Raw genomic sequence first — 55,815 nt, 5'->3', positions numbered from 1 at the left:
ATGGATGGTCGGCCCGCCCATGCGGAACACCGAGGCCGGCTGGTGCAGCGTGTTCCACCAGTCGACCGAGAACTTGACGATCGGCACGTTGACGAAGCCGACCAGCGTCAGCACCGCCGCCGCGCGGCCGGCCTGGTTGGGGTCCTCGATCGCCGAGCGCAGGGCCAGCAGGCCGAGATAGAGCAGCAGCAGCACCAGCATCGAGGTCAGCCGCGCGTCCCACACCCAGTAGGTGCCCCACATCGGGCGCCCCCAGAGCGAGCCGGTGAACAGGCACAGAAAGGCGAAGATCGCCCCGATCGGCGCCAGCGCCTTGTGCGCGACATCGGCCAGCGGGTGGCGCCAGACCAATATGCCGAGCGAGGACAGCGCCAGCAGCGAATAGCCGAACATGGCGAGCCAGGCGAACGGCACATGGATGTACATGATCCGTACCGTCTCGCCCTGCTGGTAGTCGGCGGGCGCGCGGAAGGCGAGGTAGAAGCCGACCGCCAGCGTTGCCGCGCTCAGCCCCGCAAGCCACGGCAATACCCGCTCGGCGAGAGCGAGGAAACGGGTCGGGTTCGCGAGATCCATCAGCGCCATGGGGCGGTTCTAATCCGCCCCGCCCCGCCCGGCAACACGCCGCGCATAGGTCACAACGCGGATGTGATGATGGGGCGCAGATCGGCGCGCGCCCTACAGGTCCAGCGGCCAGGAAGCCAGCGCACGCAGCGTCGGCGTCTTCTTGAGGAAGTGGTCGTCCATGCGGTCGAGCAGACTCACCAGCAGGTCGATCGCTTCCAACACCGCCGGCCCCTTGTTCAGCATCACGCATTCGGCACGGGCGGCCATGGCGGCGTCGGTCATCTCGCCGCGCGAGGGCGTCCCGTCGCGCACCAGATCCTCCAGAACCTGCGTCGCCCAGATCGCCGGCACCGCGCCGGCCTCGCAGATCCACAGCAGCTCTTCCTGCATCTCGGCGAGCCGCTCGAAGCCGACCTCGGCGGCGAGGTCGCCCCGCGCGATCATCACGGTGAACGGCCCACGCCGGACGGCACGGGCGATCAGATCGGGAAGATTGCGCACCGCCTCCGGCCGCTCGATCTTGGCGCACAGGCCGAGCGGGCGCTGGTGGCGCTCATAGCGGGCCAGCGCCTCGTCGAGCAGGTCTATGTCCTGCGAGCGGCTGACGAAGGAATAGCCGATCATGTCGGCGCACTCGATCACCGTGGCGAGGTCCTCGGTGTCCTTGGCGGTGAGCGGGGAGAGGCCGAGTTCGGTGTCGGGAAGGTTGAGGCCCTTCTCGGGCTTGAGTTTGGTGCCGCCGGCCTTGGCGTGGGTCACCCGCACCAGAGCCTCCCCGTCGCGGAGCGCCTCGACGACGCCCTCGACCTTGCCGTCGTCATAGCGCACGCGGTCGCCGACGCTCAGGCGGGAGACGATGTCCGGCAGCGACACCGCCGCGCTGAAGGGCGCACGCTCGTCGATGCGGGGGGCGCCGTCGGCCACCAGGCGGAACAGCGCGCCGGGGGTGAGCCGGCCGGCCGGCTTGCCCTTCTTCATCGGCGCCACCGCGCCGGTACGGATCTTCGGCCCGGCCACGTCCATGAGCACGGCGATCTCGCGGCCGAACTCGGCCCCGGCGGCGCGCACATGCGCCGCCATGGCGCGCCAGTCCTGCGGGGTGTCATGGGCGCAATTGATGCGAGCGACATCCATGCCGTGGCGGGCGAGGTCACGAATATAGGCCGGGTCGCCCGACGCCTCGCTTGGCAGCGTCACCATGATGCGGGTACGCCGCCCGGCGGGCACCGGGCCGAGCACGGCGAGGCTGGCCTCGTCCAGCCGCCTCTCGCCGGCAAAGAACGCCGTCTCGTCCGGCACCGCCAGCGGGGCCTGATGGCCGCACAGCGCGGAAAGCGCGCCGATCACGGCATCGAGCGTCGGCAATACCCGGCTCTCCAGCCGGCCGAGCGAGGACAGGCCGCGCGCCATCAGCCGGCGCTGCAGCGGGCGCAGGTCATGCTGGCGCAGGGCGAGGTAATGAGCGAGGTTTTCCAGCGAGGGGTCGTGCCGGCCGGCAAGCCGCGCGAAACGCTCGATCACCGGCGCCGCCTGCGCCGCCACACGGGCGCGCAGTTCGATCACCTCCTCCAGCAAAACGGAGGCCGCCTCGGGGGCGGCGGTGACGGCGACGGGTTGCACATTGTCCATGGCGATGCTCTTTTCCACGCGGTTCGCGGCGGGGCGGGAGATAGTGCGTCGCAGGCTAGCGGCGGCCTGTAACGGGTCCGTGAAGCTGCCGGCCGAGCGCCCCGCGCGCCGGCCGCCCCTGCCACGCGATGGCCACATCAGGATTGTTGAACGCTCCTCCCGGGAGCCGAGCACAGGAATCAGGTACGGACGTGACGATCACCCCCACCCTCCCCGCCGCCCTCGCCCTCTGCCTCCTCCCCGCGCTGGCCGGCACGGCGCTGGCGCGCTCGACCGCCGACCAGATGCTGATGCTCGACCCCACGGCGCGGATCGAGCAGCGCTGCAATGCGCGCGGCATGGGCGTGGTGGAGCGTGAACACAAGGGCATGCATCCCGACGAGCTGGTGGCCTATGCCTATGCCAACACCGTCGTCGACCATGGAAGCATCAAGGCGCCCGGCGCGGCGGTGCGCAGCGGCGGCGACTGGTATCACCTGTCCTACAACTGCCAGACCTCCCATGACGGGCTGGATGTCACCGCCTTCGACTACACTCTCGGAAAGGTGATTCCCAAAAGCGAATGGGACGCCCATTATCTCGTCGCCCCGTGAGCGCTCCGCCCGTTCCGGCACTTTTCGCGGGCCGCATTGCGCGCTATGAATAAGCCATGCGCACGATGGCTCACTGGCTGGATTTCGGCATCGACCCGAAGTTGATCTTTGCCTCGATGGGCGTGATCATCTTCGCCATGCTCGTGCTGATCGTGTTCACCGGATTCGACACCGAATAGGCGGAGCCTGGCCGAAGAGAGCCGGATTTCTTGACTTTGCCGCCGGCCGCCCTTAGGAAACGCCGCAATCCTCGCCGATTTCGCGAGCCGATCCGCCGCCCGGGCCCAGAGCCCGGAGGTCCACGCCCGACAGCGCTGTGCGCCCTCGGGCGTTTTCGGCTTTGCGTGAGACGCGCCGGAAACCATGGAGCGACGAACGCATGTTCGACTCACTGAGCGACCGCCTCGGCGGCATACTCGACCGGCTCAAGAAGCGCGGCGCCCTCTCCGAGGCCGACGTGAACGAGGCCATGCGCGAGGTGCGCCGCGCGCTGATCGAGGCTGACGTCGCGCTCGACGTGGTGCGTTCCTTTACCGACCGGGTGCGCGCGCGCGCCGTCGGCGCCGAGGTGGTGAAATCCGTCACCCCCGGCCAGATGGTGGTCAAGATCGTCCATGACGAGCTGATCGCCATGCTCGGCTCCGACGCCAAGCCGATCGACCTCGATGCCGCCCCGCCGGTGCCCGTGCTGATGGTCGGCCTTCAGGGCTCGGGCAAGACCACCTCCACCGCCAAGATCGCCAAGCGCCTGACCGAGAAGGCCGGCCGCAAGGTGCTGATGGCCTCGCTCGACACCCGCCGCCCGGCGGCGATGGAGCAGCTCGCCACGCTCGGCAAGCAGGTGGGCGTGGAAACGCTGCCGATCGTCGCCGGCCAGAGCGCCGTGCAGATCGCCCGCCGCGCCATCGAGGCCGCCCGTCTCGGCGGCTATGACGTGGTGATGCTCGACACCGCCGGCCGCGTCACGCTCGACGAGGCGCTGATGGCGGAAGTGGCCGAGGTGAAGGCCGCGACCCGCCCGCATGAAGTCATGCTGGTCGCCGACAGCCTCACCGGCCAGGACGCGGTGAACACCGCCAAAGCCTTCGACGAGCGTGTCGGCCTCACCGGCATCGTGCTGACCCGCGCCGATGGCGACGGGCGCGGCGGCGCCGCCCTCTCGATGCGCGCCGTCACCGGCAAGCCGATCAAGCTGATCGGCACCGGCGAAAAGATGGATGCGCTGGAGGATTTCGATCCCAAGCGCATCGCCGGCCGCATCCTCGGCATGGGCGATGTGGTGTCGCTGGTCGAGAAGGCGGTCGAGAACATCGATGCCCAGAAGGCGATGGAAGTCGCCGAGCGCATGCGCAAGGGCTCGTTCGACCTCGACGACCTGCGCATGCAGCTCGACCAGATGGAGAAGCTCGGCGGCCTTGGCGGGCTGATGGGCATGCTGCCCGGTGTCGGCAAGATGAAGAACCAGATGGCGGCGGCCGGCATGGACGACCGCATCATCAAGCGCCAGAAGGCGATCATCGATTCGATGACGAAGAAGGAGCGCCGCAACCCGAAGCTGATGGACGGCTCGCGCCGCAAGCGCATCGCGGCCGGCTCCGGCACCAAGGTCGAGGACGTCAACAAGCTGATGAAGATGCACCGCCAGATGGCGGACATGATGAAGGCGATGGGCGCCAGCGGCGGCAAGCGCGGCGGCCCGATGGCCGGCCTCGCCAACATGTTCGGCCTCGGCGGCGGTGGCATGGGCGGCATGCCCTCCCCCGACCAGCTCCGGCAGATGGCCGAGAAGATGCCGGGTGGCCCGGGCGGCATGCCCGGCGGCCTTCCCGCGAAATTCCCCGGCGGCCTTCCCGGCCTTCCGGGTGTCGGCGGCAAGCCGGGGGGCCTTCCGGGCCTGCCGGGCTTCCCGGCGAAAAAGAAATGAACCCTTGAACTGAGCGTTAAGTCCCTGAAAGGAAGACCAGAATGTCCCTGAAGATCCGTCTCGCCCGTGGTGGCGCCAAGAAGCGTCCCTATTACCGCATCGTCGTCGCCGACGCCCGCTCGCCGCGCGATGGCCGCTTCATCGAGAAGATCGGCACCTTCGATCCGCTGAAGCCCAAGGACGCCGCCGACCGCTTCACGCTCGACGTGGAGAAGGCCAAGGAATGGCTCGCCAAGGGTGCCCAGCCGACCGACCGCGTGGCCCGCTTCTTCGACGCGCTGGAGATCGCCAAGCGCGCCCCGCGCAACAACCCGGAGAAGGCCGTGCCCGGCAAGAAGGCGCAGGAGCGCGCCGCCGAAGCCGCCAAGGCCGCCGAGGCCGCTGCCGCCGCCGCTGCTTCCGCCGAGTGAGGCGTTGAACGGCGCGGCTCCCGGTTCTGATGTGGCGGCCATGCCGCCCGTCGGTTCCGGGAGCAGGCCGTTCTGAGCGGCTTGCCTGCCCGCGCCCGCAGATGGGCAAGGGTTCGGCCGCACTCTCGCCCTCTCCCCTGCCCGGGGAGGGGCGATTGACGGACACGCCGCGCAGTGGTGGCTGAACCTGCGACCCCTCCCGTGTGAACGGAGTGCGCGCAGCCGCGACCCTCGCGTCCCGGCCTTCCTTGGGGGCCGGAGTCCTCGCCCTTTTTCGCGAGTTACCCATGCCTAATGACCGCATCCTCCTCGCCCGCATCGGCGCCCCGCATGGGGTGAAGGGCGAGGTGCGGCTGTTCGTGTTCGCGCAGGACCCGCAGGTGCTGTTCGACTATGCGCCGCTGACCGACGAGACCGGGCGGCGCAGCTTCCGCATCGCCGCCCTGCGCGAGGCCAAGGACCATTTCGTCGCCCGCATCGAGGGTGTCGCCACCCGCGAGGCGGCCGAGGCGCTGACCAATGCCGGCCTGTTCGTCTCGCGCGACCTCCTGCCCGAGCCGGAGGACGAGGATGATTTCTACCATGCCGACCTGATCGGCCTCGCCGCCGAGCTGGCGGACGGCACGCTGTTCGGCAGGGTGGTGGCGGTGCATGATTTCGGCGCCGGCGACATTCTCGAAATCGGGCCCGAAGGCGGCGGCAAGACCCTGATGCTGCCGTTCACCAAGGCCGTGGTGCCGAGCGTCGACATCGCCGGCGGGCGCGTCGTGGTCGACCCGGCGGAATGGGCGAAGGAAGAAGCCCCGCCACCCGAGGCCGACCGCGGCTAGCCAGACGACCTCCCGGCCGCATGAGGCCGGGATTGCTTATACGTGCCAGCGATCCCCGGCCTGCTGGCTGGCCGGGATGATGCTTCCGCGATTGGAAACCCTCGCCATGTGGCGCGCCTGCCTCGTCACCATCTTCCCCGACATGTTTCCCGGCCCGCTCGGCATGTCGCTGGCCGGCCGGGCGCTGGCGGGTGGCGGCTGGTCGCTCGACACCGTGGACCCGCGCGAGCATGCCACCGACCGCCACCGCTCGGTGGACGACACCCCGGCCGGCGGCGGGCCGGGCATGGTGATGCGCGTCGACGTGCTCGCCCGCGCCATTGATGCCGCCGCGCCGGAAGGCGACCCCCGGCCGCGCCTGCTGATGACCCCGCGCGGCAAGCCTCTCACGCAGGCGCGCATCCGCGAGCTTGCCGCCGGCCCCGGCGTCGTCATCGTGTGCGGGCGCTTCGAGGGCGTGGACGACCGGCTGGTCGCCGCGCGCGGGCTTGAGGAGGTCTCGGTGGGCGATGTCGTGCTCTCGGGCGGGGAGATCGGCGCGCTGCTGCTGCTGGATGCCTGCGTGCGGCTGCTGCCGGGGGTGATGGGCCACCCCGAATCCGGCACGGAGGAAAGCTTTTCCGCCGGGCTGCTGGAATATCCGCAATATACCCGCCCGCAAGTTTTCGAGGGCGCCGGCATTCCCGAGGTGCTGACCGGAGGTGACCACGCCAAGGTCGCGCGCTGGCGCCGCGAGCAGGCGGAGGCCGCGACCCGCGAGCGCCGGCCGGATCTGTGGGAAGCCTATGCCGCGGCGCAGCACAAATCTCGCCCCCGATGACGGTTCGGCGACGATTAGGGCATGACAAGTTCACTGATCTGGCGTATAGGCGCGCCGTCACTACCCCAACTGAAAACAGCAAGATGCGAACGGGCCTGACCGGCGACGTTCGCGCGAGGTGATAAGATGACCGACATTATCCGCGAAATCGATCTCGAGCAGATCGCCAAGCTCTCCGACGGCAAGACCATTCCCGACTTCCAGCCGGGCGACACGGTGATCGTGAACGTCAAGGTGAAGGAAGGCGAGCGCACCCGCGTTCAGGCCTATGAAGGCGTCGTGATCGCCCGCGCGGGCGGCGGCATCAACCAGAACTTCACGGTTCGCAAGATTTCCTACGGCGAAGGCGTCGAGCGCGTGTTCCCGCTCTACTCGCCGAACATCGACAGCCTCAAGGTTGTCCGCCGCGGCAAGGTGCGCCGCGCCAAGCTCTATTACCTGCGCGACCGTCGCGGCAAGTCGGCCCGTATCGCCGAGCGCCAGGACAAGAACTCCGTCAAGGGCAAGAAGGCCGCCGCGGCGACCGCCGCCGAGTGAGCTTTGCCTGACCGGGCAGAATGACGAAGGCCGGGGCATGCCCCGGCCTTTTTGTTTGTGCGCCGGTCGGGGGCGTCGTCTCGCGGCCTAGTTCCGCTCGTCCGGCAGGTTCGGCAGCGGCATGACCTCGATGTCGTCCTCGATCAGCCCGCGCACCTCGTCGGGCGAGGCCTCGCCGTAAATGGCGCGCTTCTCCTCGTCGCCCTCATGCATGCGCCGCGCCTTGGTGGCGAACTCCTCGCCGACATAATCGGCCGTGTTGACCACATGCTCGCGCACGGCTTTGAGCATGGCGCGCAGGGCCTGCTCCTTCTCGCCCATCAGCGCCACCGGCGCGGCGGCGGGCGCGGGAACGCCAGCCGGCGCCGCCGGCTCCTCGGGCGCGAATTTGCGGGTGCCGGCGCCGAGCGCGGGCGCCATGATCGCCTTCTCGACCTCGGTCGAGCCGCAGACCGGGCACGTCACCAGACCACGGACCTTCTGCGAGTCAAACGCCGCCGAATCCCGGAACCAGCTCTCGAAATCATGGTCCTGCCCGCACTGCAGGCGATACAGCATCATGCCGCGTCGCCCTCGGAGGCGGCGAGGTGGAGATAGGCGGTCTCGGCGGGCGTCACCAGTTCGAAGCGCCGGCCATTCTCCAGCGAGGGAATGCGCGCGCGCACCGCCGCCACCTTGGCGGGATCGATCTCGGCATGGATCACGCACGGCTCGGTGCCGGCCTCGGCGATGACGGTACCCCACGGATCGATGATCAGGCTGTGGCCGAAGGTCTTGCGGCCGTTCTCATGGGTGCCGCCCTGCGCCGCCGCCAGCACATAGCAGCCGGTCTCGATGGCGCGGGCGCGCAGCAGGATGTGCCAGTGCGCCTCGCCGGTGGACTGGGTGAAGGCGGCGGGCACCGCGATCATTCCCGCCCCGGCCTCCGCCAGCGCACGGAACAGCGCGGGAAAGCGCAGATCGTAGCAGATGGAGAAACCGAGCCGGATTTCCGGCAGATCCGCCAGCACCGCGCGCTCGCCGGGCCGGTAGGCGGCGGATTCGCGGTAGACGTCGCCATTGGGCAGGTCGACATCGAACATGTGGATCTTGTCGTAGCGCGCGCGGATATTGCCGTCCGGCCCGATCAGGAAGGCGCGGTTGGCGGCGCGGTGCTCGCTCGCCTTCACGGCCAGCGAGCCGATATGCAGGTGGATGCCCAGCTCCTTCGCCAGCAGGCGGAAATGGGCGAGCGCGGGGTCGGTTTCCTCCTCGTGCAGCACCTTGAACAGCGCCTCGCGGTTCTCCTCCATGGTGCCGGTCATTTCCGGCGTCTGCACATAGCTCGCGCCCTCGGCCACCGCCTGACGGATCAGCGCGGAGGCGGCCTCGATATTGGTCGACACGCTTTTGGCGGTTCGCATCTGCACCAGCGCGGCGCGGAACGGCTTGCCCAGATGCAGCGGCTTGGGGTCGGAGGCGGCCGGAGCGGTCATGGGATCTGCTCTCTTCAGGAGGAAACGGAGGGGTCAGCCGGCCAGCAGGGCGTCGAGTTCGCCGGCCTCGTCAAGCGCGTAAAGGTCGTCGCAGCCCCCCACATGGCGGCCGCCGATGAAGATCTGCGGCACGCTGGTGCGGCCATTGGCGCGGCTGGACATGGTGGAGCGCTTCACCGGATCGCCGGCGACGTTGACCTCGGAAAAGGTCACGCCCTTGCGCTTCAAGAGGTCCTTGGCGGCGTGGCAATAGGGGCAGGTGAAAGTGGTGTAGATCTCGACATCGGCCATGAGCATCGTGCTCCAGAGGCGCCGCCGGACTTCGGTGGACGAAGCCGGCGGCCCATGCATGTGACATTGCTATGATATGGGCGATCAGGCGCCGTCAACAACCCGTGCGAACACCAGCACGTCGATCTGCGCCGCCCCTGCGCGCGCCAGCGCCTTCGCGCAGGCATCGATGGTGGCGCCGGTGGTCAGCACGTCGTCGACCAGCACGATGCGCCGCCCCCGCAGTTCCAAAGCCTCCATCTGCGGCACGGTGAAGGCGCCCGCGACATTGGCCGCGCGCGCCGCCCGGTCCAGACCGACCTGCGGGACCGTCGCCCGCCCGCGCGCCAGCCAGTTCGCGCGCAGCGGCAGGCCGGTTTCCCGCGCGATGCCCCTGGCCAGCAGGGCGGACTGGTTGAACCGCCGCCGCCACAGCCGGGTGGGATACAGCGGCACCGGCACCAGCGCGTCGGCCTCGGCCAGCAGGTCGCGACCGGCGCGCGCCATCATGCGGGCCATGGGCGGAGCGAGTTCCTGCCGGTCGGCATATTTCAGCCCGTGCACAAGTTCGCGCGCGACGTCACCGAACATCGCGACCGCACGGGCGCGCTCATAGGCAGGCGGATCGTCGAGCGCGGCGATGGAGAACCGCACCCCACCCGCGAACTCCCCCGCCGACAGCGGCGTGCCGAGCCGCTCGCAATACGGCTTCTCGATCAATGCCAGCCGGCGCCAGCACGCCCCGCACAGGCAGCCCGGCTCGTCCACCGCCGCCCGGCAGGCCATGCAGCCCGGCGGCAAGGCGAGGTCCAGCAGGAAGCGGCCGAAATGGCGCAGCCCGCCACCCAGCCCGGCGCGCAGGCGCTGGGCAAGGGCGGGCGGCGTTTCGACAAGGGGCTCCATGACCGGATGGTAACATCGCGCGACGCGGCCCGCATCGGTGCCGCGGTGATTTGCGCGCGCGCGAAAAAGCTCTATTGCGAGGCGCAGCAGCCTCAGGATCCCGAGCCGGACATGTCAGGACCCGCCGAAATCTTCGATCCCCGCGCACTGGCCGCCCGCCGCCGGCGCGCGCGGGCGCTGGGGCCAGAGCCGTTCCTTCTGGAGCGCGTGGCCGACGACCTCGCCGACCGGCTCGCCGCGGTGAAGCGCGATTTCGCGGTGGCGGCCGATCTTGGCACGCCGGCCGACAGCGTGCGCCGGGCGCTGGCCGGCGCGTCGATGATCGGGCGCCTGCTCGCGTTCGGCCCGAATGAACGGGCGGATGTCGATGCGGTGATCGATGCCGAGGCGCTGCCCTTCGCGCCGTCGTCGCTCGATCTCGTGGTGTCGGGGCTCGCGCTCCAGACCGTCAACGACCTTCCCGGCGTGCTGGCGCAGATCCGCCGCGCGCTGCGGCCGGACGGGCTGCTGCTCGCCGCGCTGTTCGGTTCCGGCACGCTGGCCGAACTGCGCGAGGCCTTCGCCATCGCCGAGAGCGACACGCTGGGCGGCATCTCGCCGCGCGTCGCACCCTTCGCCGATCTGCGCGATCTCGGCGGGCTGATGCAGCGCGCCGGGCTCGCATTGCCCGTGACCGATGTCGACCGGGTGGTGGTACGCTATGGCGATCCCTTGTCGCTGCTGCACGATCTCCGACGCATGGGCGCGGCCAACCCGCTGACCGACCGCACACGCACGCCGCTGCTGCGCAAGACGCTGGTGCGCGCCTTCGAGGTCTATGCCGAGCGCTTCTCCGATCCGGACGGGCGGCTGCGGGCGACGTTTGAAATCTGCTGGATTTCCGGCTGGGCGCCGCATGAGAGCCAGCAAAAGCCGCTGCGCCCCGGCTCCGCCAAGATGCGCCTCGCCGACGCGCTGAAAGTGCCGGAAAGCAAGCTGCCGGGCGAGGGATAGGCGTGCAGCGCCCTTAGGCCGGGTCTGGCCCGGCCATGGCAGAGGGGCCGTGCTACCGCCCCGGCCCGAGCAGGTCGAGCAATACGGGAATGATCGGCTCGTCGGCGGGCGGCATCGGGTAGTCGCGCAGGCGCCCCGGTTTCACCCAGGCGATGGCCTGCCCTTCGCGGCCCTGCGCCACGCCCTCCCAGCGCCGGCAGATCCACAAGGGCATCAATAGCTGGAACGTCTCATAGGTGTGGCTGGCGAAGGTGAGCGGGGCGAGGCACGGCTCTTTCACCGCGATGCCGAGTTCCTCGTCCAGCTCGCGGATCAGGCAGTCCTCGGGGCGCTCGCCCGGCTCCACCTTGCCGCCGGGAAATTCCCACATGCCGGCGAGCTGCTTGCCCTCGGGGCGCTGCGCCAGCAGCACCCGCCCATCGGCATCGACCAGCGCGCAGGCGGCGACGAGCACCAGCTTCATGCGGAAAGCCCCTTTCCGCTCACGAGCGGTAGTCGCCATTGATGGCGACATATTCCTTGGTGAGGTCGCAGGTCATCACCCGGTCCGAGCCGCGCCCGAGGCCGAGGTCGACGGACAGGTCGATGACGTCATTCTTCATGTAGGCGGAGGTCTCGGCCTCGTCATAGGCCGGGTCGCGCGCGCCTTCATGCGCCACGCGGATCGGACCGAAGGCGATGGAAAGCCGGTCGCGCTCGGCGGGCTCGCCCGCCTTGCCGACCGCCATCACCACCCGGCCCCAGTTCGCGTCCTCGCCGGCGACCGCGGTCTTCACCAGCGGGGAATTGGCAATGGCCATGGCGATGCGCCGCGCCGAGCGCTTGGACACCGCGCCGGTGACGTGGATGCGCACCAGCTTGCGCGCGCCCTCGCCGTCGCGGGCCACCTGCTCGGCGAGGTCCGCCAGCACGCCCTGCAACGCCTTGCGGAAGCGCGCGAGGCGCGGGTCCTTGGCGTCCTCGATCAGCGGCGCCTTGGAGGCGCCGGTGGCGAACAGCATCAAGGTGTCGGAGGTCGAGGTATCGCCGTCGATGGTCACGGCGTTGAAACTGTCGGTCACGCCCTTGGACAGCAGCGCCTGAAGCGCGGGGGCGGCGATTGTCGCATCGGTGAACACGAAGGACAGCATGGTCGCCATGTCCGGCGCGATCATGCCGGCGCCCTTGGCGATGCCGGCGATGGTCACGCTCACGCCGTCGATCTTCACCGTGGCGGTGGCGAGCTTGGGGAAAGTGTCCGTGGTCATGATGGCCTTCGCCGGCTCGATCCACGGCAGCGGGGCAAGGCGCGTCGCGGTCTCTTCCAGCACACCCTCGAACTTGGTGGCGTCGAGCGGCTCGCCGATCACGCCGGTCGAGGCGAGATAGATCTCCTCCTCGCGGCAGCCCAGCGCGCGGGCGGCGATCTTGGCGGTGAGCTCGGTGGACTGGCGGCCCTTCTGGCCGGTGAAGGCATTGGCATTGCCGGAATTCACCACCAGCGCCCGCGCCGTGCCGTGCGGCAGGTTGGCGCGGCACCACTCCACCGGGGCGGAGGGGCACCTGGACTTGGTGAACACGCCGGCGACCGTGGTGCCCTCGTCCATCGCCAGCAGCAGCACGTCGGTGCGGCCCTTGTAGCGGATGCCCGCTTCGGCGGTAGCGAAGCGCACGCCGGCGACCGGGCCGACATCGGGAACGGACTTCGGAGCGAGCGGGGAAACGGGGGAAGCGTGAGCCATCGGGGGAACTCGTGCGGCGGGACAAGGGCCGAACGGGTGTGCCCGAAGGCAGGCCGGAGCGCAAGGCGGATAGCCGGGCGAACTCTGTCACATAGCGTCGTGAACGCGCTTGCGCCTCTGTGACGGCGCGCTAGGCTTCAAGCTGCGTCCGGCTCTCCCGAGCCTCGTCGCGCGGTGCGGTTCCCACCAATGGATGCTGACACTCATGGCCTTCGCGGTCATACCGAAGACGGCGGGCGTCTGCGTCATGCGCGATGCCTCCGACATCGCGCTCATCCTGTGCGGCCACTATCTACGGATGGGTCTTGAACGCCTGCACATCATCGACGACGGATCGACCGATGGCACCTTCGAGAAGCTGGAGCAGCTGGCGCACAGATCGCGGGGCCGGGTGCGCGTCGAGCGGCATGTGTTCAAGGACTACCGGCAGCCCGAGCTGATCACGGCGGCGACCAACACGCTGATCGGCGAGGGAGTTCGCCTGATACTGCCCTTCGATTCCGATGAGTTCTGGGCGCTCTCGTCCGCCGATGTCGCCGCCATGGTCGATCAGCGCGAGCCCCGGATCATCGTGGCGCGGTGGAGCAATTTCGTGCAGGGCCGCAACCGCCGCTATCCCACGCCTTTCGCGCTTCTGGGGGTGAGATACCGCGCCGACGGCCACGCGACTCCAAAGGGCGTGGAGGCCTTTGCCGACGCCTTCGTGAACCATCGCGAAGCGAAGATAGCGATCTGGAGCGAACACCCCGTCCGGTTCGACCGGGGGCAGCACGCGCTCTTCGACGGGCCGCACATCCGGGACCCGCTGGAGCGCCAGATCTTTCACCTGCCGCTGCGGACGCAGAGCGAAATCACCAAGCGCGGCCTGAATTACGAGGCCCGACGCCGCGCGCAGCGCCAGGACGACGGCGTGAGCTGGCAGTCGCGCTTCCATGAAACGGCGACGCTCGATGGCCTGAGCGCCAGGGTGTGGGCGGCGAACAGCGCCGACCGCGCCGGGCGCCTCGACGTCTATGGCCGCCCGGAAGAACTGGTGCGCGATGTCCGTCTGCGGCGGCTTTTGCTCGCCGCCGCGCTGCACATCGCGCTCCGCTACAGGATGTTCCCGGCCTGAGCGGCCCATGTGGCCGAGCCCATGTGGCCGGGCCCATGTGGCCGGGCCTCCGCGACCCGGCCTCCGGTTTCATGCTTCGAAACGCGGACCGCGCAGGCGTCGGGCGGCTCGCAGGGAACCGCCCGACGCCTCGCTCGTCACGGCGCCTTGGGGGCGGCCGGGGCGCCGTTCGGCGGGGTCAGCAGGTCGGAAGGCTTGGGCGCGGCGGCGGTCTTCTCGACCTTGGCGGCGTCGCGGGCCTTCTGCACGGCCTCGGCCTGCGCCTTCTGGGCGAGATACTGCTCAAGCTGCGGCTTCACCTCTTCAAAGGTCGGCACCGGCTTCTGGCGCTTTTCCTCGACCTTGATGACGTGCCAGCCGAACTGGGTCTTCACCGGGGCGGTCACGTCGCCCGGCTTGGCGGCGAAGGCGGCCTCGGCAAATTCCGGCACCATCTGGTCCTTCACGAAGAAGCCGAGATCGCCGCCATCTTCCTTGCCCGACGGGTCTTCGGTCAGCTCGGAGGCGAGCTTGGCGAAGTCCTCGCCCTTCTTCAGCCGGGCCTCGACGGCCTCGGCCTTCTTCTTGGCCTCGGCATCGCTCTCCGGCTTGGCCGGATCAACGCGGAACAGGATGTGGCGGGCGTGCACTTCCTCTTCCGGCTTCTGCTGGCCGAGCGCTTCGTCATAGGTCTTCTTCAGCGCCTCGTCGGTCAGCGCGGCCTTGGTCACGCCTTCCAGCGCCGCCTGCATCAGCACGCGCTTGCGGATGAAGTCGAGCTGCTGCTTGAACTCGGCGGTCTGGTCGAGCTTCTGCTGCTCGGCGAGCTGCGCCATGGCGGTGAGGTCGATCAGGAAGCCGAGCACATATTCATCGCGCGCCGGGCCCTGGATCTGCGGCGGCAGATTGGCGGAAAGCTCGGCGGCGGCGGCCGTGACCTCGCTGCGGCGGATCGGCATGCCATTGACGGTGGCGAGGACCGGATCGTCGGTCGCCGCGGCAGGCGCCGCCGGCGGGGGAGTCTGGGCACTGGCGGGCAGCGCGGTGAACAGGGTGGTCCCGAGCAGCACGGCGACGAGGCCGGCGCGCAGACCGGCGTGGCTGCGCGCCTGGAGCGCGGCGTGCGGACGATGGCGGTTCATGAGAGCGGTTCCTTGGGAGTTTGCGGTTGTCCGCGGTTCGGGCTGCGAAAGCTGGCTCAGACGCAAGCCGCTTGCAAGCGGGCATCAAGCCCGGCTGAGCATACAGACTGTCGCCTTACCTGCGATTGACAACCCCCAAACCCGTTCATAAGTGTGGCACGCAGTGCGAAGCCTCCCCGGCGCTCGCATTCTTTTGACGCGAATTGCCGCGCGCCGATGGTGGGCGGCCCCGTGCGCCGGACCCATTTCGGCCGCAAAACGCGTCTCCATGTGCCCGGCGGGTGGCTTCACGCCCGATGTCTGGCGGATGCGCGCGAAATCGAAGGGCCCGGCGGCCCGCCATCGCCGGGTGCCCACATCTGCCCTGGCGGACACGGATTGGAAGCCTCATGTTCGGCGCTCTCGCGCGAAAGCTCTTCGGATCGGCCAATGACCGCCGCGTTCGCGGCTACCAGCCGAAAGTGGCGGCCATCAACGCCCTCGAACCCGAGATAAGGGCGCTGAGCGACGAGGAGCTGCGCGCGCGCACCGCGATGTTCCGCCAGCAGCTCGCCGACGGCGCCAACCTCGACGACCTTCTGGTGCCCGCCTTCGCCACGGTGCGCGAGGGCGCGCGCCGGGCGCTGGGCCAGCGCCATTTCGACGTGCAGCTCATCGGCGGCATGGTGCTTCACGAGCGCGGCATCGCCGAGATGCGCACCGGCGAAGGCAAGACGCTGGTCGCCACCGCGCCGGTCTATCTCAACGCGCTGACCGGCAAGGGCGTTCACGTCGTCACCGTCAACGACTACCTCGCCAAGCGCGACGCCGAATGGATGGGCCGGGTCTACCGCTTCCTCGGGCTGACCACCGGCATCATCGTTCACGGCCTGGACGACGACGAGCGCCGCGCGGCCTATGCCTGCGACGTCACCTACGCCACCAATAACGAGCTCGGCTTCGACTATCTGCGCGACAACATGAAATACGAGCTGGGCCAGATGGTTCAGCGCCCCCACCATTACGCGGTGGTCGACGAGGTGGACTCGATCCTGATCGACGAGGCGCGCACCCCGCTCATCATCTCCGGCCCGCTCGACGACCGCTCCGACTTCTACAACACCATCGACACCTACATTCCGAAGCTGTCGAAGGAGGATTTCGAGGTCGACGAGAAGCAGCGCTCCGTCGCCATGACCGAAGCCGGCATGGAGAAGATGGAAGTCCTGCTGCGCGACGCCGGCCTGCTCAAGGGCGATGGCGGGCTCTACGACGTCGAGAACGTCTCGGTGGTCCACCACGTCAACCAGGGCCTGCGCGCGCACACGCTGTTCCAGCGCGACAAGGACTACATCGTGCGCAATGGCGAGGTCGTCATCATCGACGAGTTCACCGGCCGCATGATGCCGGGCCGGCGCTATTCGGAAGGCCTGCATCAGGCGCTCGAGGCCAAGGAACGCGTCCAGGTCCAGCCCGAGAACCAGACGCTGGCCTCCATCACCTTCCAGAACTATTTCCGCATGTACGAGAAGCTGGCCGGCATGACCGGCACGGCGAACACCGAGGCGGCGGAATTCGGCGACATCTACCGGCTCGAAGTGATCGAGATCCCGACCAACCTGCCGGTGAAGCGCATCGACGACGACGATGAGGTCTACCGGACCGCGGGCGAGAAATACAACGCCATCATCGATGTGATCACCGACTGCAAGAAGCGCGGCCAGCCCGTGCTGGTCGGCACCACCTCGATCGAGAAGTCCGAACTGCTGGCCGATCTGCTGAAGAAGCGCGGCTTCCGCCAGAAGGACTTCTCCGACCCGGATGCTTTCCGCCCGCTTTATGATGGCGACCAGGGCAACAGCGAGGACCTCGTCTTCGCCGTGCTCAATGCCCGCCATCACGAGCAGGAATCCTACATCGTCTCCCAGGCCGGCGTGCCGGGCGCGATCACCATCGCCACCAACATGGCCGGCCGCGGCACCGACATTCAGCTCGGCGGCAATGCCGAGATGCGGATCCAGCACGAGCTGGCCGGCATGCCCGAGGGCGAGCAGCGCGACGCCGCCGAGGCCGTCATCCGCGAGGAGATCGCCAAGCTCAAGCAGAAGGCGCTGGAGGCCGGCGGCCTTTACGTCATCGGCACCGAGCGCCATGAGAGCCGGCGCATCGACAACCAGCTGCGCGGCCGCTCCGGCCGCCAGGGCGACCCCGGCCACTCGCATTTCTTCCTGTCGCTGGAAGACGACCTGATGCGCATCTTCGGGTCGGACCGGCTCGACAGCATGCTGCAGCGGCTCGGCCTCAAGGAGGGCGAGGCCATCGTCCATCCCTGGATCAACAAGGCGCTGGAAAAGGCCCAGAGCAAGGTCGAAGCCCGCAACTACGACATCCGCAAGAACCTGCTGAAATACGACGACGTGATGAACGACCAGCGCAAGGTGGTGTTCGAGCAGCGCGTCGAGCTGATGCAGGACGAGGACGTCGCCGAGACCGTCGCCGAGATGCGCCATGGCGTGATCGACGACATCGTGACCAAATTCGTGCCGCCCAACGCCTATCCCGAGCAGTGGGACACGGACGGTCTGCACCAGGCGCTCGGCGGCCTCACCGGCCTAGATCTTCCGGTCAAGGAATGGGCGGCCGAGGAAGGCATTGCCGACGAGGAGATGCGCGAGCGCATCCGCGCCCGTACCGACGAGGCCATGGCGCTGAAGCTCGCCAAATACGGCCCCGAGATCATGCGCTATGTCGAGAAGTCGATCCTTCTCCAGACGCTCGATCATCTGTGGCGCGAGCACCTCGTGACGCTCGACCATCTGCGCCAGGTCATCGGCCTGCGCGGCTATGGCCAGCGCGACCCGCTGAACGAGTACAAGTCCGAGGCGTTCCAGCTGTTCGAGACCATGCTGTCCAGCCTGCGCGAGGCCGTGACCGCCCAGCTCATGCGCGTCGAAGTGATGACCGCCCCGCCGCCGGAAGAGCTGCCGGTGATGGAGGCGCACCACGCCGACCCGACGACCGGCGACGACGAATTCGCCCTCGCGGATGCCGAGTTCGCCAGCGCGGCGACGCTCGCCCCGGCCGCCGATGCCAATTCCCCCGCCCGCGACCCGAACGACCCGTCCAGCTGGGGCCGCGTCGGTCGCAACGAGCCCTGCCCCTGCGGTTCCGGCCTGAAATACAAGCACTGCCATGGCCGCTTCGTGTGAGCGTGCCCGCTCGCATCCATGAAGCAGAAGAGCGCCTGCGCGTCGCCGTCCTCAGCGGCGACGTGGCGGCGCTCGACGTGCTGCTGGCCGACGACGTCGTGTTCGTCGACTTCATGGGGGTGGTCGGCGACAAGGCGGACAATCTCGGCCGCCACACCAGCGGCATGCTGCGGATGAAGCGGCTCGACTTCCACGACATCGAAATCCGGGCGCTCGATGCCTGCACCGCTCATTGCCATCTGCGCGTCGAGGCCGAAGGCAACGCGCATGGCGCCCGCTTCTCCGCCGCCATGCGCTACACCCAGCTCTGGCGGCTCGGGACGAAGGGCTGGCAGTTGGCCGCCGCCCATAGTTCGCTGATCGCCTGAGTGGCCATCGCCCGGCGCGCGAGAGCGAGATCGCGATCGGCCGCGAGCCCGTGCCGGCTCATGTCGCGACGGGTCGGCAGACGAGCGGAACCGCGCGCCCTCACGCAACACCGCCAGGCAGGCGGATGCCGCGCTCCCGATATCATGAACAGTCACGCCCGGGAGCCATTGCTCCGGGGCTCGGCGTCACTGCACGCTGGTGGTGAATCCGCCGGTCGAGACGATGCCGGCGCCCGGCAGCGCGGCGGAACCGCCGGCGGTGCCATTCGAGGGCAGCGAGGGCCGCAATTGCGGCACGCCCGCCGCAGCGGCGGCCGGGGTGGGCACCGCGCCATAAAGCGGAGCAGAGACTGCCGCCGGGGTCGGTACCGTTGAATAGGCCTGGGACGCCGCGCGCGGGGCGGCGGCGGATGGGGCGACCGTGGGCGCCGGACGCGGCACCTGCGCGCGCGGGGCGGCCTGCGGCAGCGTGGGACGGGCCTGGGGCACCGGCACGGCGCCGGTGCTCAGGACGTTCGGCACGGCTTCCGGCGTCGTGGCCGCCGCCTGGGGGGCGCTGCCGCCGCCGAACAGATTGCCGAAGGAGAAGGCCGAACTCGCGGGCGGGGCCATGGACACCGAATTCGGCGCGGTGGCGCTCTGCGCGGTGGCGGCGGGCGCGGCGGCCGGCTCTTCGCGGCCGAACAGACGGCTGACGCCGCTCAGCCAGCTTCCGCTGCCATCGACCGAGGCAACCTCGACGCTGGTGCCGGCGGCGCGGCCGCCGAACAGGGTGGTGCCGGAGGCGGCCGCCATTTGGGTGCCCCCGCCATTGGGCGCGTCGGCCGGGCGCGGGGCCGGCATCGGTACACCGCCGGCGATCGCGACGCTCGCAGCCGCCGCGGGCGCCACCGAATCGGCCTGCGCAAGCGCGATGCTTTCGGCCGGCGCCGGTGCGCTGGTCTCGACGCCGTAATCGCTCCCCGGCGGCTTCACCACGGCCGGCAGCGAGCCGGGAGCGGACAGCTCCGGATTCTGCAGCTTGGCGATGAACACCTGGTGCATCCCGCCATCCTTGCCGGTCTTCACCGGCGCGACCGGCGTGTACGAGCCGGCGCTCGCCGTCATCCGGCTGACTTCCTGGCTGCGCGCGGCGATCGCCTGCTGAAGCGCTTCCGGCTGCGAATATTCCGGGCACGGCGCGGAGGGGTCGAACTTCGCCCTCGGGTCAACCGGGGAGGCGTTGAACACGTAGCGCTTGCCGCAGACATCGACCTTGGGCTGCGCCTTGGTCAGCTCGAACGTGTCGCTGCCTTCCTTGAGCATCCGCCAGAACGGCATGTTCGGGTTGTTGCGGTGACGCACCATGTTGTCCGCCGTCATACGGAACGGATAGGCCTGCACCTGGAAGGCGCGCTGGCCGCCACGGAAGCTCTCGCGGCCGAGCGCGAAGATCTCCTGAATCTGTTCGTCGGTCATGGCGTAGCAGCCGGCGGAGGAACAGTCGCCGTGCACCATCAGATGGGCGCCGGTCCGGCCCCAGGCGCGGTCATAGGCGTTCGGGAAGCCGAGATTGAACGACAGGTAATAGCTGGAATTCGGGTTCATCTGACCCGGCGTGATCGTGTAGAAGCCTTCCGGCGCCTGCCGGTCGCCTTCCTTGATCTTCGGCCCCAGCTCGCCGGACCAGCGGCAGATCGGGTAGGTCTTGAGCAGCGCGAACTCGCCGCTGGAATTTTCCTTCCAGACCTCGAGCTCGGATTCTTCCTTGTAGATGCGCACCACGACCGGGCTGTCGGTCCGCATGCCCTTCTCGCTGATGAGCGCGAGCGTCTGGGGAGAGAGCGCCTTCATCGCCTTGGCGTTGGGCGAGGGACCGCCGTCGCCGGTGCAGGCGGCAAGCGCCAGAGCGGCGCAGCCGGCCAGCAGGACGCCGCGCCAGCGTGCGCCCAAGCTGCGGGCGAAACGGCCATGAATGCCAGAGCGGCCCAACGCAAACTCCCCGTCAGTCCCGGAAAACCATGAGGAACATCATAAAGCGTTATCCTTGACCACACGTTACCGCAAGAGCGGCTGCCGCGGCCACGGAAAGCGCCCGTGCCGTCACAGCGTGCGGCCTATTGCGAGGAACTTCTCGCGGCGCGCCTTGCGCAGTTCCTGCGGCGTCAGCCCGTCGAGCGCGTGCAGAGACGATTCGATCGCATCACCCGCCGCGTTCATCATCGCGACCGGATCGCGATGCGCGCCGCCCGGGGGCTCGGCAACGATGCTGTCAATGACGTTGAGTCGCGCGAGGTCCTGCGCGGTGATGCGCATATTGGTCGCCGCGTCCTGCGCCTTGGAGGTGTCGCGCCACAGGATCGAGGCCGCGCCCTCGGGCGAGATCACGCTGTAGATCGAATGTTCGAGCATGAGCACCCGGTTCGCCGTGGCAATGGCGATCGCGCCACCCGAACCACCTTCGCCGATGATAACGGCGACATTGGGGACGCCCAGCTTGAGGCACGCCTCGGTGGAACGGGCGATCGCCTCGGCCTGCCCGCGCTCCTCGGCGCCGATGCCCGGATAGGCGCCGGCGGTGTCGACCAGCGAGATCACCGGCAGCGAGAAGCGGTCAGCCAGTTCCATCAGCCGCACCGCCTTGCGGTAGCCCTCGGGCCGCGCCATGCCGAAATTGTGCTTGATACGGGTCTCGGTGGTGGAGCCCTTCTCATGGCCCATCAGGCACACCGCCTGCCCGCGGAACCGGGCGAAGCCGCCGAGGATCGCCTCGTCCTCGCCGAAGGAGCGGTCGCCGGCGAGCGGATCGAAATCCTCGAACAGCTGGGCGGCATAGTCGGTGAAGTGCGGGCGCAGCGGGTGGCGCGCCACGGAGGTCTTCTGCCACGGCGTGAGGTTGGCATAGAGCTGGACCAGCGCGTCGTTGGCCTTGCCTTCGAGCCGGGTGATGTCGTCGCTGATCGAGACGGTGCCGCCATCGGCGGCGAGCGCCCGAAGTTCTTCCAGCTTGGCCTCGAGTTCGGCCACGGGCTTCTCAAAATCGAGGTAGCTACGCATCGGTCGTCGATCGGTCCAACATGAGAGAAGAGGGCAACCCGGGTGGGCGACCCGCGAATTTGGCCGGGAAGCTGCCCCGAGAGGGTGGCGACGTCAAGGCAGGCGGCAGAAGAGGTTCAGCCTCCCGCCGTGTCGTTCAGCGGATGCAGGTCGCGCACCAGGCTCTTCAGCCGCTCGTCCAGCACATGGGTATAGATCTGCGTCGTCGATATATCGGTGTGCCCGAGCAGCGTCTGCACGATGCGCAGGTCCGCGCCATGCGCCAGCAGGTGACTGGCGAAGGCGTGGCGCAGCACATGGGGCGACAGCCGCGCCGGATCAAGGTCGGCGGCGATCGCGAGCTCCTTGAGGTCGAGCGCGATCTGCTGGCGGGTGATGTGGCCGGAAGCGGCGCCGGAGGGAAACAGCCAGCGCCCGGCCGCGGGTTCAGCCTGCCCTTTCTGCCCGCTCTGCTTCTGCCCGGCCTTGCGCTCCCGGCGCGCGGCGTCGAGCGCGGCGCGATAGGCGCTCATGGCGGCGCGGGCCCGCTCGCCCAGCGGCACCATGCGCTCCTTGGCGCCCTTGCCGCGTACAATGATGGCCTCGCCCTTGAGGCCCGCCGCGCTCGCCGGCAGGGCCGCGAGCTCGGAAACGCGCAGGCCCGTTGCGTAGAGCAGCTCGACGAAGCATGCCATGCGCGCGCGCCGCGCGGCCTCGGGCAGCCCCGGCACGGGCTCGGCGGCACGGGCATGGGCGGTGTCGATGAGCCGGCCAACCTCCTCCACCGACAGCACCTTGGGCAGCGGGCGGGAGCGGCGGGGACCTTCCAGCACGGCGGCCGGGTCCTCCTCGCGATGGCCCTCGATATAGAGAAAGCGGTGGAACTGGCGCAGGCACGACAGGCGCCGCGCCACGCTGGCGCTCGCGAGGCCCCGCGCCGTCAGCTCGGCGAGATAGGCGCGGATCTGGTCGGTGGAGCCGGCATCGACGCCGACGCCCTGCCCGATCATGAACGCCTCGAAATCTTCGAGGTCGCGGGCGTAGGAGGCGATGGTGTTGACGCTCGCCCCGCGCTCGGCGGCCAGCATGTCGAGAAACGCCGCCGCCGTTCCGGTACGCGCGCGCCCCTGCGGCGCGCTCATTTGGCGAACCGGTCGGCGGGAATGGTGACGCTCATCTCGCGCGGCTGCGGCGCGACGAGATTGGCGAAGGACCACAGCACCCCGTAGCAGACGCCGCCGATGACGGCGAGGACGACGATCAGTCGGATAAGGCTCGGCATCGTGTCTCGATTTTCCGATCGTGGACGATTCGCGGCGGGGACCGGAGCCCATGGTAGGACGCCGAGCCCTAATGAAACAGAAACCGGCCGGAAAAGCGGCCGGGCCCGCCCGGCACCGCCTTGCGCGCGCCGGCACGGGCCAGCGTGCATTGCGCGCGAAACCCGCGGATGATAGTCCGCCAGCGGAGGAACGGAACGGCAAGATGACGACTGAGATACAGCAGGATGACAAGGCGGCAACGCTGCGCGAGCGCCTCGGCGCGCGCTCCATCGTGCTGGTCGGCATGATGGGTGCCGGCAAGTCCTCGGTCGGCAAGCGCCTCGCCCGCCGCCTCGCCATGCCCTTCGCCGACGCCGACACCGAGATCGAGCAGGCCGCGGGCATGGCCATCCCCGAGATTTTCGCCCATCACGGCGAGCCGGCGTTTCGCGACGGCGAGAAACGGGTGATTTCGCGCCTGCTGGAGGCCGGCCCCCTGGTGCTCGCCACCGGCGGCGGCGCCTATATGAACGCGGAAACCCGCGAGACCATCGCGCGCCATGCGGTGGCGGTGTGGCTCAAGGCCGATCTCGACGTGCTGCTGCGCCGGGTGCGCCGGCGGGACGACCGCCCGCTCCTGAAGACCGCCGACCCGGCCGCGACGCTGGCGGCGCTGATCGATCAGCGCTATCCGGTCTATGCTGAGGCCCATGTCACCGTCATATCGCATGACGTGCCGCAGGATGTCATGGTCGAGGAAGTGATCGACGCGATGTCGGCCCATCTCGGCGCGCCGACCGCCACCGGAGAAAACGCGTGAACAAGCCTGCCGATATCGCCCGCGCCGACATCACCCGGCTCAGCGTCGGGCTCGGGTCGCGCTCCTATGACATCGTGATCGGCCCGCACCTGCTGGAAGAGATCGGCGCGCGCATCGCCAGCCTGCGCCCCGGCGCGCGCGTGGGCATCGTCACCGACGCCCATGTCGCCGAGCGGCATCTGGCGACCGTGGAAGCCTCGCTCAAGGCGGCCGGGCTCACCTCCTCCGCCATCGTGGTCGCGCCCGGCGAGGGCTCGAAGAACTTCGCGACCTTCGAGCATGTGATCGACGAACTGCTTGGCGCGCGGATCGAGCGGCGCGACCTGGTGCTCGCGCTCGGCGGCGGGGTGATCGGCGACCTTTCGGGCTTCGCGGCGGCGGCGCTGCGGCGGGGCGTCGACTTCGTGCAGGCGCCGACCAGCCTGCTGGCGCAGGTCGATTCCTCGGTCGGCGGCAAGACCGGCATCAATTCCCGCCACGGCAAGAATCTCGTCGGGGCCTTCCACCAGCCGATTCTGGTGCTCGCCGATACCAGCGTGCTCGACACGCTGCCGCTGCGCGAGTTCCGCTCCGGCTATGCCGAGGTCGCGAAATACGGTCTGATCGACAACGCCGCGTTCTTCGCCTGGCTGGAGCGCAAGTGGAAGGACGTGTTCGCCGGCGGCCCCGCCCGCATCGAGGCGATCGCGACCAGCTGCGCGGCCAAGGCGGCCGTCGTGGCGCGCGACGAACTGGAGACCGGCGACCGCGCTTTGCTCAATCTCGGCCACACTTTCGGCCATGCGCTGGAAGCGGGCGCGGGCTTCTCGCAGCGCCTGCTGCACGGCGAGGCGGTGGCGATCGGCATGGCGCAGGCCTTCCGCTTCTCGGCGGCACAGGGGCTGTGCTCGCCCGACGATGCCGCCCGCGTCTCCGTCCATCTCAGGGCCGTCGGCCTGCCGACCCGCATCGCCGACATTCCCGGCGAACTGCCGGACACCGACGGGCTGATGAGGCTGATCGGCCAGGACAAGAAGGTCTCGCGCGGGGCGCTCACCTTCATCCTCGCGCGCGGCATCGGCCAGAGCTTCATCGCCCGCGACGTCGACCCGGCGGCGGTGCGCGCCTTCCTCGACGCGGAACGGGCATGAGGATGCCGCGATGAGCCGCAAGGCGCTCGCGCTGCTCGGCCGCTGGCGCCCGCGCCACGCGCCGGAGCCCCCGCCTCCGCCGGAGCCGGACGCCCGCGAGGAAATCCGCGCGGCGCTGGAACAGCTTCAGCGCGCCGCCTCGCTCGGCAATGACGACCGCGACATGGTGGCGGGCCTCGTCAACCTGCGCGAGCTCGAAGTCTCCGACGCCATGGTCCACCGCACCAAGATGGCGACATTGGATGCCGGCGAGCCGCCGGCCGATCTGGTGCGCGAGGCGCTCGCCTCGCCCTTCACCCGCCTGCCGCTCTGGCGCGACACTCCGGACAACATTGTCGGCGTGCTGCACGCCAAGGACCTGCTGCGCGAGCTTCAGGCGCTCGGCAACGACATCTCCAGGCTCGACATCCAGAAGATCGCGCGCCCGGCCTGGTTCGTGCCGGACGGCACCACGCTCGCCGACCAGCTCAAGGCGTTCCGCCGCCGCAAGCAGCATTTCGCCCTCGTGGTCGACGAGTATGGCGAGGTGATGGGCCTCGTCACGCTGGAAGACATTCTGGAGGAGATCGTCGGCGAGATTTCCGACGAGCACGACATCGCCTTCACCGGCGCGCGGCGCCACCCGGACGGCTCGGTCAATGTCGAGGGCTCGGTGGCGATCCGCGACCTCAACCGCTTCATGGGCTGGAACCTGCCGGACGAGGAGGCGACCACGGTCGCCGGACTGGTGATCCACGAGGCGCGGATCATTCCCGAGCCGGGCCAGACCTTCATCTTCCACGATTTCCGCTTCCAGGTTATGCGCCGCCAGCGCAACCGCCTCACCTTGCTGCGCATCGTGCCGCTCGGCGCCCGGCGGCCGGGTGCGCCGGCTACAGCCGGCACACGCTAGCTCTTGCGCAGCGTCAGGCGCGCCGGTCGCGCCGGGCCTGCGCGTTCTTCACCTGCTGCGAGATGCTGCCGATCTTGGCGGGCGGGACCGTGGTGCGGCGGCGCCGGCTGGGGATCACGTCCATCCCGGTATCCGCCGTCCGGTCGGCCACCGGCGGCTTGGTGAAATTCGCTGAGCGGCGCAGCGCCAGCGCCTTGTGCGCGATCTCGGCCTGGCTCGCCCGCGATTCGAGGTCGGCGCGACGGCGCAGTTCGCTGTTGACGCGCTTCATCGCCGCCGCGAACACCTGCTTGCGCTGGGCCGGGCGCTCGGCGGTGCCGGGAAAGCTGCGCCCGCGCTCCTCCGCCTTGCCGCGCACCACGCGGCGCTTGTGGCGCGAAAGCGTGCGCTCCTTCTCGTGAAACTCCCGGATGCGGCGGCGCAGTCCCTGCAGCGCCTCGGTCTCCACCTCGTAGATCGCGGGGTGATGGCTGAGGCGCACCACCTCGTCTTCATCATGGCTGATCAGGCTGCGTTCGGAACGGCGGGAAGACGACATGATCGAGGCTCCTTTCAACCGGCCACCGGGGGCGTCCGCGCCCGGCGCCCACCGCACGCGCCCATGCCTGCGGGCAAGACGGTGCAGCTAACGTTAGGTGACATCGAAACTGGCGCGCGGTGCCCGGAAGTCAAGGAAGACCGGCCCGGCGCGATGAACGGCGCATGAACTGCGAGGTCAGCAACGCTTCAGCGCGGTGGGGTAGTATATTCCTTAACGTCACACCGGGCTTCAGGGGGATATTATGAGGTTCAACAGGTTCAGCCGCGGCCTCGCCATCGTCGGCTTGATGGGGCTGTTAAGCCTGCCGGCCGCCGCCGCCGACATCGTTCTGCAATGGGCGAGCAGCAACGCCAATGTGACGGTGCGCTCCGGCATGCTGGTCGCCGTCGGCAACACCCGCGATGCCGCCCGCTTCGAGGTCGTGCGGCTGGAAGGCCGGCGCATCGCGCTGCGTGCGCAGGATGGCAGCTATGTACGGGCCGGCATCGGGCCCGACACGCTGCTCGGTACCGGCAGCCCGCATATTCGCGGCTGGGAGACCTTCGAGATGGACTCGCATGGCGGCGACACCTATTCGCTGCGCTCGGTACAGAACGGCAAATACGTCACCGTCGACCCGCGCGGCCAGCTCGCGGCTTCCGCGCCGATGCGCGGCACCCACGCCCAGTTCCGCCTGATCACTGTGCCGGACCGCCAGCGCCCCAGCCGGCCGCCGGCCCAGACCTCTACCCCGGCCTTCAACTGGACCGGAAATTGGGGGCAGCTCTGGATCATCGGCGTGGATGGGCGCGGCGTCCGCGTGCCCCATGGCGCCCGGGTGCGCTTCGACATCGGCCGCGACATGAACGTCAGCGCCTCGCTTGGCTGCAACACGCTCAATTCGCGGATGAGCGTCAACGGGCGCAATGCGACGTTCTCGCGGGTGATGATGACCCGCATGGCCTGCAACAATGCCGAGCAGGTCTATGAGCAGAACCTCGCCTCGGCGATGGGTGCGGTGCGCTCCTGGGAGTATCGCGAGGGGCAGATCGCCTTCCTCGACGCGTCGGGCCGGCGCGTGCTCCAGATCGCGCGTTAGAGTATTTTTCGCGACAGCCGATCGGCCTGCGCGACGAGGAAGCGCCCTTAGCGCATCGGGTTCAGGGTGCTTCCGGTCGATCGGGTGATGCCGCCCGACCGGAAAGAGTTCTGGAATCCGCCCGAAATCCACCCATATAAGACGGCAGATTTTCTCAAGGCGCCGGGTTCATTCGCCCGGCGCCTTCGCGTCTATGGCAAGGGCATGCAGCCCGCGCGCGATCTCGTCCGCGAGCAGCCCGTTCACCAGCCGGTGGCGGGCGAGCCGGTTCTGGCCGGCGAACACCTCGGCGACGATGCGCACGCGCAGGTGGGTCAGTTGTCCCGGCCGGTGGCCGCCATGGCCTTCATGGCGATGGCTCTCGTCCTCCAGTTCGAGGACGGAGGGCGACAGTTCGGCCAATGCCAGCCGCACGCGGGAAAGCGCCTGCGCAACGGCGCCGGCGGGCGAAGGGGAAGCGGGATGAAGGGGTTCGCTCATGGCCATAAGGGGGTATCCGCCCCCCCGGGCCAGGTCAATATCTCTCTAATCGGCGGTGACGTCGCCTTGGTTTCTTGTATACCTCTGCCAGCAACAGCATAATCGTCAGATCATGAAGCTCGACTCCCCCATATTCGACCGCATTCGCGTCAAGCCGGACCGGGATCGTCGCCTCAGGGCGGAATGCCCGGCATGCGAATGGGCCGGCTGCGACAAGCCCGCGACGCATCGGGCGCCGAAGGGGCGCGACCGTGAGAACCAGTTCTGGCGCTACTGTTTCGACCATGTGCGCCAGTACAACCAGAACTACAATTATTTCTCGGGCATGGCCGACGACGCCGTGATGGCCTACCAGAAGGACGCGCTGACCGGGCATCGTCCGACGTGGAAGATGGGCGCCAAGGGCGGCACCGGGCGCGCCGAGCACGTCAAGCGTCACGCGCCCGAGGGTTTTGCCGATCCGTTCGGCGTGTTCAGCGATCTGGGCGGCACGGCGCGGCCGGACCCGCAGCCCGCCCGCGAGGGCCGGATGATCCGCAATGCCGAGCGCCGGGCCTTCGAATCGCTCGGGCTGGAGATCAGCGCCAGCGCCGAGGAGATCAAGGCCCGCTTCAAGACGCTCGCCAAGAAATACCACCCCGACGTCAATGGCGGCGACACCTCCACCGAGGACCGCCTGCGCGACGTGATCCAGTCCTATAATCATCTCAAGAGCGCGGGCTATTGTTGAACCCGCTTATGTCAGACCCGCCGCGCGCTAACGCGGCAACGGAGGAATAATGACCGCCTCGCTCACCCACGCCGCGCCGATCGTCGCGCCCATGCCGGACATGAAGGTCTCGGTCCGGCAGGTGTTTGGCATCGATGTCGACCTCGAAGTGCCGGCCTATGCCGAACCCGACGCCTATGTGCCGGACATCGATCCCGACTATCTGTTCGATCGCCCGACCACGCTCGCCATCCTCGCGGGCTTCGCGCATAACCGTCGCGTGATGGTCACCGGCTATCACGGCACCGGCAAGTCGAGCCACATCGAGCAGGTGGCGGCCCGGCTGAACTGGCCCTGCGTGCGCGTCAACCTCGACAGCCACATCAGCCGTATCGACCTGATCGGCAAGGACGCGATCGTGGTCAAGGAAGGCAAGCAGATCACGGAATTCCGCGACGGCATCCTGCCCTGGGCCTACCAGAACAACGTCGCGCTGGTGTTCGACGAATATGACGCCGGCCGCCCGGACGTGATGTTCGTGATCCAGCGCGTGCTGGAGAGCGCCGGCCGCCTGACCCTGCTCGACCAGAACCGCGTGATCCGCCCGCACGGCGCGTTCCGCCTGTTCTCCACGGCGAACACGATCGGCCTCGGCGATACCACCGGCCTCTATCACGGCACCCAGCAGATCAACCAGGCGCAGATGGACCGCTGGTCCATCGTCACCACGCTGAACTACCTCGCCCATGACAAGGAGGTCGACATCGTCGTCTCCAAGGCCAAGCACTTCCAGACCCCGGAAGGCCGCGACAACGTGGCCCGCATGGTGCGTCTCGCCGACCTCACCCGGCAGGCCTTCGTCAATGGCGACCTCTCCACCGTGATGAGCCCGCGCACCGTGATCACCTGGGCCGAGAACGCCGAAATCTTCACCGATCTCGGCTTCGCGTTCCGCGTGACCTTCCTCAACAAGTGCGACGAGCTGGAGCGCGCGCTGGTGGCCGAGTTCTATCAGCGCTGCTTCGGCAAGGAGCTCACGGAATCGGCGGTGAACGTCGTCCTCTCCTGAGGACGACGACACGGCACGCACGACGAAGCTGCCTCTCCCCGTACAGAACGCGGCGCAGGCCGGGTTCTGTATCCAAGAGGGTCAATGCCGGAGCTCTCCGACATTGACAGAGAGGTGTGGGGCGAGGGTGTTCGACGCGTCCCCGCTCCGCAACCGCGTCGCCCCTCCCCAACCCGCCAAGGCGGGCCACCTCTCCCCGGCGGGGAGAGGGAAGTAAGGCATGCAGGCTATCGCCATGAGCACCTCGAATCCGACCAACCGCCCGACCCGCACCCCGCCCAAGGAAGCCCCGACCGAGCCGCTCAAGCGCGCCGTGACGAGCTGCCTGCGCGCCATCGCGGGCGACAGCAATATCGAGGTCACCTTCGGCGCCGAGAAGCCGGGCTATGCCGATGGCCGCGCCCGGCTGCCCGAGCCCTCGCGGCGCATGACCAAGCAGGACGCCGCGATCATGCGCGGCCACGCCGATTCCATGGCACTGCGCCTCGCCTGCCACGACCCCAAGGTGCACAAGAAGCTGGTGCCGGTCGGCCAGCAGGCGAGAGCCGCCTTCGACGCCGCCGAGCAGACCCGCTGCGAGGCGCTCGGCGCCCAGCGCATGGACGGCGTGGCGCTGAACCTCTCCGCCATGCTGGAAGACCGCTACCAGAAAGCCAATTTCGCCAATCTCGCCTCCCGCGAGGATGCCCCGCTGGAGGACGCGCTGTCGCTGATCCTGCGCGAGCGCATGACCGGCATGGCCCCGCCCGCCGCCGCGCGCGAGATGGTGAACCTGTGGCGCGGCTTCATCGAGGAGCACGGCGCCACCGCGCTCGACGAGCTGGCCGGCGCCGCCGACGACCAGGGCCGCTTCGCCGAGGCGATGCGCGACCTGTTGTCCTCGCTCGGCATGGGCGAGGACATCGCCCCTTTCGACGAGAGCAACGACCCCTCCACCGAGGCCGACGACACCCGCGAGGACGATTCCGGCAAGGGCTCCGATGCCGAGCAGGATGAGAATGCCGAAGGCACGACCGAGGTGGACACCGACCTGTCCTCGGACCAGAACCCGGAAGAATCCGAGGAGCAGCAGGAGCAGCCCAATTCCGAGCTCTCCGACGATGCGGAGCTTGGCGAATCCGACGATTCCTCCGAGCCGTGGCGCCCGCAGAACCTCTCGCCGACCGAGCCGCGCCCGCCGGAGTACCACCCCTTCACGCCGCGCTTCGACGAGACGGTGAACGCGGACGAACTGTGCGACCCCGAAGAGCTGGCGCGGCTGCGCTCCTATCTCGACAAGCAGCTCGTGCATCTCCAGGGCATCGTCGCGCGCCTCGCCAATCGCCTGCAGCGCAAGCTGATGGCGCAGCAGAATCGCGGCTGGGAGTTCGACCTCGAAGAGGGCATGCTCGATCCCGCGCGCCTGCACCGCATCATCATCGACCCGATGCAGCCGCTCTCCTTCAAGCGCGAGCGCGACACCGACTTCCGCGACACGGTGGTGACGCTGCTGCTCGACAATTCCGGCTCGATGCGCGGGCGCCCGATCACGGTCGCCGCCGCCTGCGCGGATATTCTGGCCCGCACCCTTGAGCGCTGCGGCGTGAAGGTCGAGATTCTCGGCTTCACCACCAAGGCGTGGAAGGGCGGGCAGGCGCGCGAGACCTGGCTGTCCGCCGGCAAGCCGGGCGCGCCCGGCCGGCTGAACGACCTGCGCCACATCATCTACAAGTCCGCCGACGCGCCCTGGCGCCGCGCGCGCAAGAATCTCGGCCTGATGATGCGCGAGGGCCTGCTCAAGGAGAACATCGACGGCGAGGCGCTGGACTGGGCGCATAACCGCCTGCTGGCCCGCAACGAGCAGCGCCGCATCCTGATGATGATTTCCGACGGCGCGCCGGTGGACGATTCCACGCTCTCGGTGAACCCCGGCAATTATCTGGAACGGCACCTGCGCTGGGTGATCCAGCAGATCGAGGACAAGTCCCCGGTCGAGCTGATCGCCATCGGCATCGGCCACGACGTGACACGCTATTACAAGCGCGCCGTCACCATCGTGGATGCGGAGGAGCTGGGCGGAGCCATGACCGACAAGCTGGCCGAACTGTTCGATGAACGACAGGGGCCGGGCGGCAAAGGTGCGGGCAGCAAGGGCGCGGGCAAGGCCTCGGGTGGACGGCGGCTGCACTGAAGGCCAGCCGGACTGAAGGCCACCCGGACCCGCCGGCAAAGAGGAGGCGGGCCTGGTCCCCGCCCCTTGAAATGCCGGCGGGGCTTCCTAAATAAGCCTCATCCCAGCCAGAGCAGGGCTTCCGGCATGCCGGCGCTTCGTCAGCGCCGCGCCGGATGGATGCGGGTCAGGACGGATGTACTCCGACCGGCATCATTCCCTTCGGCCTCCTGACGAGAGGCCGATTCTCTGGCGGGGCACTCTTCACGTCAAGCGCGACAAGACCGGCCCCGGGGCCGGTCTTTTTGCGTCGCGCATACGCCATACGCGGCAGGTCCGCGCGAGCGTCACACCCCGAAGGGCGGGCGCGACGTCGCCCCGGCCTTCGGCTCGGATTCTTCGAGGAACGACGCCGCCTCCGGGCCGGGATCGTCCGGCAGGTTCGGCATGGCGATCACGTCGGACGGCGCGGCGCGCACGGCCGGCGGCAGGGTCGGCGCCACCGGCACGGGATCGACCGGCTCGGGCGCCACAGCGACCGCCTCGATCACCGCCGGCTCCTCCACAGGCGCGGCGGCGACAACCGCCGGCGCGGGAAGCTGCGCCTCGATCGCGGCCTGGATCGCCGCGCGCACGCGCTCGGCCTCATGCTCCAGCACCGGCGAGGCGGCGACGCCGGGCGGCACCTTCCACACGAAGGCATCGAGCTTGCCGGTGATCGGCGAGATCGGGCCCCAGCGCTCGGCCACGAAGCCGTCGGCCACCCAGGCCGGATCCCGCGGCGCGCGCACGGCGCGGGCGGTCCATTCGCGGGCCTTGCCGACATCATTGTGCTCCGCCGCTTCCAGCTCCGCCATCAGAAGGCAGATGCGCTGCGTCGGCGCGTCCAGCAACGGGGCCAGAACCGAGCGCGCGGTGGCGAAGTCCTGCGCATCGATGGCCGCACTGGCCAGCGCCATCACGCTTTCGGGGTGGGATGGCATGCGGGCGGTGAGCGCGCGCATGCGCTTCAGGCGCTCGCGCACCGAATCCCCGGTCCGCAGATGCAGATAGGTCTCGGCAAGATCGGGATGCGGGGTGGTGGCGAAGGCGGCTTCGAGTATCTTCGCCGCCTTGCGCGAATCTCCAGCGGCACCCAGCAGCCGGCCGGCAATCTCCGCCGCCGGCACCAGCGTTGGCGCCAGTTTGGCGGCTTCCACCGCCTTTTCCCGCGCCGTGGCCGGGTCGGTGAGTTCCTGGGCCTGCGCCTGCGCGGCCAGCAGCACCGCGCGGCGGCGGCGATGCGCCGCCCGGTCGAGCCCGCCATGGGCCGCCTCGCGCTCCAGCATCGCCAGCGCGCCATCGAAATCCCCAGTGAGGCAACGCGATTCGATCACCGCATCCGCCGCCCAGATCAGGCCCGGCTCCAGCTCCGCCGCTTCTTCCGCCGCCGCCTGCGCCGCGTCGGCATCGCCGCGCCGGCGCGCCTCGACATGGAGCCCGCGCAGGCCGAGCAGCCGGGTCGAGGCGGTCTGCGTCATCGCCTGAAACGCCCGCTCGGCACCCGCCGTGTCGCCGGCGAGCTGCGCGGCCTGCGCCGCCAGAAGCTGGGTCAGCGGCTCGCGGCCGATCAGCCGCTCGGCATCGCTGGCCGCGCGGCGCGCACCGGAGACGTCACCGGTGCCGACCGCGATCAGCCCGCGCGAGATCGCCGCCCAGCCGCGATTGGCGCGGCGGTTGCGCAGCGAGCCGGTCAGAAGATCGGGGGAGCGCAGCACCAGCCGGAGCACACTCCAGCCGAGAATGGCCACAGCGACCAGAACCAGAAGCGCGCTGAACGCCACCAGCACGCTGGTTTCCAGATGCCAGCCCTGCCAGTCAACGGTGAGCGCACCGGGCCGGTCCGCAATCCAGGCGACGCCGAAGGCGATGCCGGCGAGGATGAGCAGATAGACGATGAGCCGTATCACTGCGCACCTCCGGGCAGGGTGGCGAGGATCTGCTGCTTCAGCGCCGCCACCGTGGCCAGCGCCGACTGGCGGGCCTCGATGACCTGCGCGACCGGCGAGAGCGGCGCCCGGGCGGCGGCGGACATGGCATCGATGGCGCGCGCGGCCGTGGCGAAATCGCCGCGCTCCAGCGCAAGCCGGGCGACGGCGAGGCGGGCACGGTCGGATTCCGGCTCGTTCACCGGCTCGTCCGCGCGCCGGATGGTCACCAGCTTCGACGCGCTGTCCATCAGCCGGTCCAGCACGCCCTGCGAGGTGTCGGCCGTGGCCGGGGTCGCCGACGTATCATCGGCCGCCGTGGCCAGTTCGACCGCCAGCGTCATGCCCTGGGGAAAACCGGTCGCGGCCGTGGCCTGAAGCGGGGCGAGGCCGTCACCGGCAGAACCCAGAAGCGCGCGGCTGGCCGCGAGTTCGGTGGTGAAGGGCTTGCCGGCGAGGATCGCGTCCTGAAGCGCGCCGAGGGCGACCAGCTGCGCGGTGCCGTGCGCGCCGGCCTTCTGGGCGGTCGTCGCCTGCGTGACCTGCTGCTGGAGCGTATCGAGCCGGGCGCCGAGCGCGCTCATCGCCTCCGGCGAGGTCGCCTGCATCCCGCTGAGATGCTGTTCCAGCGCGCCGATGCGGGTCGCGAGGTCGGAGGTGTCGGCATTCGGCGTCGCCGCCGGCAGCGTATCGACCTTGCTGCCCAGCGCGGCGAGGCCGGATTCCAGGGCGTCGAGCCGGGTGGCCAGCTCTTCGGGCGCCTGCGCGACCGCCGGAGCCGGCGGCGTGCTGGCATGGGTTTCAAGCCGCTCGACGCGCTGGCGCAGATCGAGCGCGCGCGCCTCCAGATCGGTGATCGCATCGATATTGGCGTCGGCGCTGTAGAAAGTGCCGACCAGCGCGAAGGCGATGGCGCCGCCGATCAAGCCGGAGATCAACGCGGCGACGGAAACGCCGAACCAGCCGAGCTGGCGGCGCGGAGGCGGAACCGGGGCAAGTGAAACCGGCGCGCCTTCGATGGCATCCGCCGACGGGCTGGCATCCGCCGGGGCCTCGCGCGCGTCCTCGTCCGCCGGGCGGTCCTCCGTCGCATCGGCACGCATCTCGTCGGCACGCATCTCGTCGGCCACCGGATCGCCCGCCGGCGCGTCGGCCACGCCGGCATTGGTCCCGGCCTCGACCTCCGGCGTCACCTCATGCGCGGCGGCCGGCGGTTCCACGGCCTCGATTTTGGTCGGATCGTCCTTCGCCACTTAATTCAGTCTCCGATCATGAAGCCCGGTTCCAGCGCCTCTTCCGGGATAAACCCCCACCTCCGCCGCCGCAACCTCGCTCTCATCCGATGGTTTACGTCGACAACAACGCAAACAGCCCGTCTTCGGTCGGTTCAGCCGCGATTCGCGTCGGCCAGCCGGCATGGGCGAGCGGGGCGGCGACGTTCCGGGAAAAGCACAAATGCTCGAAGCCGGCGCAGTGTTCCGCCAGCCCGGCCTGCGTGGCCAGCCCGACCAGCGTGGCGGCCGTGCGCGGCGAGAAATGGAAGGCCGCGTCGATCTGCCTCCCCCGGATCGCCGCTTCCGTAGCCGGCAAAAGATGCCCGGCGGCCCGCGCGCGATAGACGGTGAATAACCCGACATCGTGCCCGTCCGCCGCCAGTTCCGCCCCGAGATCGACCGCGCGCTCCTCGCCGCAGACGTGAAGCACGCACGAGCGTGGCGCCAGTTCCGCGCGCAGCAGCGCGGCCAGCGCCGCGCCATTGCCCCCGGCGACCACCTGGCGCGCAAAGCCGGGCGGCGCGGCGGCAGCGGTACGCCAGCCCACCGCATAGAGCGGGAGACCACGCAACGTCATCAGCTCAGGCCGTTCCGCCAAGGCGCGCGCACCGTTGACGCTGGTGAGCACCACCGCGTCGAAACGCCCGGCCGGCAGCACGGCTTCGGGCAGCGGCTCGATGACCAGCAGCGGATCGCGCACGACATCGTGACCCAGCGCGCGCAGCCTCCCGCCCGTGGCCTGCGAATCAGGCTCCGGGCGCGTCACCAGCACCCGCATCGCCTCAGGCCCCGATCAGGCCGGGCGGCACCATGGCGCGCATCTCGCGGCCGGCCTCCACCCCGAGCGCGGCGGCCTTCGCGGCGGCGCCGTGGCGCACGATTTCGTAATAGGCGCTGCCGTCGGGCGCGAGGACCGCGCCCCGGAAGCTCACCTCGTCGCCGTCCACACGCGCCAGTCCGGCGATCGGCGTACGGCAGGAGCCGTCCATTTCGGCGAGGAAGCCGCGTTCGACACGCAGAGCGGTGGCCGTGGCGCGGCACACCACGCGGGCGACCAGCATGTCGACCGCCAGATCGCCGTGCCGGGTCTCGATCGCCACCGCCCCCTGCCCGACCGCCGGGAGGAAATCGGCGGTGTCGAGCACCGCGCTCACCCGGTCGGCCATGCCGAGCCGTGTCAGGCCGGCCAGTGCGAGCAACGTGGCGTCGAACTCGCCCTGCGCCACCTTGTCGAGCCGGCGCTGCACATTGCCGCGCAGCAGCGAGACCTGAAGATCAGGCCGCAGCCGGCGCAATTGCGCCTCGCGCCGCAGCGAGGCGGTGCCGACGCGCGCGCCCAGGGGCAGGTCTGCCAGCGAGGCCCCCTCGCGCAGAATCAGCGCATCCCGCACATCCGCGCGCGGCAGGTAGCCGACAATGTGCAGCCCGTCCGGCAACGTGGTCGCCATGTCCTTCGCCGAGTGCACGGCGAGATCGATACGCCGGTCGAGCAGCGCCTCTTCCAGTTCCTTGGTGAAAAGCCCCTTGCCGCCGGCCTGCGCCAAAGCGCGGTCGGTGATGGCGTCGCCGGTGGTGCGGATCACCTCCACCGACACCGCATCCGCCTCCCAGCCATGGGCCTTGAGCAGGGCATCGCGCACCGCATGCGCCTGCCACAGCGCAAGCAGGGAGCCGCGGGTGCCGAGACGGAGCTTCGGAAGCGATTGCGTCATGAGGTCCTGCGATGCTAGCGGTTCGACTGGGGTTCAGAACACCGGCCGGAACCATAAAGTCAATGCGCGATCTTCTCCTGCTGGGTATCGAGACGACCTGCGACGAGACGGCGGCTGCCGTCGTCCGTCGCCGTGGCGACGGCACCGGCACCATACTGTCCAACATCGTGCTGTCGCAGGTGGAGGATCACGCGGCCTATGGCGGCGTGGTGCCCGAGATCGCGGCGCGCGCCCATGTCGAGGTGCTCGACCATGTGATCGCCCGCGCGCTCAAGGCGGCCGGGGTCACCCTCGCGGGGCTGGACGGCATCGCCGCGGCGGCCGGGCCGGGGCTGATCGGCGGCGTCATCGTCGGCCTCACCTCGGCCAAGGCGCTGGCGCTGGCCGCCGAGAAGCCGCTGCTGGCGGTGAACCACCTCGAAGCCCACGCACTCACCGCCCGGCTGACCGACGCGGTACCGTTCCCCTATCTGCTGCTGCTGGCCTCGGGCGGGCACACCCAGCTGGTCTGCGTCACCGGCATCGGCGACTATACAAAGCTCGGCGGCACCATCGACGATGCCATCGGCGAAGCCTTCGACAAGACCGCCAAGATGCTCGGCCTGCCCTATCCCGGCGGGCCGGCGGTGGAGCGCGCCGCGCTGAAGGGCGATGCGTCGCGCTTTGCCCTGCCGCGCCCGCTACTGGGCCGGGCGACGCCGGATTTCTCGCTCTCCGGCCTCAAGACCGCGGTGCGGCTGGAGGCGCTGAAGGTCGCTCCCCTGAGCGAGCAGGACGTGTACGACCTGTGCGCCTCGTTCCAGGCCGCCATCGTCGACATCGTGGCCGACCGGGTGCGCTACGCGCTGCGGGCGATGCGCGAGCGCGGCACGGTGCCCCATGCGCTGGTGCTTGCCGGCGGCGTCGGGGCCAACCAGGCGATCCGCCGCTCGCTGCACAAGGTCGCGGCCGATGGCGGCACACGCCTCGCCGTGCCGCCGCCGGAACTGTGCACCGACAATGGCGCGATGATCGCCTGGGCCGGGGCGGAGCGGCTCGCGCTCGGGCTCGATGACGGTCTCGCCGTCTCGCCCCGCGCGCGCTGGCCGCTGGAAGAGGTCGAGGGTCCGCCGGAGACGAGCGACTGATGGCGCCACGCTTCTCGACCATCGGCGTCGTGGGTGCCGGCGCCTGGGGCACCGCGCTTGCCAATGCGAGCGCTCGCGCCGGGCGCGAGGTGGTGCTGTGGGGCCGCGACGCGGACGCCATCGCCACCCTCGCCCGCACCCGGCGCAACGACGCGCATCTGCCCGGCGTGGAACTCGCCGAGGCCGTGACGCCGACCACCTCGCTGATCCGCACCGCAAGCTGCGACGCGGTCCTGCTGGTCGTGCCCGCGCAGGCGAGCCGCGCGGCGGCGGAGCAGCTGTCGCCGCACATCCTGCCCGGCGTGCCGCTCATCACCTGCGCCAAGGGCATCGAGAGCCGCACCTCGCTGTTCATGACCGAGGTGCTGGAGCAGGCGGTGCCGCACGCGGTGCCGGCCATCCTGTCCGGCCCCAGCTTCGCGGCCGATGTCGCGGCCGGCCTGCCGACAGCGGTGACGCTGGCGGCCCGCGATGCCGGCCTCGCCGAGGCGCTGGCGGGCGCGCTCGGCTCCTCCTCGTTCCGGCTCTATCACAGCGACGACGTGCGCGGCGTCGAGATCGGCGGCGCGGCCAAGAACGTGCTGGCCATCGCCGCCGGCATCGTCGGCGGGCGGGCGCTTGGTGCCAGCGCGGCGGCGGCGCTGATCGCGCGCGGCTTCGCCGAGCTGACGCGATTCGGCAGGGCGTTCGGGGCGCGCTCGGAGACGCTGACCGGGCTCTCGGGCCTCGGCGACCTGATCCTCACCGCCTCCACCGCGCAGTCGCGCAACTACGCGCTCGGCCTCGCGCTCGGGCGCGGCCGGCACTCGCCCGGCGGCGCTCTGACCGAGGGCGCGCTCACCGCTGGTGTGCTGGTCGCCATGGCCCAGGCGCGCGGCATCGACATGCCGATCTGCCGGGCCGTCGAGGCGGTGCTGGCGGGGCGCAGCGACATCGAACAGGCGATCGGGTCCCTGCTGGCCCGGCCGCAGAAAGCGGAAGCGTGACCATGGCCCACTGGCTCTACAAGTCCGAACCCTTCAAATGGTCGTGGGACCAGCAGGTCGCCGCCGGCGCCAAGGGCACGCATTGGGACGGCGTGCGCAACCACCTCGCCAAGCAGCAGCTTCTGGCGATGAAGACCGGCGATCGCGGTTTCTTCTACCACTCCAACGAGGGCAAGGAGATCGTCGGCATCGTCGAGGTGATCCGCGAGGCGTATCCCGACCCCTCCGACCCGACCGGCAAGTTCGTCATGGTCGACATCAAGGCGGTGGAGGCGCTGCCGAACCCGGTCACGCTCGCCGCCGTCAAGGCCGAGCCGCGCCTGTCGGAAATGGCGCTGATGAAGTTCTCGCGCCTCTCGGTGCAGCCGGTGACGGACGAGGAATGGGCGATCGTGCTGGAAATGTCCCGCGTCGGCGCGGCCCGGTGAGCGCGATCCAGGACCCGCTCGCCTTCATTCGCGCCGAGACCCGGCCGCTGCCCGTGCCGCTGGTGCCGGAGATCACGCTGCATCTCGCCAGCGAGGCGGTGCCGATCTGGCAGCGCACCGAGGAGGAACTCGGCGAGATCGGCCTGCCGCCCCCGTTCTGGGCCTTCGCCTGGGCCGGCGGGCAGGCGCTTTCCCGCCATGTGCTCGACAAGCCGGAAACGGTACGCGGCGCGCGCGTGCTGGATTTTGCCGCGGGCTCCGGCCTCGTTGCCATCGCCGCGATGAAGGCCGGCGCGGCATCGGTCGAGGCGGCGGATATCGACCGGTTCGCGCAGGCCGCCATCGCGCTCAACGCACAGCTCAACGGCGTCAGCGACATCACGCCGAACGGCGCCGACCTCATCGGCAGCGATGGCGGCTGGGACGTCGTGCTGGCCGGCGACATCGCCTATGAGCGCGACCTCAGCGCACGGGTCTTCGCCTGGCTGTTCGCGCTGTCGGCACGTGGCGCGCGGGTGCTGGTCGGCGATCCCGGCCGCTCCTACCTGCCGCGCGACGCGCTGGAAAAGATCGCCGAATATGGCGTTCCGGTCTCGCGCGAGCTGGAGGATTGCGAGATCAAGCGCACGGCGGTTTGGCGGCCGCGCATCCTTGGCCGCTCGTCGTAAGCATTTTGCCTAACGACCAAAGTCTCGCGGCGGCGCGCTTGTCGGCACGCGAGCACCTGCCCATAATTTGACAGAAGCAAAAAGGCGCGATGGCGCCAGCGTGAAGGGAAGAACGCCAATGTCCGAGCATGTCTACGACGTCCCCGCCGCCTGGGCCCAGCGCGCCTTTCTCGATGAGCGCGGCTACAAGGCGATGTACGAGGCTTCGGTCACCGACCCCGATGCGTTCTGGGGGGAGCATGGCAAGCGCATCGACTGGTTCACGCCCTATACCCGGGTGAAGAACACCTCCTACGACCCGGGTGCGGTCTCGATCAAATGGTTCGAGGACGGCGTGACCAATGTCGCGTGGAACTGCATCGACCGGCATCTGGAGACACGCGGCGATCAGGTCGCCATCATCTGGGAAGGCGACGACCCTTCCGAATCCCGCTCGATCACCTATCAGGAGCTGCATGACGAGGTGTGCCGCTTCGCCAATGTGCTGCGCAACCGCAATGTGGAGAAGGGCGACCGCGTCACCATCTACATGCCGATGATCCCCGAGGCCGCCTATGCCATGCTGGCCTGCGCGCGGCTCGGCGCGGTGCATTCGGTGGTGTTCGGCGGCTTCTCGCCGGACAGCCTGGCGAGCCGCATCGTCGACTGCGATTCCAAGGTCATCATCACCGCCGACGAGGGCCTGCGCGGCGGCCGCAGGGTGCCGCTCAAGGCCAATGTCGACGCCGCCATCGCCAAGGCGAGCGCCTCCGTCGAGGTCGATCACGTCATCGTCGTGCGCCGCACCGGCGGCACCGTCGACATGAAGCCCGGCCGCGATGTCTGGTACCATGAGGCCGCCGACCTCGTGACCAGCGAGTGCCCGGCCGCCCATGTCGACGCCGAGCATCCGCTGTTCATCCTCTACACCTCGGGCTCCACCGGAACGCCCAAGGGCGTGCTGCACACCACGGGCGGCTATCTGGTCTACGCCGCGATGACCCACCAGTATGTCTTCGACTACCACGAGGGCGACATCTACTGGTGCACCGCCGATATCGGCTGGGTGACCGGCCACAGCTACATCGTCTACGGCCCGCTCGCCAACGGCGCGACCACGCTCATGTTCGAGGGCGTGCCGAACTACCCGTCGAACTCCCGCTTCTGGGAGGTGATCGACAAGCACAAGGTCAACATCTTCTACACCGCCCCGACCGCTATCCGCGCCCTGATGCAGTCCGGCGACCAGCCGGTGAAGAAGACCTCCCGCGCGTCGCTCCGCCTGCTCGGCTCGGTCGGCGAGCCGATCAACCCGGAAGCCTGGGAATGGTATCACCGCGTGGTCGGCAATGAGCGCTGCCCGATCGTGGATACCTGGTGGCAGACCGAGACCGGCGGCATCCTCATCACCCCGCTGCCCGGCGCCACCCGGCTCAAGCCCGGCTCCGCCACGCGCCCGTTCTTCGGCGTCAAGCCGCAGATCGTGGACGCGGAGGGCGCGGTTCTGGAGGGGGCCTGCGAGGGCAATCTCGTGATCACCGATTCATGGCCCGGCCAGATGCGCACGGTCTATGGCGACCATGAGCGCTTCATGCAGACCTATTTCTCGACCTATCCCGGCAAATACTTCACCGGCGACGGCTGCCGCCGCGATGCCGACGGCTATTACTGGATCACCGGCCGCGTGGACGATGTGATCAACGTCTCCGGCCACCGCATGGGCACGGCGGAAGTGGAGAGCGCCCTCGTCGCCCATCCCAAGGTCTCGGAAGCCGCCGTGGTCGGCTACCCGCACGACATCAAAGGCCAGGGCATCTATGCCTATGTCACGCTGATGGCGGGCGAGGAGCCGACGGAGGAACTGCGCAAGGAGTTGGTGGTGTGGGTGCGCAAGGAGATTGGTCCGATCGCCTCGCCGGACCTGATCCAGTTCGCCCCCGGCCTGCCCAAGACCCGCTCCGGCAAGATCATGCGCCGTATCCTGCGCAAGATCGCCGAGGACGAGTTCGGCAGCCTTGGCGACACCTCGACGCTGGCGGATCCCGGCGTGGTCGAGGACCTGATTTCGCATCGCCAGAACAAGAAGCACGCGGTGGCGTGAGGTGCTGCGGCCGGAGCCGGCGGCTCCGGCCTGGCACGCCCACGGACGATGAGAGGGGCATTGCGGCGCGTTGGCGGGGTCCTTACCCTTTCGAGGCCCCTCACCTCACCCTTCTCCCCCTCGGGGAGAAGGCGAAACCTGCCACCGCGACATGACCCAGCCTTCCTTTCTCGGCCTGCCCGAGCGCCTCGCCGGGGAACAGCGTCCCCGCGCCGTGATCATCGGTGCCGGTCATGGCACCACCTATCCCGGCAAGGACAGCCACGGCTATGCGCGGGCCGCGGATGAGATCCGCGCCGCCAGCTTCGAGGATGCAGCGCTGGTCGCGCACTGGGATTTCGACCTCGGCGGCCCGCTCTTCGATGGCGGACCGATTTCCTGTATCGACAGCGGCAACATCCCGACCGCGCCGGACGACAATCCGGGCAACCGGGCACGGATCGAGGCGACGACCCGCGACATTCTCGCCTTGGGTGCGGTGCCGATCCTGATCGGCGGTGACGATTCCGTGCCGATCCCCTTCCTTGCCGCCTTCGCCGGCCATGGCCCGATCTGGATTCTGCAGATCGACGCCCATATCGACTGGCGCGACGAGCGCTATGGCGAGCGGCTGGGCTTTTCCAGCCCGATGCGCCGAGCCAGCGAAATGGGCCATGTCGCCGGCATGGTGCAGGTCGGCCTGCGCAGCGTCGGCAGTGCGCGGGTTGAGGAGATCGAGGCGGCGCGGCGCTATGGCAGCCGCTTCGTCACCGCCCGCGAGGTTCATGCCCATGGCGTCGAGGCCGCGCTGCGCCATATCCCCGAGGGCGCGCGGGTGGTGATCACGCTCGACTGCGACGGCCTCGATCCCGGCATCATGCCGGCGGTCGCGTCCCGCACGCCGGGCGGGCTCACCTACACGCAGGCGATCGACCTCATCGCCGGCGCCGGAAAGCGTGGCCGGATCGCGGGTTTCGACCTCGTGGAGCTGTACCCGCCCGCCGATATCGACAACCTCTCCGCGCTGACCGCCGCGCGGCTCGTCGTTAACGCCATCGGCGCCATCGTCCGGCAAGGCGGACAGCCCGCTTGACCGTCCCCCCTGTCGGCGCGAGCATCCTTGCGCCCCGGCGATCCGACACAAAACAACAGGTCGGGGCGCCGGGAGGTTTGCATGAACATCAAGGCCGGGGTGGCGCTTGCCGCCCTTCTTCTCGTCGTGTCGTCGCCGCTTCAGGCCGACGGCACCGGCGACCCCGCCGCCGCCAGCTCGTCCGACGGCGAATATAGCGACGCGCAGGGCAACCCGACCTTCAAGATCGACAAGGACGGCACGGTCGACTGGTACACGTCGATCGGCTATCTGCGCTACGGTGCCAACTGCCTGCAGTGCCACGGCCCGGACGGGCTCGGCTCCAGCTTCGGCCCCTCGCTCGTCGATGCGCTGAAGACGCTGAGCTACAGCCAGTTCCTCGATGTCGTAACCAACGGCAAGAAGAACGTCAGCGCCAGCCAGGAGCTGGTCATGCCCGCGCTCGGCAACGACCCGAACGTGATGTGCTTCATCGATGCCATCTTCGTCTATCTGCGCGCGCGCTCGGACGGCGCGCTGGATCGCGGACAGCCGCAGAAGGTGGCGCCCAAGCCCGCCGGCTACAGCAAGACCGAGGATGAGTGCCTGGGCTGATGCGCCCGAGCGAAGGGAGTGGCGGGCCTGACGCCCGCCACCCGCCTCAGCCCTTCACCAGATCGCCGATCAGGCTGGCCGCCACCGAGAGCTTGGAGACCGAGAGCCCGGAGCCGGCGATCTCGTGCACGCCGTTGCGGGCGCGCTCGACCTCGGCGCCGCGCGCGGCCGCCCATTTCTCCACCCCTTCGGCACCGGAGCCATAGCCGTCGAGCACCTCGGCGGTGAGCCGGCGCACCCCGACCTCGAACTGCGCCAGAGCGCGGTCGAGCGCGAGCCGGTCGTAATAATCCGGCACCGAGAGATGGCGCGCCGCACCCAGCACCCGGTCGAGCCGGAAATGCAGCCCCACCGCGAAGAAGGTCGCCGCGACATCGACGAGGTCGGCCTTGGTGCGATCGGCGATCATCACGATGTCGGTCGCGTTCTCCAGCGAGGGCAGCCGCGCCACGCGCCGGGCCAGCGGCTCCGGCACGCCGGCCTGCACCCAGCCGGCGATGCGGGCATCGTGCAACGCGCGGGTCTCTTCCGGCACCAGTTCGCGCACCACGCCGGTCAGCGCCTCCGTCACCGGGGCGATGCCGGACGCATAATGCGCGACCAGCTCGTCGAGGCTCTGGCGCAGATCGACATTGCGCAGGAACCACACGGTGCGGTCGCGCAGCAGTTCCTGCACGGTCGCGTAGAGGTCGAGCTGCACCGCGCCCGGCACCGTGCCGTCCAGCGCGTCGATCTCGTCGCTCAGCGCCTCGACGCCGAAGCCGTCGCGGGTGGCAGCGAAGGCCTTGGCAATCGAGCCGATATCCGCACCGGTCTCGTCGGCGAGCCGGGCCGCGAAGGCCGGGCCGCCGCGATTGATCATGGCGTTGGAGAGCTGGGTCGCGATGATGTCGCGGCGCAGCCGGTGCCCCTCGATGCCATCCGGCAGCCGCTCGCGCAGCTCGGGCGGGAAATAGGCGGTCAACTCGCCGGCCAGATACGGATCGTCCGGCACGTCGGTGTCGAGCAGGTCGGAATGGGCGGTCAGCTTGGCATAGGCCAGCAGCACGGCGAGTTCGGGCCGCGTCAGCCCCTCCCCGCGCCCGCGCCGCTCGGTCAGCTCCGCATCGCCCGGCAGGAACTCGACCGCGCGGTCGAGCAGGCCGCGCGCCTCCAATTGCTGCATCAGCCGCTGGTGGAAGCCGAGCTCGGCCAGCGCCTGACTTTGCGCGAGCGAGAGCGCCAGCGTCTGCAGGTAGTTGTTGCGCAGCACCAGCGCCGCCACCTCGTCGGTCATCGAGCCGAGCAGCGCCTTGCGTGCCTCGTCGTCGAGCCGGCCGTCGCGCGTGGCCGGGCCGATGGCGATCTTGATGTTCACCTCGACGTCGGAGGTGTTCACGCCGGCGGAATTGTCGATGGCGTCGGTGTTGAGCCGTACGCCGCGCCGGGCGGCCTCGATGCGCCCGCGCTGGGTCACGCCGAGATTGGCGCCCTCGCCGATCACCTTGGCGCGCACATCCGCGCCGGTGATGCGGATGGCGTCATTGGCACGGTCGCCGGCCTGCGCATCGGTCTCGGAGGAGGCGCGGATATAGGTGCCGATGCCGCCGAACCAGATCAGGTCCACGGGCGCCTTGAGGATGGCGCTCATCACCTCGGCGGGCGAGGCGGTGGCCTTGTCGAAGCCCAGCGCCTCACGCACGGCCGGAGCCAGCGGGATGGATTTCGCCGCGCGCGAGAACACCCCGCCCCCGGCCGAGATCAGGCTCTTGTCGTAGTCCTGCCAGGACGAGCGAGGCAGCGCGAACAGGCGCTGGCGCTCCTTGAGCGCGGCCACGGGATCGGGCGTCGGGTCGAGGAAGATGTCGCGGTGGTCGAAGGCCGCGACCAGCTTGATGGTGTTCTCCAGCAGCATGCCGTTGCCGAACACGTCGCCCGACATGTCGCCGACGCCCGCGACGGTGAAGGGCGAGACGCGGATATCGGTGTCCATCTCGCGGAAATGCCGGCGCACCGCCTCCCAGGCGCCGCGCGCGGTGATGCCCATCGCCTTGTGGTCGTAGCCGACCGAGCCACCGGAGGCGAAGGCGTCGCCCAGCCAGAAGCCGCGCGCCTGCGACAGCGCGTTGGCGGTGTCGGAGAAGGTCGCGGTGCCCTTGTCGGCGGCGACGACGAGATAGGGGTCGTCCTCGTCGTGGCGCACCACGCGCGGGGGGTGCAGGATGTCCGTCCCCTCGTAATTGTCAGTGAGGTCGAGCAGAGAGGAGACGAACAGCTTGTAGGCTTCCGTCCCTTCCGCCTGCACCGCCTCGCGCGGGCTGGCCGGGAGCTGCTTGGGCACGAAGCCGCCCTTGGCGCCCACCGGCACGATCACCGCGTTCTTCACCTGCTGTGCCTTGACGAGGCCCAGCACCTCGGTGCGAAAATCCTGCGGCCGGTCCGACCAGCGCAGGCCGCCGCGCGCCACCCGGCCGAAGCGCAGGTGGATGCCTTCGACGCGCGGGGAATGCACGAAGATCTCGAACAGCGGGCGCGGTAGCGGCAGGCCCTCGACCCGGCGGCTGTCGAACTTCACCGCCAGCGTCGCCGGCGGCGCCCCGCTCTCGCCGGTCTGGTGGAAATTGGTGCGCAGGGCGACGTCGATCAGATTGGCGAAGCGGCGCAGGATGCGGTCCTCGTCGAGGCTCTGCACCTCGGCGAGCGCGGTATCGATCTCGGCGCGAATCGCGTCCTCGCGCGCCGCACGGGCGTCATCCGCCCCCTCGTCGAAACGGGCATGGAACAGCGCGACCAGACGGTCGACGATGGCGGGATGCCGGTTCAGCGTCTCCCACAGATAGTCCTGGCTGAACGGGATGCCGATCTGGCGCAGATAGCGCGCCAGCGTGCGCAGCAGCACGATGTCGCGCCAGCCGAGCCGGGCATTGAGCACCAGCGCGTTGAAACCGTCGCTCTCGGCCTGCCCGCGCAGCACCGCCATCAGGCAGGCATGCAGGCGCGTCTCCAGCGCCTCAAGCTCGATCTCCCCGCCACCGCGGCGCGACAGCACCATGTCGTGCACATAGGTCGGCGCGCCCCCCGCGGGCTCCAGCGTGAAGGTGCGCTCGTCCACCACCACGAAGCCCATCGCCTCCAGCAGCGGCACACGCTCCGAGAGCAGGCGCGGCATGTTGTAGCTCAGCACCTTGAGCGCCACACGGTCGCGGCCGCTCCAACGCGCGGGCCGGTGGAAATCTATCGCGACCGGATTGGCCTCGCTCAGCTTCTCGACGAGGCGCAAATCGGCCAGCGCGGCCTCGGGGGAATAATTGTCCTGGTAACCGGCCGGGAACGCCTCGCCATAGCGCGCCTTCAGACGCGCCGTCATCTCGGGAGAGAACACCACGGCCAGCGCGCCGGCAAAGGCGTCGTTCCAGGTCTGGATGATCTGGGAGACCCGGGCCTCCAGCTCGATGCGACCCGGTTCCGGGGCGCGCGCGCCGGTCAGCTCGATGGTGAAGTGCACGCGGGTCAGCGGGCCTTCGAGGAACAGCGGCCGGAAATTGATCACCGTTCCGCCGAAGCTCTCGGCCAGAAGGTTGCCGATACGCAGCCGCACCTCGCTGCCATAGCGGTCGCGCGGCACGAAGACCAGCACCGAGACGAAGCGGTCGAAGCGCTCGCGCCAGGCCAGCACCCGCACGCGCGGATGCTCGTCGAGTTGCAGGATCGCCAGCGTGAAATGGTAGAGCGAGGCGGGATCGATCTGGAACAGGTCGTCGCGCGGATAGCTCTCCAGCACCTTCACCAGCGCCCGGCCGGAATGGCTGGTGGCGTCGAAGCCGGCGCGGGCCAGCACGTCCGCCGCCTTGCGCCGCAGCAGCGGCACGTCCGACACCGAGCTGGCATAGGCGGTGTTGGTGAACAGGCCGGCAATGCACAGCCCGCCGCGCACCCGGCCCTCGGAATCGTAGCGCTTCACCACCACCACATCCATCCAGGTCCGCCGGTGCACCAGCGACAGCGTGCGCGACTTGGTGACGATGAGCGGGCTCGGCGCGGCGAGAACCTGGGTCAGGTCGGCGCTCACCGCCTCGCTGTCATCGACCGGCGGGCGGAACAGCCGCATGTCCGAATCCGACAAGAGGCCGAGCGCGTCGGTCATGCGGCGGCGGAAACTGGCAAGGCTCGGGCGGCCGGCGGCAGCTTCCGCCACGTCGTAATTGCGCGAGCCGAGAAAGGTGAAATTGCCGTCCAGCAGCCATTCCAGAAAGGCGACGGCCTCCTCGACCTCCTCGCGCGGCACGGTGGCGGGCGCCTCGCGAAGTTCAGTGACGGCGGCGGCCACTTCCTTCATCATCGGCTGCCACGCATGGACCGCCGAGCGCACCTGCCCGAGCACGGCCCCGAGTTCGGCGACCAGCGCGTCGCGCTCCGCCGCGTCCTCGACGCGCGGGACGTGGATGTGAATGAGGCTCTCGCGCCGCATCCGGCCCGCCAGCTTCTCGCCCGGCGCGGCGACGCCCTGCAGCACGCCGTCCCCGTCGCGCTCCACGGCCAGAATCGGATGCACCACCAGCGAGGCGGTGAGACCGCGCGCGTTCAGAGCCGCCGTGACCGAATCGAGCAGGAACGGCATGTCGTCATTGACGATCTCGACCACGGTGACGCTTGCCAGCCGCTCGCCGCCTTCGACGGCGGCCGGCTGGTGCAGGCGGATATCGGCGCCGCCGGGGCGGCGCTGCTTCAGGTCGTCGAAGGCGAGGCGCGCCAGCGCGACCAGTTCATGAGGCGTGTAGAGCCGCACATCCTCGGCCACCGCGCGCCCGAACAGGCGGCTGGCGAACTGCACAGGAACCTCGTCGTCCACCGCCTGAAGGATCAGGTCGGCCTGCTCGACAAGCTGGCGCGCAACGCGTTCGTCCTCGCTGGCGAGGAAACCTTCGACACCCATGATCTGCACCTCCCTTGGAGCATGCCCCGACGGCAACATGCTCGAATCACTCGCGCCGTCCGGTCCCGGCGCCGGACATGTTTCCGGCCTGCCAGAACACGGCGGCAGCCTCTTGGCCTTCATGGATCGGCCGGGCCTATGGTTGCAGCTTATACCCCTCAGCCGAATGACAACACGCCCCGCGCGATTGTTGCCGGATGGTCACACGGCGCGGCGCACGCGCACGCCGTTGACGTGGATCAATCCCGCGTGAGGTCGATGGCGCGAGGAATGCGTGGCGGCCCGATGACACGCATCCGGCCCGGGGGATTCAAAGGGGTTGCTTCATGTCGATGCATCGTTTCGCGATTTCCAGCCTGGCCGCCGTGGCGGCTCTCGCCACGTCTGGCGGCCTTCACGCGGCGGGCGCTGCCGACGTGTCGACGCCGGTCTACAAGGCGCCGGTGATCCCGGTGGTCGAGGAGCAGAGCCCCTGGCAGATTCGCGTCCGCGCGCTCTACGTCATGCCGACCGATAGCGGCTCGGTGGACCAGATCCCGGGCTCGGACCTCGATTATTCCGATGCCGTGGTGCCGGAACTCGACATCACCTACTACTTCACCAAGAACTGGGCGGCCGAACTCATTCTCGCCGTGACGCCGCACGACATCAGCGGCGCCGGCACGATCGACGCGCTCGGCAAGGTCGGCGAGGTGTGGCTGCTGCCCCCGACCCTGACCCTGCAGTACCACTTCACCGATTTCGGCGCGTTCAAGCCCTATGTCGGCGCCGGTGTGAACTACACCTTCTTCTTCGACCAGTCCGCCAAAGGCGCCGCCACCGACATCGACGTCAAGGGCGCCTGGGGCTTCGCGCTGCAGGCCGGCTTCGACTACATGATCGACGAGCACTGGGGCTTCAACGTCGACGTGAAGAAGATCTTCCTGGAGCCGGATTTCGACATCGACGTCGCCGGCGCCGCCCTGAACGGCAAGGCCGACCTCAACCCGTGGCTGATCGGCGTGGGCGTGACGTATCGCTTCTGATCGCGCCGCTTTCGATCGCGCCAGATACCGGACACGAAAAAGCGGGGCACCTTGCCCCGCTTTTTTATTGGCCGAGAAGCAACCGCCTCAATGCCGGAAGTGGCGCACCCCGGTGAAGACCATGGCGATGCCGGCCGCATCCGCCGCCGCGATCACATCGGCGTCGCGGATCGAGCCGCCCGGCTGGATCACGGCGGTGGCGCCGGCCTCGATGGCGGTGATCAGCCCGTCGGCGAACGGAAAGAAGGCGTCGGAGGCCACCACGCAGCCCTTGGTCAGCGGCTCGGCAAGGCCGGCCGCCTCGGCGGCGTCCAGCGCCTTGCGCGCGGCGATGCGGGCCGAATCGACCCGGCTCATCTGCCCGGCGCCGATGCCGACCGTGGCGAGGTCCTTCGCATAGACGATGGCGTTCGACTTCACATGCTTGGCGACGCGGAAGGCGAAGGCCATGTCGGCGAGTTCGGAATTGGTCGGCGCCCGCTTGGTCACGACCTTGAGTTCCATGTCGTCTACCACGGCATTGTCGCGCGACTGCACCAAGAGGCCGCCGGCCAGCGACTTGACGGCAAGCCCGCCCGCGCGCGGGTTCGGCAGGGCGCCGGTGACCAGCAGGCGCAGGTTTTTCTTCGAGCCGACGATCTCGATCGCCTCGTCGGTCGCGTCCGGGGCGACGATCACCTCGGTGAAGATTTCCACGATGGCGCGGGCGGCCTCCGCGTCCAGCGTGCGGTTCAGCGCCACGATGCCGCCGAAGGCGGAGGTCGGATCGCAGGCCAGCGCCTTGCGGTACGCCTCGACCAGTGTCGACCCTTCCGCCACGCCGCAGGGATTGGCGTGCTTGACGATCACCACTGCCGGCGCCCGGGTCGGGTCGAACTCGGACACCGCCTCGAAGGCGGCGTCGGTGTCGTTGAGGTTGTTGTAGGACAGCGCCTTGCCCTGAAGCTGGCGCGCGGTGGCCACACCCGCGCGCGCCGTGCCGCCAATATAGAAGGCGGCTTCCTGATGCGGGTTCTCGCCATAGCGCAGCGCCTCGGCGAGGCGGCCGCCGAACACCCGGCCGGCCGGGGCGGCGTCGCCCTCCACGCTCGCGAACCAGCTCGCGATCGCCCCGTCATAGGAGGCGGTGCGGGCATAGGCCGCCTGCGCCAGCCTGCGGCGGGTGATGCCGGTGGTGCCGCCCAGCGTGCTGATCTCGGTCAGCACGGTCTCATAGGCGGAAGGATCGACCACCACCGTGACGTCGTGATGATTTTTGGCGGCGGCGCGGATCATCGCCGGGCCGCCGATATCGATGTTCTCGACGCATTCGTCGAAACCCGCGCCGCGCGCCACCGTCTCCTCGAACGGGTAGAGATTCACCACCACCAGATCGATCGGCACGATGCCGTGGGCGTCCATCGAGGCGCAATGGCCGGCATCGGCGCGGATGGCGAGGATACCGCCATGGACGTTGGGGTGCAGGGTCTTCACCCGTCCGTCCATCATCTCGGGAAAGCCGGTGAGGTCGGAGACGTCGCGCACGCTCAGCCCGGCCTCGGCCAGTACCTTGCGGGTGCCGCCGGTGGAGACCAGCTCCACCCCATGGGCGGCGAGCGCCTGCGCGAACGGCACCAGCCCGGTCTTGTCGGAAACCGACAGCAGGGCGCGAGCGATGGGGCGGATATCGGGGGCAGTAGCGTCGGTGGACATGGATGCGGCCGGGTCTGTTGCGGGATTGAGGCCGCGTACCACGTCCACGCCCCCGCGTGAACCGTCCCGCGCGGCAATGCAGCCCGGCAAACCACGCGCACGGCCTCCCGCCTAGCCCGTGAGGCCCTGCACCCGCATGAAGGTCCAGGAGACGCGCGGCGTCTGGCGGGCGTGCCCGACGATGACAAGCTGCTCGGTCCGCCGCGCGCCGCCATTGGCCGCAAGCATGATGCTCTCCTCGATGCTGACCGCGGCCTCCGGGGCGGTGAACGCCCAGTCGTCGCCATCCGGCAAATGCAGCAGCACGGTGTGCCCGTCCGCCGCGCGCGCGGGGCGCACCAGCGGGTGCAGATGGAAACGTATGGCGTAGCCCTCGTGCTGGTCGCTGGCGAATTCCTCGCCCTGCGCCACCCGGAACAGATCCTCGCCATCGAGCCGCCCGCCATCGGGAGAAAGCCGCCAGGAGCGCTGGTGCACCACGCCGAAGCGCCGCGCATAGCCGTCATGGCTCGCCAGCAGCACATCGGCCCCGCCGCGCAGGGCGCGGTCGATGCGCAGATCCGCCGGGCCTTCCAGTACCGGCGTGCCGCATATGCGCTTCATCAGCCCTCCGGCGACGAAACGGCACGAGGATGCCTCCTCGATCACGGCCGTGGAATGGGCAGCGGTCTGCCGGGCGGTGGCGCGCCAGCCCTCGCGCCCCGTGGCGGGCATGCCGCAATTGACCACCAGCCGGTTGCGCCCGCTCGACAGTTCGAAGGACAGGCAGCCGGCATGGGCCTCGTGGCTGACCGGGATCGGCGGCGGCGCGCCGGTATCGGCGATCAGCACCGTGCCGCCGGCTTCCATGCGCTGATAGCCGGAATAGGGCGCGTTCGACAGCGGCCGGCCGCGCGCATCGTCATAGGCGAGCACGGTGGCGAGCCAGTCCGCCGGGGTCGGCCCCATGCCGTTGAAATGCGCGAAGGAGCCGTCGACATGGCGGAAGAAGCGCAGCATCGGCATCATGCGGTCGATGGCGTTGAGCAGTGCCGGCGGCGGCGGCAGATGGCGCACCGCGAAGCTCTGGCGCAGCGGCAGCAGGTCGAGCAGCAGCTCGATCAGCGCGCCGGGATCGCGCCCGACATGCCCGCCATCGGCCAGCACCTGCCGTTCCAGTTCCTCCACCAGCCGGCGCTGGCCGGAGCGCAGCAGGCGCGGCTGGTCGGCCATGCACAGGCCGGCAAAGCACAGCGCCAGCGCGCAGAGCAGGCGCGGCCGCCCGTCGCGGGCATAGCGCTGGACGCTGCGCACATAGCGCACCTGCGCGGCGAGGCTGCGCAGGAAGCGGCGATGAAAGATGGCGTCGGCCGACTGGAGAATCAGCGGCGCCTGCGTCAGCCAGCTGATCACCCGGCGCGCGGCGACATCGGGCGCGGCGGCGGCGGGATCGAGATGCGCCCGGGCGGCAATCCAGTCGCCGACCAGCGCCCGCGCATTGGCCCGCGCGATCGGCGTGCCCGCGGCCTGAAGATGGCGCAGCCAGGAAAAGCTCATCAGCTCCTCCGCCCATTCGCGCGAGGGGGGATCCATCTCGAATGGCGAGGCGCCGTCGGTGGTCACCACCTTGCCGGCGAAGGCGAAGCGGCCGGCATAGAATTCGTGCGCGCGGGTGGGATCGCCGGTGCGCAGATCATGCGGGGCGAACAGCAGGCGCGAGGGCACCGAGACCGGCGGCGTGAACCAGCGAACCAACGGATGGCGCATCGCGCGCACGCAAAGGCGGCGCCAGCCGAAATCCGTCGCGAATCGCGCGACACGCGCACGATCCGCGTAGAAATCGCGGGCCATCAGTGGCTTATCCCCTGTTTCCGGGCGTGTGTCGCGCGGGCGTCCCCATGCCACCAGCTTAGCCAAGCGGGAACGCACGTCCAGCCGTCCCGCCGGCGAGGGCGGGTTGTCCCGGGTACTCTCGCTCACGCGCGGCGCAGCCGGGCCGCGAAGAAGCCGTCGAGCCCGGAAAGGCGCGGGTCGGGGTCCGGCAGGTGGACCGGCAGCGTGCGCACTTCGCCCGCCGCGTTGATCCATTCGGGGGCGATGCCGCATTCGCCGGGGCGAACCGGATCGCGCGACAGGTCGGCGCGGGAGGCGAGCAGCGATTCGATCTGCTTCTCGCCCTCCTCCGGCTCCAGCGAGCAGGTGGAATAGACCAGGATGCCGCCCGGCTTCAAAAGGTTGGCGGCGTGGCGCAGCAGGCGCGACTGGAGCGCCTTGAGGCTGGCAATGTCGCCCGGCCCCTTGGTCCAGGCGACGTCCGGGTGGCGGCGTATGGTGCCGGTGGCCGAACAGGGGGCGTCGATCAGGATGGCGTCGAACGGCCCGCCCTCCCAGGAGGCCGCGTCAGCCTCGACGATGGTCGCTTCAAGGCCGAGCCGGGCGAGGTTCTGCCGCAGCCGCTTCAGCCGGGAGCCGGAGCGGTCCACCGCCGTCACAACGGCCCCGGCATTGGCGAGCTGGGCGGTCTTGCCGCCCGGCGCGGCGCACATATCGGCCACGCTCATGCCCGACCGGGCATGGATCAGCCGCGCCGGCAGCGCGGCGGCGGCGTCCTGCACCCACCACGCGCCTTCGTCGAAGCCCGGCAGCGCCGTGACATTGCCGGCCTCCGACAGGCGGATGCTTCCGGTCGGCAGCAGACGGCCGCCGAGCCGCTCCGCCCACCCTTGCGGGTCGGATTTCACGGTGATGTCCAGCGGCGCCTCGGTGCCGAGCGCCTGCGCGATTCGCATCGCCTCGTCCGCGCCATAGGCGGCGCTCCAGCCCTCGACCATCCACAGCGGCAGGTCCAGCGGCGGCTCGGGCAGCGCGGCAAGCGCGGCGGCTCCCTCGCGCGCGATCCGGCGCAGCACGGCGTTGATCAGGCCCTTGAAGCCGGCGGTCGCGGCAACCTCGCCCGCAAGGCTGACGCTGGTGGCGACCGCGGCGTGGTCGGGCACGTCCATCATCAGGATCTGCGCGGCGCCGGCCAGCAGGATGATCTCGGCGCGCCGCGCGCGCTCGGCCAGCGGGCGCTCCATCACCGCGCGCAGCAGGGCGCGCAGCGTGCCGAGCCGCCGCAGCACGGTCGCGGCGATCATCCGCGCCAGCGCGCGGTCGCGCTCCTCCAGCTCCCGCGTGAGGCGATCGAGGCTCTCTTCCAGCGGCCGGCCGCTCTCCAGCACCGCCAGAACAGCGTCCACCGCCGCGCGCCGCGCCGACAGGCCCGGCAGGTCGGGAGGCGTTCGGCCCGGGGCGGCAGAAGCGGGTTTGGACGGGCGGGATTTGGACGGGCGTCGCGGTGCATCGGTCATGGGGAGGAACTAGGCTTGCCGGCGCGCGAACGCAACCTCGCCATGAAGCCGGGGCAAGAAGGCGTTGCATGAAACCGCTTCGCTGCAACCTGTTCCGGCTTCGGGGCTTGTCTATGAGGGCCAGATTGGCTCCAATCATGTCGTCGTGCTTCGCTCGTACTGTGCAGGAATTTCATGCCGCATCTGATCCTGATCGCCGACATTGGCGGAACCTCCTCCCGCCTCGCTTTGGTCGGCAAGGACGGCGTTCCCGCCGATATCCGCATCCATCGCAATGACGATTTCGCCGGCTTCGAGGCGCTGATCGAGGCCGACATCGCCGCCCGCCCCGCCGGCACGCGCCCGGCGATTGGCGGCGCGGTGCTCGCCGTGGCCGGGCCGGTGGACGGCGATGGCGTGAAGCTCACCAATCGCGACTGGGCCTTCTCCAAGCGGGTCATGCGCCGGCATTTCGGCTGGCAGAAGCTGGAGGCGGTCAATGATTTCGAGGCGCTCGCCTATGGCGTGCCGGCGCTCACCGCGGACGATCTGGTGCCGGTCGGCACCGGCCGCGCCGTGCCGAAGGGGCCGATGCTGATCTGCGGCCCCGGCACTGGCTTCGGCGTCGCCGGGCTTCTCACCATCGGCCGGCGTACCCAGGCGATCACCGGCGAGGGTGGGCGCATGCGGCTCGGCGCCGTGAATTCGGAGGAGGCCCGCCTGCTCGCTCATCTGGTGCGCGATCTCGGCACGCCGGTGGTGGAGCACGCGCTGTCCGGCTCGGGGCTGGCGCGCATCCATTACATTTTTTCCGGCGAGAAGCTGTCACCGGAAGAGGTGATCGCCGCCGCCACGCGCCATGACGCGGAGGCGCTGGAGACCTGCCGCATCTTCCTGCGCCTGTTCGGCCGCATTGCCGGCGACCTCGCGCTCGCCATCAATGCCCGCGGCGGCGTATTTCTCGCCGGCGGTGTCTCGGCGGCACTGGAGCCGTTCTTCGCCGGCTCGGATTTTCGCGAGATGTTCGAGGATCACCCCCCGCACCAGCCGCGCCTCGCGGCGATGCCGATCCACATTATCACCCACGCGACGCCCGGGTTGATCGGCTGCGGCCAGATCGCGGCACGGCTGGCGACGGGGCTGAAGCCCGGCCTGCATCTGGTCTGAGCTAACCCGCGCGGCGCGAGAAAACCGCCGCGTCCGCCAGCGCCTCGATGCTCGCAGCCTCGAAGCCGGCGCTCTCGAGCGTCGCCCGCATATGGGCGGGGAGCGGCGCGCGCACGTCGATCGGCTCGCGCCCCTTCCGGCCCGGCAGCACCACGCGGCGGGAATGCAGATGCAGGATCGGCCCACCCGGCAGGC

At 69.5% G+C, this 55,815-nt stretch carries 50 protein-coding genes and 1 pseudogene (2 of these 51 only partly in view); 27 read left to right on the top strand and 24 right to left on the bottom strand.

Annotated features, from left to right (window positions below):
- A protein-coding gene (locus tag MKI84_RS18445; RefSeq protein ID WP_241621722.1) for a heme ABC transporter permease crosses the window boundary here: on the bottom strand, nt 1-585 show its 5' portion. It extends 150 nt beyond the left edge of the window; only the first 585 of its 735 coding nucleotides appear in the window; the start codon lies at nt 583-585; its stop codon lies off the left edge, out of view.
- Nucleotides 586-678: 93 nt separating this feature from the next.
- A complete protein-coding gene (locus MKI84_RS18440) occupies nt 679-2,196 on the bottom strand; it encodes a pyruvate kinase (protein WP_241621721.1) in 1,518 nt (505 codons plus the stop codon).
- Nucleotides 2,197-2,387: 191 nt separating this feature from the next.
- Between MKI84_RS18440 and MKI84_RS18435 the strand changes: the two genes are divergently transcribed.
- The 7 genes from MKI84_RS18435 (at nt 2,388) to rplS (ending at nt 7,310) form a co-directional block, all read left to right on the top strand.
- On the top strand, nt 2,388-2,789 hold the full coding sequence (locus MKI84_RS18435; protein WP_241621720.1) for a DUF930 domain-containing protein: 402 nt from the start codon (nt 2,388-2,390) through the stop codon (nt 2,787-2,789).
- A gap of 56 nt (nt 2,790-2,845) precedes the next feature.
- Entirely contained in the window at nt 2,846-2,968 is a 123-nt protein-coding gene (locus MKI84_RS20705) for a hypothetical protein (protein WP_281063255.1), read from the top strand.
- A gap of 200 nt (nt 2,969-3,168) precedes the next feature.
- Complete coding sequence (gene ffh, locus MKI84_RS18430) at nt 3,169-4,713, top strand: signal recognition particle protein (RefSeq protein ID WP_241621719.1); 1,545 nt, start codon at nt 3,169-3,171, stop codon at nt 4,711-4,713.
- A 41-nt stretch (nt 4,714-4,754) separates the two neighbouring features.
- Nucleotides 4,755-5,123 (top strand): 30S ribosomal protein S16, encoded by a 369-nt coding sequence (rpsP, locus tag MKI84_RS18425; RefSeq protein ID WP_241621718.1) that lies wholly within the window; start codon nt 4,755-4,757, stop codon nt 5,121-5,123.
- Nucleotides 5,124-5,410: 287 nt separating this feature from the next.
- Nucleotides 5,411-5,953: a ribosome maturation factor RimM gene (gene rimM, locus MKI84_RS18420; RefSeq protein ID WP_241621717.1), complete on the top strand. Its 543-nt coding sequence runs from the start codon at nt 5,411-5,413 to the stop codon at nt 5,951-5,953.
- 106 nt (nt 5,954-6,059) lie between these two features.
- The gene (trmD, locus tag MKI84_RS18415) at nt 6,060-6,773 is read left to right on the top strand and encodes a tRNA (guanosine(37)-N1)-methyltransferase TrmD (RefSeq protein WP_241621779.1); all 714 of its coding nucleotides are present in this window, start codon (nt 6,060-6,062) and stop codon (nt 6,771-6,773) included.
- 126 nt (nt 6,774-6,899) lie between these two features.
- Nucleotides 6,900-7,310: a 50S ribosomal protein L19 gene (rplS, locus tag MKI84_RS18410; RefSeq protein WP_241621716.1), complete on the top strand. Its 411-nt coding sequence runs from the start codon at nt 6,900-6,902 to the stop codon at nt 7,308-7,310.
- 87 nt (nt 7,311-7,397) lie between these two features.
- On the opposite strand, the gene MKI84_RS18405 is transcribed toward rplS, so the two are convergent.
- The 4 genes from MKI84_RS18405 to MKI84_RS18390 form a co-directional block, all read right to left on the bottom strand.
- Complete coding sequence (locus MKI84_RS18405; RefSeq protein ID WP_241621715.1) at nt 7,398-7,871, bottom strand: DUF1178 family protein; 474 nt, start codon at nt 7,869-7,871, stop codon at nt 7,398-7,400.
- Nucleotides 7,868-8,785 (bottom strand): carbon-nitrogen hydrolase family protein, encoded by a 918-nt coding sequence (locus tag MKI84_RS18400; RefSeq protein WP_241621714.1) that lies wholly within the window; start codon nt 8,783-8,785, stop codon nt 7,868-7,870. Before MKI84_RS18400 ends, MKI84_RS18405 begins: the two co-directional genes overlap by 4 nt.
- 33 nt (nt 8,786-8,818) lie before the next feature.
- The gene (grxC, locus tag MKI84_RS18395) at nt 8,819-9,076 is read right to left on the bottom strand and encodes a glutaredoxin 3 (RefSeq protein ID WP_241621713.1); all 258 of its coding nucleotides are present in this window, start codon (nt 9,074-9,076) and stop codon (nt 8,819-8,821) included.
- Nucleotides 9,077-9,160: 84 nt separating this feature from the next.
- Nucleotides 9,161-9,958: a ComF family protein gene (locus MKI84_RS18390; protein ID WP_241621712.1), complete on the bottom strand. Its 798-nt coding sequence runs from the start codon at nt 9,956-9,958 to the stop codon at nt 9,161-9,163.
- A 111-nt stretch (nt 9,959-10,069) separates the two neighbouring features.
- Here MKI84_RS18390 and MKI84_RS18385 point away from each other — a divergent pair, with 111 nt between their 5' ends.
- Complete coding sequence (locus MKI84_RS18385; RefSeq protein WP_241621778.1) at nt 10,070-10,951, top strand: methyltransferase domain-containing protein; 882 nt, start codon at nt 10,070-10,072, stop codon at nt 10,949-10,951.
- Nucleotides 10,952-11,003: 52 nt separating this feature from the next.
- Here MKI84_RS18385 and mutT read toward each other — a convergent pair whose 3' ends face one another.
- Both mutT and argJ read right to left on the bottom strand, forming a co-directional pair.
- Nucleotides 11,004-11,414 (bottom strand): 8-oxo-dGTP diphosphatase MutT, encoded by a 411-nt coding sequence (gene mutT, locus MKI84_RS18380; protein WP_241621711.1) that lies wholly within the window; start codon nt 11,412-11,414, stop codon nt 11,004-11,006.
- Between the two features lie 19 nt (nt 11,415-11,433).
- Nucleotides 11,434-12,672, bottom strand: a complete 1,239-nt coding sequence (gene argJ, locus MKI84_RS18375) for a bifunctional glutamate N-acetyltransferase/amino-acid acetyltransferase ArgJ (RefSeq protein ID WP_241621710.1) — start codon at nt 12,670-12,672, stop codon at nt 11,434-11,436.
- Nucleotides 12,673-12,877: 205 nt separating this feature from the next.
- Between argJ and MKI84_RS18370 the strand changes: the two genes are divergently transcribed.
- Nucleotides 12,878-13,786: a glycosyltransferase family 2 protein gene (locus MKI84_RS18370; protein ID WP_241621709.1), complete on the top strand. Its 909-nt coding sequence runs from the start codon at nt 12,878-12,880 to the stop codon at nt 13,784-13,786.
- Nucleotides 13,787-13,923: 137 nt separating this feature from the next.
- On the opposite strand, the gene MKI84_RS18365 is transcribed toward MKI84_RS18370, so the two are convergent.
- Nucleotides 13,924-14,907 carry a peptidylprolyl isomerase gene (locus MKI84_RS18365; RefSeq protein ID WP_241621708.1) on the bottom strand — a complete coding sequence of 328 codons (984 nt, stop codon included), beginning with the start codon at nt 14,905-14,907 and terminating at the stop codon, nt 13,924-13,926.
- A 389-nt stretch (nt 14,908-15,296) separates the two neighbouring features.
- Here MKI84_RS18365 and secA point away from each other — a divergent pair, with 389 nt between their 5' ends.
- Nucleotides 15,297-18,095, top strand: coding sequence for a preprotein translocase subunit SecA (secA, locus tag MKI84_RS18360; RefSeq protein ID WP_241621707.1), 2,799 nt, complete (start codon nt 15,297-15,299; stop codon nt 18,093-18,095).
- Nucleotides 18,092-18,463 carry a nuclear transport factor 2 family protein gene (locus tag MKI84_RS18355; protein WP_241621706.1) on the top strand — a complete coding sequence of 124 codons (372 nt, stop codon included), beginning with the start codon at nt 18,092-18,094 and terminating at the stop codon, nt 18,461-18,463. The genes secA and MKI84_RS18355 overlap by 4 nt, the downstream gene beginning before the upstream one ends.
- A 186-nt stretch (nt 18,464-18,649) precedes the next feature.
- Here MKI84_RS18355 and MKI84_RS18350 read toward each other — a convergent pair whose 3' ends face one another.
- The 4 genes from MKI84_RS18350 to MKI84_RS18335 form a co-directional block, all read right to left on the bottom strand.
- Complete coding sequence (locus MKI84_RS18350; RefSeq protein ID WP_241621705.1) at nt 18,650-20,434, bottom strand: L,D-transpeptidase family protein; 1,785 nt, start codon at nt 20,432-20,434, stop codon at nt 18,650-18,652.
- A gap of 111 nt (nt 20,435-20,545) precedes the next feature.
- Nucleotides 20,546-21,499, bottom strand: a complete 954-nt coding sequence (locus MKI84_RS18345; protein ID WP_241621704.1) for an acetyl-CoA carboxylase carboxyltransferase subunit alpha — start codon at nt 21,497-21,499, stop codon at nt 20,546-20,548.
- A 116-nt stretch (nt 21,500-21,615) separates the two neighbouring features.
- The gene (locus tag MKI84_RS18340) at nt 21,616-22,620 is read right to left on the bottom strand and encodes a site-specific tyrosine recombinase XerD (protein WP_241621703.1); all 1,005 of its coding nucleotides are present in this window, start codon (nt 22,618-22,620) and stop codon (nt 21,616-21,618) included.
- Entirely contained in the window at nt 22,617-22,760 is a 144-nt protein-coding gene (locus tag MKI84_RS18335) for a hypothetical protein (protein WP_241621702.1), read from the bottom strand. Before MKI84_RS18335 ends, MKI84_RS18340 begins: the two co-directional genes overlap by 4 nt.
- A gap of 203 nt (nt 22,761-22,963) precedes the next feature.
- On the opposite strand from MKI84_RS18335, the gene MKI84_RS18330 reads away from it, so the two are divergent.
- From MKI84_RS18330 to MKI84_RS18320, 3 genes and pseudogenes are all read left to right on the top strand, one after another.
- A complete protein-coding gene (locus tag MKI84_RS18330) occupies nt 22,964-23,560 on the top strand; it encodes a shikimate kinase (RefSeq protein WP_241621701.1) in 597 nt (198 codons plus the stop codon).
- On the top strand, nt 23,557-24,690 hold the full coding sequence (aroB, locus tag MKI84_RS18325; protein WP_241621700.1) for a 3-dehydroquinate synthase: 1,134 nt from the start codon (nt 23,557-23,559) through the stop codon (nt 24,688-24,690). The genes MKI84_RS18330 and aroB overlap by 4 nt, the downstream gene beginning before the upstream one ends.
- A gap of 97 nt (nt 24,691-24,787) precedes the next feature.
- Nucleotides 24,788-25,582, top strand: a pseudogene (locus MKI84_RS18320) (transporter associated domain-containing protein); the annotation flags it as partial.
- A 13-nt stretch (nt 25,583-25,595) separates the two neighbouring features.
- Here MKI84_RS18320 and MKI84_RS18315 read toward each other — a convergent pair.
- On the bottom strand, nt 25,596-26,120 hold the full coding sequence (locus MKI84_RS18315) for a hypothetical protein (protein ID WP_241621699.1): 525 nt from the start codon (nt 26,118-26,120) through the stop codon (nt 25,596-25,598).
- Nucleotides 26,121-26,364: 244 nt separating this feature from the next.
- On the opposite strand from MKI84_RS18315, the gene MKI84_RS18310 reads away from it, so the two are divergent.
- Complete coding sequence (locus tag MKI84_RS18310) at nt 26,365-27,201, top strand: META domain-containing protein (protein WP_241621698.1); 837 nt, start codon at nt 26,365-26,367, stop codon at nt 27,199-27,201.
- A gap of 168 nt (nt 27,202-27,369) precedes the next feature.
- Here MKI84_RS18310 and MKI84_RS18305 read toward each other — a convergent pair whose 3' ends face one another.
- Nucleotides 27,370-27,681 carry a BolA family protein gene (locus tag MKI84_RS18305; RefSeq protein ID WP_241621697.1) on the bottom strand — a complete coding sequence of 104 codons (312 nt, stop codon included), beginning with the start codon at nt 27,679-27,681 and terminating at the stop codon, nt 27,370-27,372.
- A gap of 112 nt (nt 27,682-27,793) precedes the next feature.
- On the opposite strand from MKI84_RS18305, the gene MKI84_RS18300 reads away from it, so the two are divergent.
- The 3 genes from MKI84_RS18300 to cobT all read left to right on the top strand — a co-directional run bounded on the left by MKI84_RS18300 (nt 27,794) and on the right by cobT (nt 31,629).
- Nucleotides 27,794-28,411, top strand: coding sequence for a J domain-containing protein (locus tag MKI84_RS18300; protein WP_241621696.1), 618 nt, complete (start codon nt 27,794-27,796; stop codon nt 28,409-28,411).
- A 49-nt stretch (nt 28,412-28,460) separates the two neighbouring features.
- Nucleotides 28,461-29,459: a cobaltochelatase subunit CobS gene (gene cobS / locus MKI84_RS18295; RefSeq protein WP_241621695.1), complete on the top strand. Its 999-nt coding sequence runs from the start codon at nt 28,461-28,463 to the stop codon at nt 29,457-29,459.
- Between the two features lie 235 nt (nt 29,460-29,694).
- Nucleotides 29,695-31,629, top strand: a complete 1,935-nt coding sequence (gene cobT, locus MKI84_RS18290; RefSeq protein WP_241621694.1) for a cobaltochelatase subunit CobT — start codon at nt 29,695-29,697, stop codon at nt 31,627-31,629.
- 326 nt (nt 31,630-31,955) lie between these two features.
- Here cobT and MKI84_RS18285 read toward each other — a convergent pair whose 3' ends face one another.
- The 4 genes from MKI84_RS18285 to hemC form a co-directional block, all read right to left on the bottom strand.
- The gene (locus tag MKI84_RS18285; protein ID WP_241621693.1) at nt 31,956-33,557 is read right to left on the bottom strand and encodes a heme biosynthesis protein HemY; all 1,602 of its coding nucleotides are present in this window, start codon (nt 33,555-33,557) and stop codon (nt 31,956-31,958) included.
- Complete coding sequence (locus MKI84_RS18280; protein ID WP_241621692.1) at nt 33,554-34,828, bottom strand: COG4223 family protein; 1,275 nt, start codon at nt 34,826-34,828, stop codon at nt 33,554-33,556. Before MKI84_RS18280 ends, MKI84_RS18285 begins: the two co-directional genes overlap by 4 nt.
- A 94-nt stretch (nt 34,829-34,922) precedes the next feature.
- Complete coding sequence (locus MKI84_RS18275; RefSeq protein ID WP_241621691.1) at nt 34,923-35,627, bottom strand: uroporphyrinogen-III synthase; 705 nt, start codon at nt 35,625-35,627, stop codon at nt 34,923-34,925.
- Nucleotides 35,628-35,631: 4 nt separating this feature from the next.
- On the bottom strand, nt 35,632-36,561 hold the full coding sequence (hemC, locus tag MKI84_RS18270) for a hydroxymethylbilane synthase (protein WP_241621690.1): 930 nt from the start codon (nt 36,559-36,561) through the stop codon (nt 35,632-35,634).
- Nucleotides 36,562-36,623: 62 nt separating this feature from the next.
- Between hemC and tsaD the strand changes: the two genes are divergently transcribed.
- The 7 genes from tsaD to MKI84_RS18235 all read left to right on the top strand — a co-directional run bounded on the left by tsaD (nt 36,624) and on the right by MKI84_RS18235 (nt 43,516).
- The gene (tsaD, locus tag MKI84_RS18265) at nt 36,624-37,688 is read left to right on the top strand and encodes a tRNA (adenosine(37)-N6)-threonylcarbamoyltransferase complex transferase subunit TsaD (protein ID WP_241621689.1); all 1,065 of its coding nucleotides are present in this window, start codon (nt 36,624-36,626) and stop codon (nt 37,686-37,688) included.
- Nucleotides 37,688-38,674: an NAD(P)H-dependent glycerol-3-phosphate dehydrogenase gene (locus MKI84_RS18260; RefSeq protein WP_241621688.1), complete on the top strand. Its 987-nt coding sequence runs from the start codon at nt 37,688-37,690 to the stop codon at nt 38,672-38,674. The genes tsaD and MKI84_RS18260 overlap by 1 nt, the downstream gene beginning before the upstream one ends.
- Before the next feature lie 2 nt (nt 38,675-38,676).
- On the top strand, nt 38,677-39,102 hold the full coding sequence (locus MKI84_RS18255; protein WP_241621687.1) for an EVE domain-containing protein: 426 nt from the start codon (nt 38,677-38,679) through the stop codon (nt 39,100-39,102).
- On the top strand, nt 39,057-39,770 hold the full coding sequence (locus MKI84_RS18250; RefSeq protein WP_241621686.1) for a class I SAM-dependent methyltransferase: 714 nt from the start codon (nt 39,057-39,059) through the stop codon (nt 39,768-39,770). The genes MKI84_RS18255 and MKI84_RS18250 overlap by 46 nt, the downstream gene beginning before the upstream one ends.
- 118 nt (nt 39,771-39,888) lie before the next feature.
- A complete protein-coding gene (acs, locus tag MKI84_RS18245) occupies nt 39,889-41,850 on the top strand; it encodes an acetate--CoA ligase (protein ID WP_241621685.1) in 1,962 nt (653 codons plus the stop codon).
- A gap of 151 nt (nt 41,851-42,001) precedes the next feature.
- Nucleotides 42,002-42,922, top strand: a complete 921-nt coding sequence (locus MKI84_RS18240) for an agmatinase (protein WP_241621684.1) — start codon at nt 42,002-42,004, stop codon at nt 42,920-42,922.
- A gap of 81 nt (nt 42,923-43,003) precedes the next feature.
- Nucleotides 43,004-43,516, top strand: coding sequence for a c-type cytochrome, methanol metabolism-related (locus tag MKI84_RS18235; RefSeq protein WP_241621683.1), 513 nt, complete (start codon nt 43,004-43,006; stop codon nt 43,514-43,516).
- Between the two features lie 46 nt (nt 43,517-43,562).
- On the opposite strand, the gene MKI84_RS18230 is transcribed toward MKI84_RS18235, so the two are convergent.
- Complete coding sequence (locus MKI84_RS18230; protein WP_241621682.1) at nt 43,563-48,428, bottom strand: NAD-glutamate dehydrogenase; 4,866 nt, start codon at nt 48,426-48,428, stop codon at nt 43,563-43,565.
- 332 nt (nt 48,429-48,760) lie between these two features.
- On the opposite strand from MKI84_RS18230, the gene MKI84_RS18225 reads away from it, so the two are divergent.
- Entirely contained in the window at nt 48,761-49,453 is a 693-nt protein-coding gene (locus tag MKI84_RS18225) for an OmpW/AlkL family protein (protein WP_241621777.1), read from the top strand.
- A gap of 87 nt (nt 49,454-49,540) precedes the next feature.
- On the opposite strand, the gene purH is transcribed toward MKI84_RS18225, so the two are convergent.
- The 3 genes from purH to rsmB all read right to left on the bottom strand — a co-directional run bounded on the left by purH (nt 49,541) and on the right by rsmB (nt 54,474).
- Nucleotides 49,541-51,145: a bifunctional phosphoribosylaminoimidazolecarboxamide formyltransferase/IMP cyclohydrolase gene (gene purH, locus MKI84_RS18220; RefSeq protein ID WP_241621681.1), complete on the bottom strand. Its 1,605-nt coding sequence runs from the start codon at nt 51,143-51,145 to the stop codon at nt 49,541-49,543.
- Between the two features lie 111 nt (nt 51,146-51,256).
- Entirely contained in the window at nt 51,257-52,975 is a 1,719-nt protein-coding gene (locus MKI84_RS18215) for a heparinase II/III family protein (protein ID WP_241621680.1), read from the bottom strand.
- Nucleotides 52,976-53,100: 125 nt separating this feature from the next.
- Nucleotides 53,101-54,474, bottom strand: a complete 1,374-nt coding sequence (gene rsmB, locus MKI84_RS18210) for a 16S rRNA (cytosine(967)-C(5))-methyltransferase RsmB (protein WP_241621679.1) — start codon at nt 54,472-54,474, stop codon at nt 53,101-53,103.
- A 174-nt stretch (nt 54,475-54,648) separates the two neighbouring features.
- Here rsmB and MKI84_RS18205 point away from each other — a divergent pair, with 174 nt between their 5' ends.
- Nucleotides 54,649-55,620: a glucokinase gene (locus MKI84_RS18205; RefSeq protein ID WP_241621678.1), complete on the top strand. Its 972-nt coding sequence runs from the start codon at nt 54,649-54,651 to the stop codon at nt 55,618-55,620.
- 1 nt (nt 55,621) lies between these two features.
- Here MKI84_RS18205 and MKI84_RS18200 read toward each other — a convergent pair whose 3' ends face one another.
- On the bottom strand, nt 55,622-55,815 hold the end of the coding sequence (locus MKI84_RS18200; RefSeq protein WP_241621677.1) for an RluA family pseudouridine synthase. It continues 586 nt past the right edge of the window; the window shows 194 of its 780 coding nt (coding positions 587-780); its start codon lies off the right edge, out of view; its stop codon occupies nt 55,622-55,624.

Origin of the sequence: Ancylobacter gelatini (assembly GCF_022601675.1) — a bacterium.
In the GTDB taxonomy this organism is placed as follows: Bacteria; Pseudomonadota; Alphaproteobacteria; order Rhizobiales; family Xanthobacteraceae; genus Ancylobacter; species Ancylobacter gelatini.
The sequence above is the reverse complement of the archived record's forward strand: the minus strand, read 5'-3'. Positions and strand labels throughout refer to the sequence as shown.

Bases quoted from the DNA above. Each gene is read 5' to 3' on its own strand.
- MKI84_RS18440 (WP_241621721.1), bottom strand. From the start codon at position 2,196: ATGGACAATGTGCAACCCGTCGCCGTCACCGCCGCCCCCGAGGCGGCC.
- MKI84_RS20705 (WP_281063255.1), top strand. From the start codon at position 2,846: ATGCGCACGATGGCTCACTGGCTGGATTTCGGCATCGACCCGAAGTTG.
- ffh (WP_241621719.1), top strand. From the start codon at position 3,169: ATGTTCGACTCACTGAGCGACCGCCTCGGCGGCATACTCGACCGGCTC.
- rpsP (WP_241621718.1), top strand. From the start codon at position 4,755: ATGTCCCTGAAGATCCGTCTCGCCCGTGGTGGCGCCAAGAAGCGTCCC.
- rimM (WP_241621717.1), top strand. From the start codon at position 5,411: ATGCCTAATGACCGCATCCTCCTCGCCCGCATCGGCGCCCCGCATGGG.
- trmD (WP_241621779.1), top strand. From the start codon at position 6,060: ATGTGGCGCGCCTGCCTCGTCACCATCTTCCCCGACATGTTTCCCGGC.
- rplS (WP_241621716.1), top strand. From the start codon at position 6,900: ATGACCGACATTATCCGCGAAATCGATCTCGAGCAGATCGCCAAGCTC.
- MKI84_RS18405 (WP_241621715.1), bottom strand. From the start codon at position 7,871: ATGATGCTGTATCGCCTGCAGTGCGGGCAGGACCATGATTTCGAGAGC.
- MKI84_RS18400 (WP_241621714.1), bottom strand. From the start codon at position 8,785: ATGACCGCTCCGGCCGCCTCCGACCCCAAGCCGCTGCATCTGGGCAAG.
- grxC (WP_241621713.1), bottom strand. From the start codon at position 9,076: ATGGCCGATGTCGAGATCTACACCACTTTCACCTGCCCCTATTGCCAC.
- MKI84_RS18390 (WP_241621712.1), bottom strand. From the start codon at position 9,958: ATGGAGCCCCTTGTCGAAACGCCGCCCGCCCTTGCCCAGCGCCTGCGC.
- MKI84_RS18385 (WP_241621778.1), top strand. From the start codon at position 10,070: ATGTCAGGACCCGCCGAAATCTTCGATCCCCGCGCACTGGCCGCCCGC.
- mutT (WP_241621711.1), bottom strand. From the start codon at position 11,414: ATGAAGCTGGTGCTCGTCGCCGCCTGCGCGCTGGTCGATGCCGATGGG.
- argJ (WP_241621710.1), bottom strand. From the start codon at position 12,672: ATGGCTCACGCTTCCCCCGTTTCCCCGCTCGCTCCGAAGTCCGTTCCC.
- MKI84_RS18370 (WP_241621709.1), top strand. From the start codon at position 12,878: ATGGCCTTCGCGGTCATACCGAAGACGGCGGGCGTCTGCGTCATGCGC.
- MKI84_RS18365 (WP_241621708.1), bottom strand. From the start codon at position 14,907: ATGAACCGCCATCGTCCGCACGCCGCGCTCCAGGCGCGCAGCCACGCC.
- secA (WP_241621707.1), top strand. From the start codon at position 15,297: ATGTTCGGCGCTCTCGCGCGAAAGCTCTTCGGATCGGCCAATGACCGC.
- MKI84_RS18345 (WP_241621704.1), bottom strand. From the start codon at position 21,499: ATGCGTAGCTACCTCGATTTTGAGAAGCCCGTGGCCGAACTCGAGGCC.
- MKI84_RS18340 (WP_241621703.1), bottom strand. From the start codon at position 22,620: ATGAGCGCGCCGCAGGGGCGCGCGCGTACCGGAACGGCGGCGGCGTTT.
- MKI84_RS18335 (WP_241621702.1), bottom strand. From the start codon at position 22,760: ATGCCGAGCCTTATCCGACTGATCGTCGTCCTCGCCGTCATCGGCGGC.
- MKI84_RS18330 (WP_241621701.1), top strand. From the start codon at position 22,964: ATGACGACTGAGATACAGCAGGATGACAAGGCGGCAACGCTGCGCGAG.
- MKI84_RS18315 (WP_241621699.1), bottom strand. From the start codon at position 26,120: ATGTCGTCTTCCCGCCGTTCCGAACGCAGCCTGATCAGCCATGATGAA.
- MKI84_RS18310 (WP_241621698.1), top strand. From the start codon at position 26,365: ATGAGGTTCAACAGGTTCAGCCGCGGCCTCGCCATCGTCGGCTTGATG.
- MKI84_RS18305 (WP_241621697.1), bottom strand. From the start codon at position 27,681: ATGAGCGAACCCCTTCATCCCGCTTCCCCTTCGCCCGCCGGCGCCGTT.
- MKI84_RS18300 (WP_241621696.1), top strand. From the start codon at position 27,794: ATGAAGCTCGACTCCCCCATATTCGACCGCATTCGCGTCAAGCCGGAC.
- cobS (WP_241621695.1), top strand. From the start codon at position 28,461: ATGACCGCCTCGCTCACCCACGCCGCGCCGATCGTCGCGCCCATGCCG.
- cobT (WP_241621694.1), top strand. From the start codon at position 29,695: ATGAGCACCTCGAATCCGACCAACCGCCCGACCCGCACCCCGCCCAAG.
- MKI84_RS18275 (WP_241621691.1), bottom strand. From the start codon at position 35,627: ATGCGGGTGCTGGTGACGCGCCCGGAGCCTGATTCGCAGGCCACGGGC.
- hemC (WP_241621690.1), bottom strand. From the start codon at position 36,561: ATGACGCAATCGCTTCCGAAGCTCCGTCTCGGCACCCGCGGCTCCCTG.
- tsaD (WP_241621689.1), top strand. From the start codon at position 36,624: ATGCGCGATCTTCTCCTGCTGGGTATCGAGACGACCTGCGACGAGACG.
- MKI84_RS18260 (WP_241621688.1), top strand. From the start codon at position 37,688: ATGGCGCCACGCTTCTCGACCATCGGCGTCGTGGGTGCCGGCGCCTGG.
- MKI84_RS18255 (WP_241621687.1), top strand. From the start codon at position 38,677: ATGGCCCACTGGCTCTACAAGTCCGAACCCTTCAAATGGTCGTGGGAC.
- MKI84_RS18250 (WP_241621686.1), top strand. From the start codon at position 39,057: ATGGGCGATCGTGCTGGAAATGTCCCGCGTCGGCGCGGCCCGGTGAGC.
- acs (WP_241621685.1), top strand. From the start codon at position 39,889: ATGTCCGAGCATGTCTACGACGTCCCCGCCGCCTGGGCCCAGCGCGCC.
- MKI84_RS18240 (WP_241621684.1), top strand. From the start codon at position 42,002: ATGACCCAGCCTTCCTTTCTCGGCCTGCCCGAGCGCCTCGCCGGGGAA.
- MKI84_RS18235 (WP_241621683.1), top strand. From the start codon at position 43,004: ATGAACATCAAGGCCGGGGTGGCGCTTGCCGCCCTTCTTCTCGTCGTG.
- MKI84_RS18230 (WP_241621682.1), bottom strand. From the start codon at position 48,428: ATGGGTGTCGAAGGTTTCCTCGCCAGCGAGGACGAACGCGTTGCGCGC.
- MKI84_RS18225 (WP_241621777.1), top strand. From the start codon at position 48,761: ATGCATCGTTTCGCGATTTCCAGCCTGGCCGCCGTGGCGGCTCTCGCC.
- purH (WP_241621681.1), bottom strand. From the start codon at position 51,145: ATGTCCACCGACGCTACTGCCCCCGATATCCGCCCCATCGCTCGCGCC.
- MKI84_RS18215 (WP_241621680.1), bottom strand. From the start codon at position 52,975: ATGGCCCGCGATTTCTACGCGGATCGTGCGCGTGTCGCGCGATTCGCG.
- rsmB (WP_241621679.1), bottom strand. From the start codon at position 54,474: ATGACCGATGCACCGCGACGCCCGTCCAAATCCCGCCCGTCCAAACCC.
- MKI84_RS18205 (WP_241621678.1), top strand. From the start codon at position 54,649: ATGCCGCATCTGATCCTGATCGCCGACATTGGCGGAACCTCCTCCCGC.